The organism is Pseudomonas sp. Soil_N_39, from assembly GCF_057655955.1.
This window is the reverse complement of record NZ_JBDGLI010000016.1, coordinates 1-57,123: the sequence shown is the minus strand read 5'-3', so window position 1 is coordinate 57,123 and position 57,123 is coordinate 1. Positions and strand designations below refer to the sequence as shown.

Here is a 57,123-nt window from a genome sequence, read left to right as displayed (position 1 = left end):
GGCGAAATCTTCGCTCACCGGTCCCGATTCCTCGGTCAACTCACGTTCGCCACCGTCGCCGTACCAGCCCACCGCGGAACCGGAAATCAACACCTGCGGTTTCTGCTCGCAACGCTCCAACCACGCCAGCAAAACTTCCGTCAACGTGATGCGACTGCTCCACAACAACATCTTGCGTTTATGGCTCCAGGGGCGGTCGGCGATGGGCGCGCCGGCGAGGTTGACCACCGCGTCCACCGGCTCGTCAATTTCGTCGAGCCGGGCCACGCCCCGCACCGGTGCCCCGCAGATTTTCGCCACCTCTTCGGGGCGGCGACTCCATACCGTCAGGCGATGTCCCTGCTGCAACCAGAGGCGGCAGAGCTGACGTCCGATCAAACCAGTACCGCCGGTCAGCAATATGTGCATGAGATGTTCCTCGCATCGCGTTTTACCCGGCCCATTAGTCTATTTTTATAAGCAGGGATTTTTCGTATCGGACAGGGTCTGTGTTTAACAATAGGACAACCTGTCCAAACGCGAACGGTAAAACTTATACCAAAAACCCGAATTGTACAGGTTTAAACGACGGCGTAGTCTGTACAGAAAGGTAAACGAGGCCCTCATGACTGTACCTATCGCAATCATCGGCACCGGCATCGCCGGACTTTCAGCCGCTCAGGCCCTGACGGAGGCCGGGCATATCGTTCAACTCTTCGATAAAAGCCATGGCAGTGGCGGACGCATGTCGAGCAAGCGCAGCGACGCCGGCGCGCTGGACATGGGCGCACAGTACTTCACTGCCCGCGATCGCCGCTTTGTCACGGAGGTCCAGCGCTGGCAAGCCAACGGCTGGGCCGCGGAATGGAACCCGCAGCTCTACCATTTCCAGAATGGACAACTGAGCCCATCGCCGGACGAACAGACCCGCTGGGTCGGCACCCCACGCATGAGCGCTATCACCCGCGCCTTGCTCGACAAGCTGCAAGTGCAGTTTTCCTGCCGGATCACCGAGGTGTACCGCGGCCAGGAGCACTGGCATTTGCAGGATGCGGAAGGTTTCACCCACGGCCCCTTCGGCCAAGTGGTGATCGCCACGCCCGCTCCCCAGGCCACCGCATTGCTGGCCGCCGTACCGAAACTGGCCGCCGTGGCCGCCGGCGTGAAAATGGACCCGACCTGGGCCGTGGCCCTGGCCTTCGAAACACCACTGGACACCCCCATGGAAGGCTGCTTCGTACAAGACAGCCCCCTGGACTGGCTGGCGCGCAACCGCAGCAAACCGGGACGCGACAGCAAGCTCGACACCTGGGTACTGCACGCCACCAGCGACTGGAGCCGGCAGCATATCGACCTGTCCAAGGAAGCCGTGATCGAACACCTGCACGGTGCCTTCGCCGAACTGCTGCACAGCGCGATGCCCGCACCGAGCTTCAGCGTGGCCCATCGCTGGCTCTACGCCCGCCCCGCCGGCAGCCACGAATGGGGAGCGCTGGCCGATGCCGACCTCGGCCTGTATGTGTGCGGCGACTGGTGCCTGTCCGGCCGGGTCGAAGGTGCATGGCTCAGCGGCCAGGAAGCTGCACGTCGCCTGCACGCAAGCCTGCAGTAGATCGCGTCCCCCTCGCTCTTCGCTGCTGTCGAAAGAGACAGCAGCCTGCCTGCGACACCCACTGATGTCGCCCAGCCCTCTCTGAATCCGGTTGACTTGCGTACGTTCGAGCCTATGATGAAAATATTGTACAGAAATATAAATATGTACAAGATTAAGCCATCAGAGGTCGCCCATGCACAGTGCCGCCATCGCCAAACCCAAGATCGCCATCAGCGCCTGCCTGATGGGTGCTGAAGTTCGCTTCAACGGCGGGCACAAGCAATCGCCGTTGTGCAGCCGCACCCTCATCGAATATTTCGACTTCGTGCCGGTGTGCCCCGAAGTCGCCATTGGCTTGGGTATTCCCCGGGAACCGATCCGCCTGGTGGGCGACCCCGAACACCCCGAGGCACTCGGCACGGTGAATCGCGACCTCGACGTGACCCGACCGCTGGCCGACTACGGCCGGCAAATGGCTGGTGAACTGGATGACATCTGCGGCTACATCTTTATGCAGAAATCGCCATCCTGCGGACTGGAGCGGGTCAAGGTCTACGACCACAACGGCGTGACCCAGGACGGCGGCGGGCGCGGCATCTATGCCCAGGCCTTTTGTGAACGCCATCCCGATCTGCCGGTGGAGGAAGACGGCCGCCTCAACGACCCGGTGCTGCGGGAGAACTTCCTGACCCGGGTGTTTGCCTATGCCGCCTGGCAACCCTTGCGCCGCCAGGGCCTGACCCGGCGCGACCTGATCGAATTCCACTCGCGCTACAAATACCTGCTGATGGCGCACAACCCGGAGCAGTACAAGGCCCTGGGCAAACTGCTGGGCACCATGGGCAAGGCCGATGCCAATGAGCTGGGCCCACGCTATTTCAGTGCATTGATGGCCGCCTTGAAGAAATGCGCCACCCGCCGTACCCACACCAATGTGCTGCAACACCTGAGCGGGTACCTCAAGCGCGACATCGACGCCGAGGACAAACAGGAGGTGCAGCACCTCATCGGGCAATACCGCCTCGGCATCGTGCCCTTGGTGGTACCGCTGACCTTGCTCAAGCATCACCTGCGCCAGCACCCCGATCCTTACCTGGCGCAGCAGGTCTACCTGCAACCGCACCCGGAAAACCTCAGCTTGCGAAACGCTATTTAATGAACCACGACCCCGATGCCAGCGCCCGCGAAGACCTGGGAGCCGACTTTGCCAAGGCCTTGGCGCAAGGCTGGTTGCCCATCCGCGAAGTCGCTCGGCAGACCGGTGTCAACGCCGTCACGCTGCGGGCCTGGGAGCGCCGGTACGGCCTGATCGTGCCGCACCGCACGCCCAAGGGCCACCGCTTGTTCAACGCCGACCATGTGCAACGGATCCGGAATATCCTCACCTGGATCGATCGTGGCGTTGCGGTGAGCAAGATCAAGCCGTTGCTGGACATACCGCCGCTGCCGATGGAGCCCACACAGCCACCGGAGAACGATTGGCAGCGTCAGCGTCACGCCCTGGCGCTGGCGGTGACGCAACTGGCCGAACGTCAGATCGATGACCTGGTCAACCAGGCGATGGCGCTGTATCCACCCTGGACCGTGTGCGAACAATTGCTCCTGCCGCTGCTGGCCGAACTGCACCTGCGCTGGCAAGGCCAGTTCGGCGCGCAACTGGAACAGGTTTTCCTGTACTCGTGGCTGCGCAGCAAGTTCGGCAGCCGGATCTACCACAACAACCGTCAGGTGCGCGGCGCGCCACTTTTGTTGGTCAATCATTCGGACTTGCCCCAGGAGCCGCATTTGTGGCTCACCGCCTGGCTGGTCAGCAGCGCCGATTGTCCGGTGGAAGTGTTCGACAGCCCGCTACCGGCGGGCGAACTGGCCCTGGCAGTCGAACGCCTCAAGGCCCGTGGCGTCCTGTTGTATTCCAATCACGCCCTCAATCTGTCCCAACTGCCCAGGCTGCTCAGCGGTATCGATTGCCCGATCATCATTGCCGGCCCGGCCGCGTCGATCCACCAGGCCCGGTTATCCACAGGCGTTGCGAAGATTGACCTGTCCTGGGCCGAAGACCCGCTATCGGCTCACCGCGAACTGAGCCGCAGAGAACTCCTTTAAATGAAAAACAGCCTGCAACTGATCTGGTTGCGCAGCGACTTGCGCCTGCACGACAACACCGCCCTGGCGGCTGCCGCAGCCCGAGGGCCATGCGCAGCGGTGTACCTGACCAGCCCCGAGCAGTGGCGCGTCCATGACGACGCACCGTGCAAGATCGATTTCTGGCTGCGCAACCTCGGCGCGTTGAGCGCGGCCCTGGATGAATTGAACATCCCGCTCTTGATCCGCGAGTCAGCGCATTGGCACCAGGCGCCGTCCGTGCTGCTCAAGCTGTGTCGCGAACTGAACATCAGTGCCGTGCATGTCAATGAAGAGTACGGCGTGAATGAAACGCAACGCGACGCCGAGGTCGCCCGCGCGTTGAATGACCAGGGCATTGAGTTTCGCAGTCATCTCGACCAACTGCTGTTCAAGCCTGGCAGCGTGCTGACCAAGACCGGCAACTATTTCCAAGTGTTCAGCCAGTTCCGCAAAGTCTGCTACAACCGTCTGCACTTTTCATTGCCGAGCCTGGTCGCCACGCCGCCCCGGCAGGCTCCCACGGGCATTGCCCGCGATACTGTGCCGACGCAAGTCGATGGATTCGCCCCGCCCCGTGAAGCACTGCGCGCCCTCTGGCCCGCCGGGGAAACCGAAGCCCGACGGCGTCTGGACAGCTTTGTCGACCAACACCTCGACGATTACCAGCACGAACGGGACTTCCCCGCCCGGCCCGGCACCAGCCAGCTCTCGGCCTATCTGGTAGCCGGGGTGGTGTCGCCACGTCAGTGCCTGCATGCCGCACTGCAAGCCAACCGGGGTGAATTCGAGAGTGGAAGTGCCGGCGCTGTGACCTGGATCAATGAATTGCTCTGGCGGGAGTTCTATAAACACATTCTCGTGGGCTATCCACGTGTGTCGCGCCACCGCGCGTTCCGCCCGGAGACCGAGGCGCTGGCGTGGCGCAAAGCCCCCGCAGAACTGGAGGCCTGGAAACAGGCGCGCACTGGCCTGCCGATTATCGATGCGGCCATGCGCCAATTGCTGGAAACCGGCTGGATGCACAACCGTTTGCGGATGGTAGTCGCCATGTTCCTGACCAAGAACCTGCTGATCGATTGGCGTGAAGGCGAGCGTTTTTTCATGCAGCACCTGATCGACGGCGACCTGGCCGCCAATAATGGCGGCTGGCAGTGGAGCGCCTCCACCGGCACCGACTCAGCGCCTTGGTTCCGCATCTTCAACCCGTTGAGCCAGTCGGAAAAATTTGACCGCGAGGGACTATTCATCAAGTACTGGCTACCGGAACTGAACGATCTGACTGGGCAACAGGTCCATAGGCCAAATACCCCAGGCGGCTTGTTTGGCGCCATGGATTATCCGGCACCGATCGTCGACTTGCGCGAGTCCAGGGCGCGGGCGCTGGCAGCGTTCAGAAACCTGCCGGTGCGACAGGACGCCGCGGTTGAAGGGGTGGGCGATCAGCGAACATGAATTTGCCGGGCCGCAGGATGCAATATTTACCCGATAACATATAGTCTTACTAATCGTGCCGCGCCTACTGAAGGCTGTGTCTCAGGGCGCCGCGCAATCGAAAGGAGTATGGAATGGGTCTAAGACTGCCACGGCGCTATTGGCTCACCGGGGCTGGCAATGGAGTCGGCGCTTCGTTGGCTGAAGCGATACTCGAGACAGGTGCCTACCTGGCCGTCAGTTCGCGCTCGGCTCAAGCGTGCGAAACCCTTTCGACACGTTATCCAGGACGAGTGCTGACCGTGCCCGGCAATTTGACCGACAGCCAGGTCGTGCGCGAAATCGGCGAGCAAATCTCTCGACAATGGGGTGCCCTGGATCAGGTGATTCTCAATGCCGGAACGGCTGAGTACGTTGACGGACAACCTACCGACCAGACATTGATCGAGCATATCGTGCGCAGCAACCTGCTGGCCGCCAGCTTCTGCATCGAAGTGGCCATACCCTTGTTGCGCGCCGGGACCCAACCTCATCTGGTGGGTATTGCCAGCCCGGCGACTTTTCTGCCGCCCTCGAAAATCGAAGCGGGTGGAAGCGGGATGCGCCATCTGTTCGAATCGGCTCGGACAGAGCTGACGTCTGCGGGCGTTGATGTGACATTGGTGCACCCTGGCTACGACGACCCATCTCTGGGGCCCGACGATTGTTTCCCATTCCCGGCCCACTGGTCGCCAGAAGAAGCTGCGCGGCATGTGTTGAATCACTTGGTCGAACGCCCCCGAGAAGTCGCACTCCCCATCGCGTTCATGCCCGCCCTGTGGCCCTTGCCTTCATCCGCCGAAGCCCTGCCGGCCGACATCGACTCATGCCAGGCGAAAAACGGCTATCCGATCAAGGGACGCCCCTGAGCCGCCGATTGCCTTACACTGCGCGCCATGAAAACCATCCCCCTCCATGAAATCCCGGCACCGGCCGTCACCTGTTCGACGTGCGCGGCGTGCTGCTGCCAGTTGGAAGTGATGCTGATCACCGACACTGGGGTCCCGGAGCGTTTTATCGACACGGACGATTGGGGTGGGGAAGTGATGCTGCGGCTCGACGACGGTTGGTGCGCGGCCTTGGATCGCGACAGCATGATGTGCACCATCTACGAAAAGCGCCCGCTGATCTGTCGCGAGTTCGAGATGGGCGCGCCGGAATGCCTGGAAGAGCGCCAGGGAATTGCGACGGCGTATCGCTAAAAGAATGATCTGACAGACCTGATTTACTGTGGGAGCGAGCTTGCTCGCGATAGCGGTAGGTCAGACAACTTCAGGGTGGCTGGTCTATCACTATCGCGAGCAAGCTCGCTCCCACAATTGTTGCTCAGATGTTATAGCGGCATCGTGTAGTGCAGCGCGTAGCTTTCCACACCGTCGTTGGTCGACTTGATACCGGCGTTGGAGTAGTGAGTGGCGCGAATGCCCACTTCATGTCCACCATTGAAGCGCAGGCCAAACCCGATGCGATCCTCGAACTGGAAGGCCGTTCCCAACTTGTTGCTTTCCACTTCGGTATTGGCGAACAGTGCTACACCGATACCCGCCTCAATGTAAGGCTTCACGTTCTGCCCGGAAAATTCATACACAAACACAGGCGAGAACGACAGGCTGTGGTTGCTGGATGTCTCGTCCCCGTCCCAATAGGTATAGGCACCGCTCCAGTAGCCGGTCAGGCGACCGACGTCACTTTGCAGCCAGCTCTTGTCCCAGTCGAACTGCATGCCCAGACGATAGGTCATGGTCGAGTCGCTGGTCTGGCCCACCCCAAATTCCACACCCGCTGCTTGCGCAGTGTAAGTGTGCCCCAACAACGCAGCCGCAAACGCGGCAAAGCAGAATAAGCGCTTCATTAGAAACATCCTTTTCCGAACAGACTTAGTTGATTTTGTTACAAACACTCGAAGCTATAGAAATCCGCGCTAAAACAGAAGTTCAGCACGATTTACATAATTTTCACGTTTTTTTTACAGATCGAAGCTTCGCACAACGCCAGACGAATGCCATAGGGTTGGTAGGATTTTTCTTAGATGCATCGGGTCTGCGCTGGTCCAGAAGTGCGTTTCACTGGCCGGTCCTTCAGCCAACAGCCCGCGCTCAATCAACAGGCGTTGAAGTTGCCGGGCCACCGCGGCCCCCGTGTCGATGAGGCTGATGTGTTCAGGAATCATCCTCGCGAGCAATGGCTTGAGGAACGGATAGTGCGTGCAACCCAGGATCAGCGTATCGCAGCCGGCCGCCAGCAAGGGGTCGACGTAATGCTGCAGCAATTGATGCAAGGCCGGGTTGTGCAGATCACCCGCTTCGATCAGCTCCACCAGCCCAGGACACGGTTGCGTGATGACCCGCACATCGGTGGCGAAACGGTCGAGCAACGCGGCGAACTTGGCGCTCTGCAAGGTGCCGGTGGTGGCCAGTACGCCGACGATACCGCTACGGGTCGCGGCGGCTGCGGGCTTGACCGCCGGCTCCATGCCGACGATGGGCCAATGGGGGAAATCACGGCGCAGGTCGGCAACGGCAGCGACCGTTGCGGTGTTACAGGCGACGACCAAGGCCTTGGCGCCTTGGCCCAGGAGAAAGTCGGCAATGATCGCGCAACGTTGTCGGATGTATTCCGGAGTCTTCTCGCCGTAGGGAATATGCCCACAGTCAGCCACGTACAACAGCGATTCATTGGGCAGCAGCCGACGGATCTCCCCCAGCACCGACAGCCCGCCGACCCCCGAGTCGAGCACACCGACCGGCGCTTCACTCATGTTGACCACCACAGACGCTGCAACCTGGATCACGCTTGACCCGCAACTCACGGAATCGCGTGCCCAAGGCATCGATCAACAGCAGACGCCCCACCAGCGGCTCACCGAAACCGACCAGCAACTTCAAGGCTTCAAGAGCTTGCAAGCTGCCCACCAATCCCACCAGCGGCCCGACCACACCGGCTTCGCTGCAGGTCAGTTCGGCTTCGCTGCCGTGGCCGTAGAGGCAGTGGTAGCAAGGGCTTTCAGGACGGCGCGGATCGAACACCGACAACTGCCCTTCCAGGCGAATCGCCGCGCCGCTGACCAACGGCTTACCCGCTGCGACACAGGCCGCGTTCACCGCCTCGCGGGTCGAGAAATTGTCCGAGCAATCGAGCACCACATCCACCACCGCGACCGCAGCGGCCAGGCTGTCTTCGTCCATGGCCACCCGGTGAGGCACCAGCCGAACCTCGGGGTTGATCGCCCCCAGGCGCCGCATCGCCGAATCGACCTTGCTCAGGCCGACGCTGTCGGTGTCGTGAATGACCTGGCGTTGCAGGTTGGTCAAATCGACGCTGTCGAAATCCGCCAGGTGCAGCTCACCCACGCCGGCAGCGGCCAGGTACAACGCCACCGGGGCACCGAGCCCGCCGAGGCCGATGATCAACACGCGGCTTTGCTTGAGGCGCAATTGGCCGTCGATGTCGACATGCTGCAACAGAATCTGCCGACTGTAGCGCAACAGCTCCTGATCGTTCAGCACGGCAGGCACCCCAGGCTGATGCGCTCATGGCCCCCCAGGTCCTTGCGGCTGTGGACTTCAACAAACCCCTGGGCGCTCAGCAAATCGCGCACCGCTTCGGCCTGATCGTAACCGTGCTCGAGCATCAGCCAGCCACCCGGTTCCAGGTGTGCCGGCGCCTGGGCCACGATCTGGCGTAGATCATCGAGCCCATCCGGCCCGGCCACCAAGGCACTGGCCGGCTCGAAACGCACGTCGCCCTCGGCCAGGTGCGGATCGCTGGCGGCGATGTAGGGCGGGTTGCTGATGATCAACTGGAAACGCTCGCCTTCCAAAGCGCTGAACCAGTGGCTGCTCAATACCGTGACGTTGCGCAGGTCCAGGCGCTGGCGATTGCGTTCGGCCAGGGCCACGGCCTCCAGCACCCGGTCGACCGCCGTGACGTTCCAGGCCGGGCGCTCACTGGCCAATGCCAAGGCAATCGCGCCACTGCCGGTGCCCAGATCCAGGACCCGGGCCGGAGTGGCCGGCAGCAAGGCCAGTGCGGTTTCCACCAGCAGCTCGGTGTCGGGACGCGGGATCAGCGTGTGGGGCGCGACCTCCAGGTCGAGCTTCCAGAAACCCTGTTGCCCGAGGATGTAGGCCACCGGCTCGCCGGAGCGACGACGCCGCAGGTATTCGGAGAACAGCAACGCCGCCTCGCTGGGCACGATCCGCTCAGGCCAGGTGTGCAGGAAGCTGCGGGACTTGCCCAGGGCAGCGGCCAGCAACAACTCGACATCCAGCCGTGGCGTGGGCGAATCCGGTAGCTCGGCGGCGCGTAACAGACTGGCGATAATGGTCATTCATTCACCTGTGCTTACTCGCCAATCGCCGCCAACTGGTCGGCCTGGTATTCGGCCAGCAACGGCTCGATCACCGCATCGACACCACCGGCAAGGATCTCATCCAGGGAATACAGGGTCAGGTTGACGCGATGGTCGGTGACCCGGCCCTGGGCGAAGTTGTAGGTACGGATCCGCTCGGAACGATCGCCCGAGCCCACCAGCAATTTGCGTTCGCTGGCGATGGCATTGGCGGCGGCGCTGGTCTGCTGGTCGTTGAGCTTGGCCGACAACCAGGCCATGGCCCGCGCGCGGTTCTTGTGCTGGGAACGCTCTTCCTGGCACTCGACCACGATGCCCGAGGGCAAGTGCGTGATGCGGATCGCCGAGTCAGTCTTATTGACGTGCTGGCCGCCCGCGCCAGAGGAACGGTACGTGTCGACCCGCAGGTCCGCCGGGTTGATCTCGATGGCTTCCTGCTCGTCCGGCTCGGGCAATACCGCCACGGTGCAGGCCGAGGTATGGATACGCCCCTGGGATTCGGTGGCCGGCACGCGTTGCACGCGGTGGGCGCCGGACTCGAACTTCAGCTTGCCGTAGACATTGTCGCCTTCGACCCGGGCGATGACTTCTTTATAACCGCCGTGTTCGCCTTCGTTCTCCGACAGGATCTCCACCCGCCAGCCGCGACGCTCGGCATAACGCGAATACATACGGAACAGGTCGCCGGAAAAAATCGCCGCCTCGTCGCCGCCGGTGCCGGCACGGATCTCAAGGAACACGTTGCGCCCGTCATTCGGATCCTTGGGCAGCAGCATGCGTTGCAGGTTGCTTTCCAGTTCGAGCAACTGTTCCTTGGCTTCGCGCACTTCCTCCACGGCCATTTCGCGCATGTCCGGGTCGCTGTCCTTGAGCAGCGCCTGGGCGCCTTCGAGGTCGCCCTGCACTTTAAGCAGCTGTTTATAGGTGGCGACAATCGGCTCGACTTCCGCGTATTCCTTGGAATAGGTACGGAATTTGTTCTGGTCGGCAATGACCTCGCCATCGCCCAGCAAGGCGGTCAGTTCTTCGAAACGGTCCTGGAGGATGTCCAGTTTGTTGAGCAGTGACGCTTTCATTGCGGTTTTTTATCCGAAAAGCTATCCGGTGAGCCCTCACCGAGGGCAAAGAGTTCCTGGGCCATGGCCAGCGCATCGAGGCGGCCCTCGGCGGTCAGCTTCTTGAGCTGGACACTGGGGGCGTGGAGCAACTTGTTGGTCAGGCCGCGGGCCAGTTGCACCAGCACCTCTTCGGCACTTCCGCCGTTGGCCAACAGGCGCTGGGCCTTTTGCAGCTCCTCGTCCCGCAGACGTTCGCTCTGTTGACGATACGCCTTGAGCACATCCACCGCCGCCAGCTCGCGCAGGCGCACCATGAAGTCCTCGGCGCCGACGCTGATCATCTCTTCCGCCGCCTGGGCCGCGCCCTGCCGGCTCTTGAGGTTCTCGGCCACTACCTCGTGCAGGTCGTCGACGCTATAGAGATAAACGTCGTCCAACTCGCCGACTTCCGGCTCGATGTCGCGGGGGACGGCAATGTCCACCATGAAAATCGGCTTGTGCTTGCGCAGCTTCAGGGCACTTTCCACGGCGCCCTTGCCGAGGATCGGCAACTGGCTGGCGGTGGAACTGATGACGATGTCGCTATGTACCAGCTCGGCGGGGATGTCCGACAGCAGCACCGCATGGGCACCGAACTGTTCGGCCAGGGTGCTGGCCCGCTCCAGGGTCCGGTTGGCGACGACAATGCGTTTCACACCCAGGTCGTGGAGGTGGCGAGCGACCAGGGTGATGGTCTCGCCGGCGCCGATCAACAGCGCCTGGCTGCGTTGCAAATCACTGAAGATCTGTTTCGCCAGGCTGACGGCGGCGAACGCCACGGACACCGGGTTCTCGCCAATGGCGGTGTCGGTGCGCACCTGCTTGGCGGCATTGAATGTGGCCTGGAACAAGCGCCCCAGCAGCGGGCCGACGGTGCCGGCCTCGCGGGCCACGGCGTAGGCCGACTTCATCTGGCCGAGAATCTGCGGCTCGCCCAGCACCAGCGAATCGAGCCCCGAGGCGACGCGCATCATGTGACGAACGGCCGCATCGTCTTCGTGCACATAGGCACTGGCGTGCAGCTCTTCAAGGCTCAAGTTGTGATATTCGGCCAGCCAGCGCAGCACTGAATCGGCCGAAACGTGATCCTGTTCTATATAAAGCTCACTGCGATTGCAGGTGGAGAGGATCGCAGCTTCGCGGCTGTCGGTGAGTCGGCAGAGCTGCTGCAGGGCCTCAACCAGCTGCTCAGGCGTAAAGGCCACGCGCTCGCGGACGTCTACTGAAGCAGTCTTGTGGTTAATACCAAGTGCAAGGAAGGCCATTCAAGGTCGCTGATGGTGACGTGAAGCCGGCAATTGTCCTACTTCGTCAGATTCAGAACAACCACTCGATCTCTATCGCCTCTGCCCGGGTGGTAAATCGACGGGGCGGTTATGTTTGACTCAAGGCTTGTGTCATGATGATCCGACCGCAGGTTAGTCGTCCTCTTCCTATATGAATAGATCTTCCGCGTTGCTCCTCGCCCTTGCCGTGCTCAGCGGCTGCCAGTCCATGGCCCCCGTTTCGACGGACGGTACGCCGCCAGTCGAAGACAGCGTGCAGGCCCCTGAAAAACCCAAGGTCTATGGCTCGTTCAGCGAAGAAACCATCTTCAGCCTGTTGAGCGCCGAACTGGCCGGCCAACGCAATCGCTTCGACATTGCGCTGGACAACTACGTGACCCAGGCCATCAACACCCAGGACCCGGGCATCTCCGAGCGGGCATTTCGCATCGCCGAATACCTGGGCGCCGACCAGCCTGCGCTGGATACCGCGCTGATCTGGGCCAGGAATGCCCCCGATGACCTGGAAGCGCAGCGCGCCGCCGCTGTGCAACTGGCCCGGGCCGGACGCTACGACGACTCCATGGTGTATATGGAGAAAGTCCTGCTGGGCAAGGGCGACACCCATTTCGATTTCCTGGCGCTGTCCGCCGCCGATACCGACCAGGAAACCCGCAACGGCCTGATGAAAAGCTTCGATCGCCTGTTGCAGCGCCACCCGAACAACGGCCAGCTGATTTTCGGCAAGGCCCTGCTGCTGCAACAGGATGGCGACACCCAGGGCGCCCTCACCCTGCTGGAAGACAACCCGCCGGAAGCCGGCGAAGTGGCGCCGATCCTGCTGCGTGCCCGCCTGCTGCAAGGCTTGAACCGTGGCGACGAAGCGCTGCCGCTGCTGGAAAAAAGCATCAAGAAATACCCGGACGACAAACGCCTGCGCCTCACCTACGCCCGCATGCTGGTGGAAAACAACCGCATGGACGATGCCAAGGTGGAGTTCTCCAGCCTGGTCCAGCAATACCCGGAAGACGACGAGTTGCGTTATTCCCTGGCACTGGTCTGCCTGGAAGCCAAGGCCTGGGAAGAGGCCAAGGGTTACCTGGAAGACCTGATCGCCCGGGAAAGCCACGTCGACTCGGCCCACCTGAACCTGGGTCGCATCGCCGAGGAACGCAACGACCCCGAGAGCGCACTGATCGAGTACGCCCAGGTTGGCCCGGGCAACGACTATCTGCCGGCGCAACTGCGCCAGGCCGATATCCTGATCAGCAATGGCAAGACCGCCGATGCCCAGAGCCGCCTCGCCGTACAACGCGACTCCCAGCCGGACTACGGCATCCAGTTGTACCTGATCGAAGCCGAAACCCTGTCGGCCAACAATCAGGGCGACAAGGCCTGGAACGTACTGCAGCAAGCCTTGAAGCAGTACCCGGACGATCTGAACCTGTTGTATACCCGCGCCATGCTGGCGGAAAAACGCAATGACCTGGCCCAGATGGAAAAAGACCTGCGCCTGATCATCCAGCGTGACCCGGACAACGCCATGGCCCTCAATGCCCTGGGTTACACCTTGTCGGATCGCACCACCCGCTACGACGAAGCCAAGCTGCTGATCGAACAGGCCCACCAGATCAATCCGGAAGACCCGGCGGTACTCGACAGCCTTGGCTGGGTGAATTTCCGCCTGGGCAATCTCGACGAAGCCGAACGCCTGTTGCGCCAGGCCTTGGAGCGCTTTCCCGACCAGGAAGTCGCCGCTCACCTGGGCGAGGTCCTGTGGGCCAACGGCAAACAACGCGAAGCGCGGCAAATCTGGAGCCGATTCCTCAAGGAACAGCCTGACAGCGCCATCTTGCGCAGCACCATCAAACGCCTGACCGGATCCGAGACTCTTTAAGATTATGTTTTTGCGCCATCTCATCGTTTTCAGCTTCATTGCCCTGCTCGCCGGTTGCGCGGGCTTCGGCGCCCGTGAATCCGTCCAGGGCCAGGGCAACCAGGCCCAGTGGCGCGAGCACAAGCAACAACTGAGCGGCCTCGATGGCTGGCAGATCGACGGCAAGATCGGCATCCGCGCCCCGAAAGACTCGGGCAGTGGCACGCTGTTCTGGCTGCAACGCCAGGACTACTACGACATTCGCCTGTCCGGCCCACTGGGTCGCGGTGCGGCCCGCCTGACCGGCCGGCCAGGCCAGGTTTCACTGGAAGTCGCCAACCAGGGACGCTACGAGGCCCCGACCCCCGAAGCGCTGCTGGAAGAACAACTGGGCTGGAAACTGCCGGTCTCCCACCTGACCTGGTGGGTTCGCGGGCTGCCGGCGCCGGACAGTAAAAGCCGCCTGACCCTCGATGCCGACAGTCGTTTGTCCAACCTGGAACAGGACGACTGGCAGATCGAATACCTCAGCTATGCCCAGCAGAACGGCTACTGGCTGCCCGAACGCATCAAGTTGCACGGCAGTAACCTCGACGTCACGCTGGTGATCAAGCAATGGCAGCCGCGCAAGCTGGGGCAATGACATGACCGCTGCACGCCTGACCCTGCCCTCCCCGGCCAAGCTCAACCTGATGCTGCACATCCTCGGCCGTCGTCCGGACGGCTATCACGAGTTGCAGACGATTTTTCAGTTCCTGGACTACGGCGACGAAATCACCTTTGCCGTGCGCGACGACGGCGTGATTCGCCTGCACACCGAATTCGAAGGCGTCCCCCACGACAGCAACCTGATCGTCAAGGCCGCGAAACAACTCCAGGCGCAATCCGGTTGTGCCCTGGGCATCGATATCTGGATCGAAAAAATCCTGCCCATGGGCGGCGGCATCGGTGGCGGCAGCTCGAATGCGGCGACGACTTTATTGGGCCTCAATCATTTGTGGCAGCTGGGCTGGGACATCGATCGCCTGGCCGCCCTGGGCCTGACGCTGGGCGCCGACGTGCCGGTTTTCGTGCGTGGCCACGCCGCTTTTGCCGAGGGCGTTGGGGAAAAACTCACCCCGGTGGACCCCGAGGAACCCTGGTACTTGGTGCTGGTGCCGCAAGTATCTGTAAGTACAGCAGAAATTTTTTCAGATCCGCTGTTGACACGTAACTCTCCTCCCATTAAAGTGCGCCCCGTTCCCAAGGGAAACAGTCGAAATGACTGCTTACCGGTGGTAGCAAGGCGTTATCCAGATGTTCGTAACGCTTTGAATTTGTTAGGTAAATTTACCGAAGCAAAACTCACCGGAACTGGAAGTTGTGTGTTTGGGGGCTTCCCAAGCAAAGCTGAAGCTGATAAAGTCTCGGCCCTTCTGACAGAGACCCTTACAGGGTTTGTAGCAAAAGGAAGCAACGTTTCGATGTTGCATCGCAAGCTGCAAGACCTGCTCTAAAAGGAATCGAGTGCTGGGCACTCGCAGCAACAGATACAGGGGCGTCGCCAAGCGGTAAGGCAGCAGGTTTTGATCCTGCCATGCGTTGGTTCGAATCCAGCCGCCCCTGCCATTTTCCTATACTCATCCAGGTATACCCTCAGCCTTCAGGTACTGCGCGTGTCCAAGATGATGGTCTTTACGGGGAACGCCAACCCCGATCTGGCTCGGCGTGTCGTACGTCAGCTGCATATCCCTCTCGGTGACATTTCTGTCGGTAAGTTCTCCGACGGCGAAATCACTGCCGAGATCAATGAAAACGTTCGCGGTAAAGACGTCTTCATTATTCAGCCGACTTGCGCTCCGACCAACGATAACCTGATGGAACTCGTCGTGATGGCTGATGCCTTCCGCCGTTCCTCGGCTACTCGTATCACTGCTGTTATTCCTTACTTTGGTTATGCCCGTCAGGATCGCCGTCCGCGTTCCGCACGTGTGGCGATCAGCGCGAAAGTCGTGGCTGATATGCTCACCGTAGTCGGCATCGACCGTGTCCTCACGGTTGATCTGCATGCTGACCAGATTCAGGGTTTCTTCGATATTCCCGTAGATAACATCTACGGCTCCCCGGTCCTGGTGGATGATATTGAAGATCAGCGCTTCGAAAACCTGATGATCGTGTCCCCGGACATTGGCGGCGTCGTGCGTGCACGGGCTGTTGCCAAATCCCTGGGCGTGGATCTGGGTATCATCGACAAACGCCGTGAGAAAGCCAATCACTCCGAAGTGATGCATATCATCGGCGACGTCGAAGGGCGCACCTGTATCCTGGTCGATGACATGGTCGATACCGCCGGCACCTTGTGCCACGCGGCCAAGGCCCTGAAAGAGCATGGCGCTGCCAAGGTCTTTGCCTACTGCACACACCCTGTGCTGTCGGGTCGGGCGATCGAGAACATTGAAAATTCCGTGCTGGACGAGCTGGTGGTGACCAATACCATCCCGCTGTCCGCTGCAGCACAAGCCTGTGCGCGTATCCGTCAACTGGATATCGCACCGGTGGTTGCCGAAGCGGTTCGCCGCATCAGCAATGAAGAATCGATCAGCGCGATGTTCCGTTAAGGGCCCTACCCTTTCCAGGACATCTCGTTGACGAAAAGCGCCCCGCCCCAACACTCATGTTGGGGCGGGGCTTTTTTGCCCATACCGCTTTGGCGTCGGTCGCAGACGTCATGCGGAAATGGCTATTTTGGAGATACAACATGAACGATTTTACTCTGAATGCTGAAGTGCGTTCCGACCTGGGGAAAGGTGCGAGCCGCCGCCTGCGTCGTCTCGCAAGCCTGGTTCCAGCTGTAGTCTACGGTGGCGACAAAGCCCCTGAGTCCATCAGCATGCTGGCCAAAGAAGTTGCCAAACTGCTCGAAAACGAAGCGGCCTACAGCCACATCATCGAGCTGAACGTTGGCGGCACCAAGCAAAACGTCGTGATCAAAGCCCTGCAGCGTCACCCGGCCAAAGGCCACGTGATGCACGCTGACTTCGTCCGCGTTGTTGCCGGCCAGAAGCTGACTGCTGTTGTTCCAGTGCACTTCATCAATGAAGCTGCTCCGGTCAAGAAAGGCGGCGAAATCTCGCACGTGACTTCCGAGCTGGAAGTGTCCTGCCTGCCGAAAGACCTGCCTGAATTCATCGAAGTCGACCTGGCTGACGCCGAAGTCGGCACGATCATTCACCTGTCCGACCTCAAGGCTCCTAAAGGCGTTGAGTTTGTTGCTCTGGCACACGGCGATGACAAGGCTGTTGCCAACGTCCACGCTCCACGTGTTGCTCCAGAAGCCACTGAAGAAGGCGCTGCAGAGTAATTTCACTCTGTCGCCGGAGTGACCGGAAACATCGCGGACTGGAACGTAGCGAGACAGCGGGCGAGAACGCGAAGTTTACTTAACGGTGAATCCGCCATTATCGTCCACTGTCGCAACACCGCCTGATTGCGACATCGTTATCCACACTCCAGGAAGGGCCCCTATCGTGACTGCCATTAAACTGATCGTTGGCCTGGGAAATCCAGGCGCTGAATACGAACAGACCCGGCATAACGCAGGGGCCCTTTTTGTTGAGCGCATCGCGCACGCACAAGGCGTCAGCCTGGCAGCCGATCGCAAGTATTTCGGCCTGACCGGGCGCTTCTCGCACCAAGGTCAGGATGTTCGCCTGTTGATTCCCACCACCTACATGAACCGCAGCGGCCAGGCCGTGGCGGCATTGGCCGGTTTCTTCCGCATCAAGCCTGAAGAAATCCTGGTGGCCCACGACGAACTCGACCTGCCTCCGGGCGTTGCCAAGCTCAAGCAGGGCGGCGGCCATGGCGGTCACAACGGGTTACGCGACATCATCGCGCAACTGGGTAATCAGAATACCTTTCACCGCCTGCGGCTCGGCATCGGCCACCCAGGCGTTGCCAGTATGGTTTCAAACTTTGTCCTGGGTCGTGCGCCTCGCGCCGAACAGGAAAAACTCGATGCCAGCATCGACTTTGCCCTCGGCGTGCTGCCGGATATCCTCGCCGGTGAATGGAACCGCGCGATGAAAAACCTGCACAGCCAGAAGGCCTGACACTTATCCGAGGGGAAACACCATGGGATTCAATTGCGGCATCGTCGGCCTGCCTAACGTCGGCAAGTCCACCCTGTTCAACGCCCTGACCAAATCCGGTATCGCGGCCGAGAACTTCCCCTTCTGCACCATCGAGCCGAACAGCGGCATCGTGCCGATGCCCGATCCGCGCCTGGAAGCCTTGGCCGCTATCGTCAACCCCAAGCGCATCCTGCCGACCACCATGGAATTCGTCGACATCGCAGGCCTGGTGGCTGGCGCGTCGAAAGGCGAAGGCCTGGGTAACAAGTTTTTGGCCAACATCCGTGAGACCGATGCCATCGCCCACGTGGTGCGCTGCTTCGAAGACGAGAACGTGATTCACGTTTCCAACAGCGTCGACCCGAAACGCGACATCGAGATCATCGACCTGGAACTGATTTTCGCCGACCTCGACAGCTGCGAAAAACAACTGCAGAAAGTTGCCCGCAACGCCAAGGGTGGCGACAAGGACGCGGTCGTCCAGAAGGGCCTGCTGGAGCAGTTGATCGCCCACTTTACCGAAGGCAAGCCTGCGCGCAGCCTGATGAAAAACATGAGCACCGACGAGAAGCTGGTGATCAAGGGCTTCCACCTGCTGACCACCAAGCCGGTCATGTACATCGCCAACGTCGCTGAAGACGGTTTCGAGAACAACCCGCACCTGGACGTGGTCAAGGCCATCGCCGAAGAAGAAGGCGCCATGGTCGTTCCGGTCTGCAACAAGATCGAAGCGGAAATCGCCGAACTGGACGACGGTGAAGAGAAAGACATGTTCCTCGAGGCCCTGGGCCTGGAAGAACCTGGCCTGAACCGCGTGATCCGCGCCGGCTACGAGATGCTCCACCTGCAGACCTACTTCACCGCCGGTGTCGAAGAAGTCCGCGCCTGGACCGTCCGCGTGGGTGCCACCGCACCGCAAGCCGCCGGTGTGATCCACACTGACTTCGAAAAAGGCTTTATTCGTGCCGAAGTCATCGCCTATTCGGATTTCATTCAGTACAAGGGCGAAGCGGGCGCCAAGGAAGCGGGTAAATGGCGTCTGGAAGGCAAGGAATACATCGTCAAGGATGGTGATGTGATGCACTTCCGCTTCAACGTCTAACGTTTTTTCGCATCCGGTCATTGGAGGCGATCAAAGTCTTCATGAGCCCATCGCGTGGCAGCGACTCGCTGCCACGCGACCTTCTGGAGCCGATGTCAGGTCAATAGATGCCCTGGATCAGCCTCGGGCGCTACCCCGACCAGCCCTATCTCGGCGTCGGGAGCAAAGATCATGTCATCTTCATCAAGGCTTTCTCGCCAGTCCCCGGCAAGCGCGACCTGGAACCAATGGCCTTGTGCGTCCGCTTCCACATCCCTCAGGTAAGTGCGGTCCAGTTCGTTGTTGTAAACCATCTCCAGCGTAGTGTCCGTGCCATCTCCGAAGCCGGTATAGCCCAGGGCCGATACATCGATCTTGTCGTCAACGGTGAAGCCTTCGATAAGATCGGCAAAGCTTTGGCTGTCCGTACGATAGCTGTCCTCGGTAGACAGATAGCGGAACACGTCGTCATTTTGGTGGTTATCCGTCCACAACGAGATGTCGGCTCTATCTCCACCGTTGAGACGGTCTGCGCCCGCGCCACCGATGATGACATCGGCTCCAGCACCACCGTTGATACGGTCATTGCCGTCCAGGCCATAGATGATTTCCGCCAAGGCAGAACCGGTAATCGTATCCTTGGCAGACGTACCTTCAACAGTGGGCGCGGTGAACACCAGGTTGGTGCTGTCCAACTGCCCCACCAGGTTGCCATCCAAGGCCAGTTCAAACCGTTGCCCGGAGGCATCCGCATCGTAGTTCTTGAGGTAGGTGCGAGTGCCGTCTGCGCTCGCCATGACAGCCAAGGTGCCGTCATGGCCGTCGCCAATGCCGGTGAAGCCCAAGGCAATCAGGTCGATGCGGTCCTGAGAAGCATCGAAGTCCTGGACCCGGTCGCTGTTGTTTTGCGTGGCAGTGCGGAAACTGTCGCTCAGTTCGGTGAAGCGGAAAATGTCAGCGCCAGCGCCGCCCTGCAGAAAGTCGCGTCCGCCGTTGCCTTGGAGCACATCATCACCCGCCAAGCCGTGGATGATTTCAGCGGCATCGGTCCCCTGCAGGATTTCTTCCCCGGCGTATCCGCTCACATGAAGCTTGCCGTCCTGGCTGCCGAAGTGAGTATCCACACTGCCATCGGCGTTCAAACGGATGACGCTGAAGTCCCCGTTGCTCGTGCCGGCGGCCAGAATCTTGCCATCGCCTTGTACCGTCAAAGCCACAGGCGTGTCGGCTTCGAAGGTCACCCTGCCATTGGAGCCAAAGCTGGTATCGAAGGAGCCGTCAGCGTTAAGCCGCGCGACAGTAGCCAAAGTATCGCCTTCGCCATGGCCCATCACGATGATCTTGCCGTCAGCCTGCACGGTGACCACTGAGTCTTCGCCAAAACCCGTGGCAGCGCTCAAGGAGAGTACACCGTCATCACCGAAACGGGTATCCAGCTGACCGTCGGGATTGAAGCGCTGCAGGGTGTACGTCGGATCACCTACGCCGGCGATATTGTAGGCAGCCCCGACCACAACACTTCCATCCGCCTGCACCGCAGTAGAAATCCCTCCGTTGTAGTAGGCGTCTTCGGGAATATTGACAGTCAGCGCGCCATTGTCGCCAAAGCCATCGACGAAAGTGCCGTCATTGCCGATCCTGGTCACTGTGGCCTGGTCAAACCCACGAGCGCTGATCTGGAATGTGCCATCCGTACTCGCCGTCAGGTCGATGTCCTTGAAGTCGTGGTTGATGTCGACCGTCATAGCGCCATTTTGGCCAAAGCTGGCATCGCGTGTCCCGTCGCTGTTGAAGCGCTCCACCTGTACGCCGGTGTTCAGCACGACGGCGACAAGCACCTTGCCATCGGACTGCACCGCCGTCAGCTCGTAGCGCGACGCCGGGGCTATCGCAGCAGGTACGATGTCGATGCCACCTTCATGGAAGCTGGTGTCCAGGCTACCATCGGCGTTCAGCCGGACAACGGAGTGGTTCTGTTCGTAACCGTAGCTTTCCTCGCCTGGCGCGCCGGGGTATCCCCATGCCAGGTACTCGGTATAGCCTCCAACCAATATCTTGCCGTCTGGTTGGATAATGATGCTCTGGTTATCGTCGAACTGACCGGTGAGGTCGACTTGGACAGTGCCCGGGCCAGTTCTCACGGTATGGGTACTTGCCATCGTGCTATCGCTGGTTGCCATGGGTTAATCCTTTAACGGGGGCTGGATCCGTCACTCTAGTAGAGCAGTAAGGATTTGCACGCTGCCCCAGCGTTGGCACGAGCAGAGTTCGACCGGTGGTTTGTTGAAGCCTAAGAAAAGGGGCTGTCCCCAATTCTCTAGCGTCTAAGTTGCAGGTGGTGTTGTGGGTGATGGGGTGTATATCCGTTATTTAGGTAACGGCTACTTAGGGTTTCGCCCTTACGGCGAGTCACTTTTGAAAAGCGCAAAAGTAACCAAAACGCTCTTGCCCCACCACTCGGCACCTCGCCTAGGCTCGGTGTGCCCTCACTCCGGCATTGCTCCGTGGGCCCGCCGCGAAGGGCCATCCATGGCCCAGCGCGGCTAACCCGGCATCCATGCCGGGTTGCCCACTCCACAATGCCTGCGTTCGGCCAGCGTGGTTAACGGGGCGCCCGAGATCAACGTCCACCGCGAGGCGGCCTGAGAGCCGACCTGGTTCTTGATGAGACCGCGTTTCTCCTGTGGGAGCGAGCCTGCTCGCGAAGGCGGTGGGTCAGTTTGCGGTGATGTTGGATGTGCCGGCCTCTTCGCGAGCAAGCTCGCTCCCACAGGGGATCTTGGTGCTCATCAGTCTTGTGTTCACCGCAGGCCCATTGTGGGAGCGAGCTTGCTCGCGATAGCGGTGGCTCAGCCACATAGATGCTGACATGTGCCCCGCTCCTGCTCTTGCTTTGGATCTTGATCTTGATCTGGGCGCCCTGTTAAACCACGCTGGCCGAACGCAGGCATTGCGCAGTGGGCATGCCGGGATAGCCGCGCTGGGCCATGGATGGCCCTTCGCGGCGGCCCACGGAGCAATGCCGGAGTGAGGGCATGCCGAGCCTAAGCGAGGCACCAAGTGGTGGGGCAAAGCGTTTTTGGTTACTTTTGGCGCTCTTCCAAAAGTGACCCGCTGTAAGAGCGGAACCATAAGCAGCCGTTACCTAAATAACGGATATACACACAAACCAAAAAACGTATCTAAGGCCTTCAAATAAGGCACTCACACGATCAACCACACGCAGAAAAAACCCATAAAAAATCATCGACTTCTTGAAATCACACCACTCATATACTGATTCAAATCGCGAAAGTCCTTAACCCCCCAAGAAAACGGCGCTAACTTCACCCCATTCTCTTTCAAAGTCCTGGGAATCAAGTCCCCATTGGGACGAAGTATTACCGACGACACAATAACCCCCGGATAAACCCTCAAACGCTCCTTGAAAGCCGCAATCGTAAGATCAGGCGTAGGAGGATTGCTTTTATGAGCCAATGGCCCCGTTCCCTTGAGGTCCACCCCATGGCACATGACACATCGCTGCAAATAAATACCTTTCCCATTAGCATTTTCCGCGAAGGACAGTGATGTTTGAATGAGCGACAAAATTCCTAGCGAAGCAATGACCAACATTCTCACTATTCATGCAGCCTTGTTGTATAGATCAGATCGGCGCTATTGATGCGGGAGCAAGCTCGCTCCCACACCTCACTAGAACAGATAACCCATGTAGATCGCCGCACCACCACCGGCCTGCAAACCAGCATTCACACCCGCCATGACCACCGCCCCCTTGGCCGAGCGCGCCAGTTGCCGGTTGACCGTGGTCGAAGCGATGAGCGAAGTTGCCGGGTTAGAGCTCAAGGCCACCGACAACGCCAGCAACTTGGGATCGAGCCCGAATAGCAGGGCCGTGGCCGACCCGCCGACCACCAGGCCCACGCCCACTTCGGTATACATGCATGGGCCGGTGATGTCGTCGCTGGTCAGGTCGCGATTGACCAAGGCATCGCTGACAAACACCTTGCCGGTGCTGGGAAACGCCTCTGCGGCACCGGCGCCAGCCACGCTCTTGCCCTTGATCTGGATATTGATCTTGCCGAAGCGCGGCAGCCGTGCGCCAAAGCCGACACCCACGCCAACACCGCCATAGCGGTAGCTGACGTCCTCGCCTTGGGGCGAACGCAGGATAATCGAGCCGCCGCTGCCCGCCACCATGACCACGGTCAGACCGCCGCCGCTGGCGGTCTGGTACTGCCAGCGACTTTCATTGACCGGGAGTGGGATGTTGTAGCTCATACGTTCAAAGTCCTTTATATGAATGAACCGCACCGCGGCCGCGTTGACGGAAAGCTTTTAGCAGGCCGACAAGGGTGAACACCAGGCCGATAAACCCCAACACCCCGGAGGTGCCCCATAGTGCGGCCGGGGCATCGACGATGGCGCTGCCAGCCGGCTGCTCAGGCAGGTAATGCACCCGCACCGGTTGGTCTTTCTGATAGCCGAAGATAAAACCGCCCTGGGGGTAGGAAATTTTTTCACCGCTGGCGGTGGTGAAGGCGATTTCAGGATGGGAACCGCCGGCATTCAAGTGGCTGACGATGCCATCGGCGGTCTGTGCCCGAGCGAGGAAGTCGCGTCGGTCGAGAGAGAGATTGACGGCAATGCCCAACAAGCCAATGCCAATCAGGGCAAACAGCAGGCCCAGCAGAATCGTCCCGATGCGTGACGGGGTGTCGTTAGCCATGGCGGGTCTCAGTATTCATCCATGAAAGAAGAAGATCAGAGTATCAAGAAACCCTGGGGATATCCTATCCCCCTTACGTGGCTTGACTCACCAACGGCAACCTCACCACGAACTCGCTACCCTGCCCATCCCCTGCACTCTTGCCGATTACCGTGCCGCCGTGGCTTTCGACCAACTCGCGCACCACCGTCAAGCCAATGCCCAGGCCAACGCCGTTGAAACCGACGGCGTGAACGTCCTGCACGAACGGCTCGAAGATGAACGGCAGCGCCTTGGGCGAGATCCCTATGCCGCTATCGCGGATGCCGATTTCCACCCTATCGACCTCGACGGTGGCCCAAAGCCTGATCGTACCGCTGGCAGGTGTGTACTTGGCGGCATTGCCCAGCAAGTTGCCGAAAATCTGAGCCAGCCGCACCGGATCGCCGTTCACCCATAATGCACACCCGGGTAATTGGGCACTAAAGTGCAAGTCGCCAGAGAGCATGATCGGCCGACAGTTGTCGATGGATTCATGAATGATCTGAACGATATCGACAATCTCGCAATCGAGGCGAAACTTACCGGTCTTGACCCGAGAGACGTCGAGCAAGTCTTCAACCAACCGAGACATGTGCCGCACCTGGCCTTCGATCAACTTCTGCATGCGCGGCAGTTCCTCACTGGGCGCCCGCGCCAGTCGGCCGGCAATCATACTGATGGGGTTCAGTGGATTGCGCAGTTCATGGGCCACCAGGGCGAGGACGCTACGCTGGCGCTCCAGTGCGCGTTCGGCCGAGGCCTTCAGGTGTTGCGCGCTGAGGGCGGCGATGACCAATAGCTCATTGGCTTCGCGCATATCCTGATACAACTGTTGTTGTTCTAGTGCCTGCGTGCTTTTTGGCTTTTCAGCCTCGGACTGGGCCGACAGGATCGCCAGGACCAATTGCTGGTTGGCCTCGATCAACTGCTCGATATGTTGCTTATCGGCGAGTTGGGTGTTGGCCTCGCGCAGCTCCTTATGCAACGCCGCCAACACCGCCCGCGCCTCGACGGTTTTCTGGCCAAGCAGGAACAGCTCGCGAGCGGCCGAGGCCTTCGCTTGCTCATTCTTGCCATTGGTCTCATTCATGATCGCGACTCATCCGGCGCCGTTGCCGGAAAGCTGCAGGGTCGGCCGACCGCCGAGCAACCCCTCCCGATCCGGCAACATTTCGCCGATCTGCAAGCCGTTGTCGTCGATGCGATAAAGGCGTAGCTCGTCGGAGTGAGCACTGGCCCGCACCTTGACCACCGCCATGATGCGCAATAAACGGCTCTGCACTTCAATGTAGCGCTGAACGATAATGGCGTCGGTGAGAAAAGCCGTGCCATAAGGGCTGAAGCGCAGGTCGGTGTAGCGGTCTTCCAGCTCCGAGGTCAGCAACACACTGACACCGGCGCTGGTCAACGCTGTGACCATGCGTGACAGCGACTCGCGAAAGTCCTCGCGAAAGGTCGGCGCCAGCGCCAGTTCGAAGCCCGACAGCGAATCAATGACCACCCGGGTCGCTTTCAAGCGGGCGATCTCGCCCAGCAGCAGGTGCACGATTTCGTCGATGGACAAGTCCGGCGCGCGGCTATCCACCAGTCCGACTTTTCCACATTGAATCAAGTGGGCGAGCGTGGCGTTCTGGGAATGATTGGGACGTTGTTCAAACACCGCGATCACGCCGGTCTCACCGTTGCGCGCGCCTTCGGCGAGAAAGGACGCCGCCAGTATGCTCTTGCCTGAACCGGACGGCCCCGCCACTAGCAAGGAATACCCGCGCGGCAGGCCACCGCCGAGCATTTCATCGAGCTGCGGTACGCCCATGGCCAGGCGCTTGATCGGAAACTCCAGCGGCGCTTCGCCCGGATTGAAGGGAGCGGGGGCAAATACCTTGATTCCCGACGAAGCGATACGGAAGGTGTGCAGGCCCGGCAGCGTCGGCTGGCCGCGCATCTTCATGATTTCCATCTTGCGCACCATGGAATTGCGCTGAACGCTCTGGCGCAGCCAGATCAATCCATCGGCCACGGTGAAAATCGGGTTGGTATCGGTTTCGTTGAAATACTCGCCGATCAGGAAAGTCGTGGCCTGCCAGGTGGTCATCAACATGCCCAACTGCTGGACGAACTGCGGCAGGTTGTTATTGGGGTTGTCCTGGGTCTGGCTGGCCAGCACCACCGAACGGAACGAGTCAACGAATACCAGCGCCGGGGAGTGAGCCTCCACCTCGCTGACAATGCGCCGCAGCACTTCGTCCAGATCCCCGGCCAGGGTATCGTCAGCCAGATTGACGTAGCGGATCGATTGATTGACCGCTTCGCTGTCGAAGAAGTCGAACTGCTGCTGATAACGCAGCATCTTCAGCGGCGGCTCGCCCAGCACGGTAAAAAACAGCGCGGGACGCTCCGGAGTCGCCAGGGCAAACATCATCTGGTGCGCGAGGGTAGTTTTGCCGCAACCGGGGGGACCGGCGATCAGGTTGAACGAAAACTCCGGCAATCCTCCGCCCAAGACCTCGTCCAGCCCTGGCACGCCGGTAGCCAAGCGGTTGATAGTCACTTTGGTGTTCATGGCGAATTTTCCTGCGAAGGGGTGTCGCTCAAGGAAGGCTCCCACACGTCACGAAGCAACCGTGCGGTGAGCGAGGGCCCGATCAGCGTGGTCAGCAACTCATAAAAGACTGTCAGCATCGCTTCACCGAAAAACAGCGCATCGGCTTCGCTTTGCTCAACAAGTACCGATTTAAGAGCAGTCAGAACCAGGCCTGGCTGCACCCTGTCGCAGGTGCGGGTCAGGCGCGGATGAGTAGACCCACACAAGTGCAGGCTGCGGCGATACAGCGCGGCGACCCCTTGTTGACCAATGACGGGCGTAAGGGTCGCCTCTATATCCTGCAAAATTGAAATGATCGCGTGAGCGATCCTTGCAGTGTCAGCGTTGGGGCCAACGCGGTGCGTCAGAGAAGCTACGATCTGACGGCTCTCTTCGCTTAGCGTGGACATAGCTAACTGATATCCGATGGGCAAGTATCGATAGTACACCCTCAAGGACGTTATCGAGCCCCCATTGGACAAAGCAATGCAATTGCGCCCCTCTACAGCCAGCGAACAAACCTGGCTTGAACGATCCCCCAAACTGAAAAATCCCCGGCATCACTCGCTGATACGGGGATTTTGCTTCATCACGCGCCAGGCGGGCGCCTGGAGCGGGCTGGAAAAAACTAACCTCTTTTGACTTTGAAACGTCCCAACACACGCTGCATCAGTGAGGCTCGCTCCGAAAGGTCCTTGGCCGCCACCGCACACTCTTGTGAGTTGGACTGGTTTTTCTGCGTCACTTCATCGATCTGCTCCAAACCGATGCTGGCCTGCTGCAAGCCCGAAGCCTGCTCGCTGGAGGCCTGGTAGATCAACGAAACCAGGTTGGAAACCGCGCTGGTTCCCGTGACGATGTTTTTCAGCGATTCGGCGGTCCGGCCGGCGATGATCATGCCGCGCTGCGTCTTGCTCGATGAGTCGGCGATCAATGCCGCCGTCTGCTGGGCGGCCTCGGCGCTGCGGGCGGCCAGGCTGCGTACTTCGTCGGCAACGACGGCAAAACCGCGCCCAAGCTCACCTGCCCGGGCGGCTTCGATGGCCGCGTTCAGCGCCAACAGATTGGTTTGTGCGGCAATATTGTCGATGGTGGTGATGATCGCGGTGATGTCCTTGCCCGAGTTGTCGATTTCGGCCATGGCGGCAATCAGCTCGCTCATCAATTTATCGCTCTCCCCCGCATCAGCCCGCGATGCCTGGGATTGCTCATCGGCTTTCTTGGCGTTGGCGGCGTTGTCCCGGGTCTGCGCAGCCATTTGCGTCATCACCGCGCTGATTTCGGTAATGGACGACGCGGAATTCGACGCGCCATCGGACAATGACTGGCTCAGATCAGTGACCTGCGCCGAGCTGCCGGTAATCTGCGTAGCGCTGGTCTGCACCTCGGAAATCAGCTGGTTCAGGTTGCTGACCATCTTCTCCAGCGACTTGCCCAGGGTATCGTGGGGCGAAGACAAGCGGACCTCCAGGTCCAGATCACCTTCGGAAATACGCTCGGCCACACGAACCTGGCGTTGCAGGCTTTCGGACATGTCGTTAAGCGCCACAGACAATTGCCCGACTTCATCCTCGGATTTCTGCACCAGGCGACGAGAAAAATCCCCCAGGCTGATGTTGGCGGCCAAGGCCGCGGCCTCGCGGATCGGCCCGACGATTTTCGCGGCGGCAAACCACAGGGCGGCCAGGGCCAACAGGGAAATGACCATCCCCACCGACACTTGCCAGATGCTGTTGCTGATACTGCGCGCCTGCAGCTCTTGCTCCAGGGCTATCGCCTGGCTCATGACCACGGCCTTGGGCAGACGAATCAGCACCGCCCAGGGCTTGCCTGTGCGACCCAGCGTAATGGGCATCAGCACTTCGATATGCTGGGTTTGTGGATTGAGCAGGCCATTGCCACGACCGCTCTGGATGTCGCGCAGCACGCTTTCCCAGGACTCAGGTAACAACGCCTTGATGGGCTGGCCAATCAAGTCAGTACGCTGGCTGTCCGCAACCACCAGGCCCTGGTTACTCAGGATCGTCACCGTGCCTTTGCCGCCGTAGAGCTCGGCAGACATCTGCTCGCTGAGCTTCTGGATAAAAGCGATGTCGAAGTCAGCACCGACCACACCGTAGAACTTGCCATTGGCGACGATCGGAACCGACAAAGTGGTCAGCCAAACGTTTTTACCCTGGACCACATAAGGAATGGGGTCCAGCACGCTTTCCTTCAGGGTGTCGCGCGGGCCGCTGTACCAGCCGCCTTTGGGCACACCGTTAGGGTGACGGTCCGGGGAGTCATACTCGACCAACGGCTGCACCGCGACATGGCCACCGGCGCTACGTGTCCAGTAAGGCGTGAAGCGCCCTGTCTGTGGATTGTTACCGTCCTGGGCATTGCGCAACGCCAGATCCTGTCCATCCAGCGCATCCGGTTCCCAACAGGAATAGGTGCCATTGAAATCAGGGTTGTCCTTGAGGACGCTGAGCAACACCGTATTGATCTGCTCCCTGCCCAATGCCAGGGGGCTTTGCGTGCTCTTGCTGGCGGCAAAGGTATTGGCCATGGTGCGGGCTGCATCCAGGGCATTCTGCAACTTGGCCTGGATGGCATTGGCCCGGGACTCGGCCAGGTTCTGAATTTCCCGGATCGTTGATTTTTCAACCAGCGCCGAGACTTCGGTGGCCACGTATTGCTCATTGGCCCGAGCGGTAAAGAGCCCGTAGATAATCAGGCTGACCGATGAAACAAACAGACAAACGCCTGCCGTGACACAAATGCGTGCCTGCAATGACTTGAACTTCATATCATCCCCTGCCTGATTCTATTTATTGCCAACGTTAAAGACGAAGGCCTCTAACTTGTGCGCGACGCGGCGAATAACAATCAATCACGGCTGTTTACGCGGCCCACGAGGCAATCGCCTTGAAAGGGCACGGCGATACAGCTGCTTTATAAGTATTTGAAACGTGGCAGGTGGGGCACAAAAAGCAGTAGAGGTATTCAAGTCAGGAACCGAAGGCCTTATGTCCAGGACAGTAAGGGCGATAGCTGGAAAGAATGCGAAGCCTGCTTGTCCAGTCACCACAAGGTCACCCTTGAATAATGCCGCAGAATCCATTCAGACCAATAACCACGACAGCAAATTAACACGACCGGGTTTTATACAAAATCAAACTTAGGCGTTATACAAAACAGTACTTTAGTCTTAATTCACCAAAGGCCCGACATCCAGGGTGAAAGTGCCCGCGCGCGAGGTGTCACGCCGGGCTATTCGATCCTGAAAGAGGCTGGGCACGCCGTCGCGTTATCGGCTATAGGAGGGCATCGCCAATGGCACCGGCTGCGGGTTGGCGATGACCCAACGCACAGCCAATTCACAGAGACGCTCGGTCTGCTCGGCGTTATCGTTGCCATTGCGCAGAACGGCAGCCAGCGCCCGTGCTTCAGCGAGCTCGGCCGCAGGCAAGGGCACGGCGCTGCCCACATGGTCAACCAGAGCCGCCAACATCGCTTTGAAATCCGCGTCCCAGTTGGCCGAGCCGTTGTGGTGAATCTCTCGGGAGATACGGCCACTGATGCGGATCACCTCACCCTGCGCCGTCGCTGCGGCGCCAGAGGATGGCACCAGCAGCTCCCACAGTTGCTGATGCTGGTCACGCCAGTCACTGGCCGCTACGACAATAGCGGCCTGACCGTCGTGAACCTTGCGAGGGGCAACGGGAGTGACGTTGAAAAGACGATAAAGACTGGCCAGGGCAGCGTCCGTTGTCTCGAGGTAGTCCGGGTTGAAGGAGGCCCGGTGAAACTCGAACTCACGACCGATGCGCTGCACTTCAGCGAGCATGCGGTCATCGGCTTGCAGCCCTGCCGCCAGCAGCGTCTGGGCGATTTTCGCGGTGGCCTCGATATCGGCATTGCGGGTAGTCGCCAGGGCAATATGCAACACACCCTGTCCCTGCCGACTCTTGGCATCGACATTGGCGCCACGGCGGATCAGGGCAGCAATGGCCTCGGCCTTGTGACTGTTGGCCGCGGCATGCAATGGCGTGTAGCCCTGGTAATCCTGCGCCTCGATATCGGCGCCCAAATCCAGCAGCAGATCGACACCACCGATCCAACTCGAACTGCGATGGTGCAGGGGCGTTCGTTGGTAAGTGTCACGGGCATTAATGTCGGCGCCCTGCTCCACCAGCCAACGGACCAGTTCGTCGGGGCAGTTGTAGAAGCCCAGCGCGGTGCTCTTGCTGTAACCCCCGGTGGCTTCAAGCTCGCACGCATCGAAGACGGCGACCAGTTCGGCAAACGAGGCCTGCTCCAGCCGCTGACCAAAATCCTTCGGCAGAGTCTTGCGTTTACGCTTACCCATGGCGGCGGCCACCGTTCTGATCCAAAGATTTTTCAGCATAAAAACAAATACTCATCGGTCACGGCCATCTGAATGTAGATCAGACTTTTTTAGTTCTCGGCAGGAATATCGCCAACACCCCGAACAACGGCAGGAACGAACACAGCCAGTACACGTACTCGATACCCCGGATGTCCGCCAGGTGCCCCAGCAGCGCAGCGCCAATCCCGCCGAAACCGAACATCAGCCCGAAGAACACACCGGCGATCATCCCGACATTGCCCGGCACCAGTTCCTGGGCGTACACGACGATGGCCGAGAACGCCGAGGCGAGGATGAAGCCGATGACCACGCTGAGGATGCTGGTCCACAGCAGGTCGACGTGAGGCAGGATCAGGGTGAAGGGTGCCACGCCGAGGATCGAGAACCAGATCACCGCCTTGCGCCCGATCCGGTCGCCAATCGGGCCGCCAAAAAAGGTCCCCGCCGCCACCGCGCCGAGGAACAGGAACAGGTGCAACTGCGAAGAAGCCACCGACAGGTCGAACTTCTCGATCAGATAGAACGTGAAGTAACTGGTAAAACTGGCCATGTAGAAGTACTTGGAAAACACCAGCAGCCCCAGCACCACCAGCGCACTCAAGACCCGGCCCTTGGACAGACCATGGGTGGCCGCCTGGCCTTGCTTGAGCTTGAACAGGTTCAAGTGGTTGGCGTACCAGCGGCTGATGCGGTACAGCACGAACAGCGCAAACAGGGCGAACAGCCCGAACCAGGCCACATTGCCTTGCCCGTAGGGAATGATGATCGCCGCCGCCAGCAGCGGGCCGAAGGCAGAGCCGGCGTTACCGCCCACCTGGAACGTCGACTGAGCCAGCCCGTAGCGGCCACCCGAGGCCAGTCGCGCCACCCGCGATGCTTCCGGGTGGAAGGTCGACGAGCCGATGCCGATCAACGCCGCCGCCAACAGGATCAGGGCAAAACTACCGACCATGGACATCATCACAATGCCGATCAGCGTGCACACCGTCCCGGCCGGCAGCAGCCAGGGCTTGGGGTGTCGATCTGTGTGATAACCAACCCAGGGCTGCAACAAAGAGGCGGTCAACTGGAACGTCAGGGTGATCAGGCCAACCTGGGTGAAGGTCAGGCCGTAGCTGTCCTTGAGCATCGGGTAGATCGAGGGCAGCACCGCCTGGATCAAGTCGTTGATCAAGTGCGCCAGCGCCACGGCGCCGATGATGCGCATGACCAACGGGCTGCTTTGCGCTGTGCCGGCAACGGATGGGGCGGCGGCCTGGGTATTGCTGATAGCCATGGGAGTTTCCATACGACAGAGGGTGCACACGGGCAGGTGCGTCAATGTGCCATTTTTCGGTGCGACAAGGCTATCCCCTTAGCTTGCTATCGACCTTGAAAAATTGTCGAATTCCAAGGTGATAGCCCAACGCCATGGTCTGAATCTTGCCTTGTTAATGCCCTACAACGCGGCTCCTTACAAAGGAGACCGAGAATGGGAAGTTTCGCTACAGAGCTGGCCTACCGAGCCGATTTGGACAAACTTTCGAAGCCTTTTAAAAGGGCACCCGTTTTGGCACTTGTGTAGAAACGCACAAAAACAGTGCAAGGGTGTTCAGGGGAGTATGGGCATGCAGGCTTTTTTATCACCGGGAATCAGGTTGTTGGGGCATTTCGGCTTCGCCCGTAAATTCCAATTGCTGTTCCTGCTTTTTATCCTGCCGCTCATGGGCAGCCTGTGGCTCATCGGCCAGGACTATCGCGACAAACTCAGCCTGATTTCCGGGGAACGCGCCGGGGTTCGTCAATTGCTGGCACTGGATAACCTCGACAACCTGCTCACCGCCCAGCGCAACCGCGCCGCCCGCTGGCGTGCCACCGAAACCAATCGGCAGCCGACACCCGCGACGCTGGCCGCCATGGCGGCGTACGATGCCGTGCAACCGGCCCTCAACCAGGCCGCCAGTGACCTGGCCAATACGCTGCAAACCGAAGGGGCCGAAGCCGATACCCTCGCCCGCTATCAAACCCTGCAAACCAGCCTCAACGGCCTGGATTCGAAAAGCCTGGGCAGCGTGGGTTGGTGGCCGGATGGCTATGACCGCTTCACCGCGGCCCTCAGCGCCCTGCAAGCGTTGCGCGAGCAGATGGTCATGGACAACCGCCTGACCCTCGCCTCCTGGTTGGAGACTTATCTGCTGACCCAGATCTCCACCCAACAGACGCCGGACCTGATCGAACGGGTCGGCCGCCTGGCCAGCGTCGGCCAGTCCTCCGTAGTATCAGGCCAGTTCACGCTGCAGAGTCGCCTGCAACTGCGGGACCTGCGCAGCCGTATCGGCGATGCCCGGGATCAACTGGTCAAGACCGGAGCACTGCTGGAAACCCGCCTGCCCAGCAACCTGCAGACCTGGGCCGGACAATTCCAAGGTAGCCTCAAGCACTTGGACGCCGGCCTGAAAGTGCTGGATGACGGCGTGTTCGGCGGCTCCATCAACCTGAAGCCGGAAGACTTCGAAAAACACATGGACGCCCTCCTCGCCGACCTGGCGACCCTGCGGCAACAATCACTGGTGGCATTGGATACGCGACTGGACCACTACCACGGTTCGGCGATTCGCCAGTTCACCCTGGTAGCGACGGTGCTGGGTTGCCTGCTGCTGGCGGCGCTGTATCTTTTTGTGTGCCTGCAAGCGTCGATCCGGCGCAGCGCCAGCGGCATCACCCTGCTGGCCGAGGCCCTGCGCGATGGCAATCTCAGCCTGCAAGTGCCGGTGCAAGGACGTGATGAACTGGCGGCCATCAGCACCGCCCTCAACGTCGCCGTGGTGCAGTTGCGCAACAGCCTGCTGGGGGTGGATCACGAGACCTTGCAGTTGAGCAATGCCGTGCGCACCCTCAATACGCACTCCAGCGGCGCCTTGGGAGAAGTCGAGGCCCAGCAGATGCAGATCAGCCAGATCGCCGCCGCCGCGACGCAACTGGCCGCCACCTCCCAGGGCGTGGCGAAGAGTTGTGAACAGGCATCTGACAGCGCCCAGCAAACCCGCCGCATCGCCGCCGACAGCAGCCGCGACAGCCAGCGCACCACGGCGAGCATCCAGCAGCTCAACCAGCGGCTCAACGAAACCGCCGCCGCACTGGGGCGGGTCAGCGAACAGGGGCAACAGATCCAACTGGTGGTCGATACCATTCGCGGCGTGGCCGAGCAGACCAATCTCCTGGCCCTCAATGCCGCCATCGAAGCGGCTCGCGCCGGGGAACAAGGGCGTGGTTTCGCGGTGGTGGCCGATGAAGTGCGCAGCCTGTCACAACGCACCCAGTCCTCCACGCAACAGATTGCCAGCACCGTCGACAGCCTGCGCGCCACGGTCAACGAGGCCGTCAGCCTGATGGAAGCCGCTTGTGGCCAGGCCCAGACCGACGCCGAAGCCGTCACCGGTCTGGGCGAACGGCTGGGAGAAATTGCCAGCGCCGTGCAAAGCGTCACCGACACCCTGGCGCAAATCGCCACCGCCGTGGATGAACAGGCCAGCACCGCCGACGAGGTCAGCGGCAATATCCAGCAGGTCGACCAGGCGGCCATGCGCTTGCTCGAAGGCGCACGGGCCGTGAACGTGGCGGCCGATACCCTGAGCCAGGGAAGCAAGGCCTTGAGTGCCAACACAGGGAGATTTCAGCTCGGCTGACAGGGATTTGCAGCGAGGATTGTTAAGCGGTTGAAAGCGCAGAGAAATATTTCAGATTTACGCTTGACACATCTTCGTTACCGGCGAATAATGCGCGCCACTTGGCTACATAGCTCAGTTGGTTAGAGCATAGCATTCATAATGCTGGGGTCCGGGGTTCAAGTCCCTGTGTAGCCACCAAGTACCGATCCATAGATGTCTACAGCAGTCTATGAATCACCTCAAGAAGCCCGCCTCGTGCGGGCTTTCTTGTTTCTGGCAGTTTCTTTCTGTCTCTCTTCATACCCCACGGCATATCCCCTCCAGATACAGAGGGGATACAGGCCAATGGGTTTATGTGGTTTCCTGGAAATCCATCTCCGGTGGCTGGCGCTGAAAGCCGCCTGTCAGCACCGCCAGATACACCACGCCAATCGCCAGCCAACTCAGGCCCAGATAGATCGCCAGGTGATCAAGGCTGACCATCAACCACACATCCGCCGCCAGACCGATAAACGGGAACAGCAGGAACAGCACCCATTCACGCAGCCCCTTCTTCTCAGCGCCGATCCAGTAGTGAAAGATCACTGACAGGTTCACCAGGCTGAACGCCAGGAATGCGCCGAAGTTGATGAACGAGGTTGAGGTGGTGACGTCCAGCTTCAGCGCCAGCAAAGCGACCACGGCACACAACAGAATGCTATTGACCGGCGTACCAAAGCGTTCATGCAGCGTGCCGAAGAACGATTTTGGCAGCACACCATCCCGGCCCATGGCGAACAACAGGCGTGAGCCACTCGCCTGGGCCGACAGCCCCGACGCGAACTGGCCGACGATCAGGCCGATCAGGAAGATCGACACGAACAGGTCACCACCAATGTTGCGGGCGATTTCATAGGCGGCCGAGTCCACGCTGTCGAACTGTAACGATGGGTGCGCGATTTGCACGAAGTACGACACACTGACAAAGATCAATCCGCCAATCAGGGTAATCAACATGATCGCTCGCGGAATGGTACGGCGTGGGTCGCGGGTTTCTTCGGTCAAGGTGCTCACCGCGTCGAACCCGAGGAATGAATAACAGGCAATGGCCGCACCGCTCATGATCAACGGCATCTGCATGTCACCGTTGAAGAATGGCTTGACCGACCACAACGGCGTGCTCGCATCACCACCGACGTAATGAATGCACAGCGCAACGAAGGCGATCAGCACCAGGAATTGCACCAGCATCAATAATGCGTTGACGCCGTTGGCCAATTTCAGGCCGACGATGTTGATCGCACTCGTGATGCCGATGAACACCAGCACCCAGAGCCACTGCGGCACGCTCGGGAATGCGGAATGGAGGTAGGCGGCGCCGATCAGCCAGATCGCCATGGGCAAGAACAGATAATCGAGCAACACCGCCCAGCCGGCGATGAAACCGAGTTTCGGGCTGATCGCCTTGCGCACGTAGCTGTAGGCCGAACCCGCGACGGGAAATGCAGTGGCCATTCGGCCGTAGCTCATGGCGGTAAAAAACATCGCCACCAGTGCCGCCAGGTAAGCGGCGGGGACCATACCGGTGGTGGATTGCGCGAGGATGCCGAAAGTGCCGAGGACAATGATGGGTGTCATATAGGCGATGCCAAACAGCACCACCGCCCCCAGTGAAAGGGTGCGTTGCAAACGAGCCATGAGCGACTACTCCGAATTTATTAGATTTATGGCAGAGCCGAGTTCGGCGCAAATTTCGGGTGCTACGTTGTTGTTCTGGTTTTTGGCCAACAGAAATGAAGGTGTTGTCGGGGTCAACGTGCGGGAATCAGCAGCTCCCGCAATCCGCAGGGGTACTCAACGATCTCTCCCGCTATTTTCAGCCGCTGATCGTCCAGATACCGATAATCACGTCGCGCCGCCTTCAGCTGATTCAGGTCCAGTTCCACGGCAAACTGCCCCTCCTCACGGCCGGCCTCGAACAGCAACTTGCCCAGCGGGTCTACCAAGGCGCTGCCACCGGCAAAGACCAACCCGCCATCACCTTCTTTTACCCGGTTGACCATCAGCGCAAACGCTTGGTTTTCCTGGGCACGCGCCATGACCGCGGTGCGGTGAGTCGGACCATAGGGGTCCATGTTGCCATTGGTGACGATCAGCAACTCGGCGCCCAATTGCGCCAAGGCTCGGGCGGTTTCCGGGAATTCGATGTCGTAACAGATCAGCAGGCCGACCCGCACGCCATTCCACTCACACGTGGCGTAGCGATCACCGGCCTCGAACACACCGCGATCCGACGCCCAGAGGTGCGTCTTGCGGTATTTCAGCGCGATGCCTTGCGGAGTGATCAGCAGGGTGGTGTTGTAGAAGCGGCCGTGGTCGTTCTCGGCGACGCCGATCACCATGGCGACGTCATGTTCGCGGGCCGCAGCAATCACCGCACTGACGGTCGGACCGTCCAGCGGTTCGGCGCTCTGGGCCACTGTCTCAAACGATGGAAATCCCATCAGGTGAGTTTCGGGAAACACGATCAATTGCGTATCGGCCGCACAGGCGGCAATCGCCTCGAGAGCGCGTTTGAGGTTGTAAGCCGTATTGTTATCACGGCCCGCAAACTGGGCGAGTTCGACTTTCATGTGTATTCCTTGTTCTTGACCAGACGGAAAGATTGCCCGGTCGTTGTCTGTGCGCCAGTATGCGCAGCAAGCCAACGGCCGGAAAATCACGCCGCTGGGGTAACCCGATAGGGGTAGGCATGACACTTTCGTTAGACGATATCGCGTGGCACCGCTCGATCGGGCAATTGATCGAGGCCTTGGACAAGCCCAATTTCTGGACGCAGCTAGTACGTTTGCTGGACCAGTACGTCCCTTTCGACAGCTGGGTCGCGCTGCTTTTCAGTGCTGATCAGCACCCGCAAGTGTTTGCCGAATGCCCGGGCGCGCACGGCAGCCCCGATCAATTGTTCCAGGATTATCTGCGAGGGTTGTATCTGCTCGATCCGTTCTACATCGCCTGTCGGGAGCAGTCGCGTAGCGGCCTGTATCGCCTGTCGGAAGTGGCACCGGAACATTTCGAGTTGACCGAATATTACCAGCGGTACTTCCGGCTGAATGTGGTGTCCGATGAAATCCAGTTCAATTGCCAGCTCGAAGACGATCGCACGCTGTGCCTGTCGTTAGGCAGCAAGCAGCGGTTCAGTGGCCAACAGATTGCCCTGCTGTCGCTGATCCAGCCCTGGGTACTCGGCCTGTTGCGCCAGCGCCTGCCGTACGAAATCAACGAAGTGGTGGCCCTCACGCCAGTATCGCCGCAAGTCGATTGGCGAGTGCAACTGGAAGCGTCCGTTCAGCAACTCAAAGGCGCACAACTGACGGCGCGGGAGTTGGATGTAGGCCGCTTGATGCTCAGTGGTTGCTCCAGCAAGGAAATTGCCCGCAAGCTGGAAATTTCTGTCGAAACAGTGAAAGTTCATAAAAAACATATGTATAGCAAACTGGGAATCAAGTCCCAGTCCGAGCTGTTTTCGATTTTTCTCCAGGCGCAGAACGCCTGACTTCTCCAAATCCCCCCGCTGATTTGCACCCCACGTCCCGCGTCGCTACAGTCGGTCTCAATATTCTTGGCCCACGGATGGAGCGACACATGCTTACAGATCTGAAACCGAACCTTCATCGCCTGTCAGCCGTTTCGTTGCTGGCTGTCGCCCTGACACTCGTCGCCTGTAAGGCCCCACCCTCCTCCACCACCACGCCTGCATTGCCTGCCCCACCGGAGATCGTCTCCGGCTACCGCACCGATCTACAGACCCGCTACGCCGACAAGCACATGGCGGCCGCAGCCAATCCGTTGGCGGCCGAGGCCGGGCGAGAGATGTTGCGACGCGGAGGCTCGGCCATCGACGCAGCCATTGCGATGCAAGCGGTGCTGACCCTGGTGGAGCCGCAATCTTCAGGCATCGGCGGCGGTGCGTTCATTGTGCTGTGGGATGGCAAGGCCGTGCGCACCTACGACGGTCGCGAAACGGCACCGGCCGGCGCCACTGAAAGACTTTTCCTGCAACCCGACGGCAAACCCATGCCGTTTACCGCCGCGCAGATCGGCGGTCGCTCGGTGGGTACACCGGGGGTATTGCGCGGACTGGAACTGGCCCACCGCAAACACGGGCGCCTGGAATGGGCGACGCTGTTCGAGCCGGCCATCGCGCTGGCGGAACAGGGCTTCGCGATCTCTCCAAGGCTGCACGCCTTGATCGCGTCCGACCCGTCGTTGCCGGGCTCACCAGACATGGCGGCGTACTTTCTCAATGCCGATGGCAGCCCGAAATCAGTCGGCACCGTGCTGAAAAACCCGGCATTGGCAGCCGTACTCAAACGCATCGCCAACGAAGGTCCCGATGCTTTGTACAACGGCCCGATTGCCGAGGAAATCGTCGCCAAGGTGCAGGGCCACGCCAACCCCGGCAGTCTTTCGCTGGACGACCTTAAGGGCTATACCGCACGGGAGCGGCCCGCGTTGTGCACTGACTACAAGCGCTGGCAAATCTGCGGCATGCCACCACCGTCTTCGGGCGGGGTTGCCGTGGCGCAGATCCTCGGGACATTGCAGGCCCTGGAACAGCGAGACAGCAACGCCGCCCTCGCCCCCTTGAAACCTCTCAAGACCGATAAACCCGCCGGCATTGAACCCACCCCCGAAGCCGTGCACCTGATCGCCGAGGCCGAGCGCCTGGCCTACGCCGACCGCGCCCAATACATCGCCGATCCGAATTTTGTAGCCGTGCCGCTCAAAGGCCTGGTCGATCAAGGTTACCTTGCCAGCCGCGCCAGCCTGATCGGCCCGCGTAGCATGGGTGTCGCCAAGCCCGGCACGCCACCGGGCATCCAGGTGGCCTACGCCCCGGACCGCTCCCCCCTGCGTATTTCCACCTCGCAAGTGGTGGCCGTGGATGACCAGGGTGGCGCGGTGTCCATGACCACCACGGTGGAGTCGGCGTTCGGCTCACATTTGATGGTCCAGGGCTTCATGCTCAATAATCAGATGACCGACTTTTCGTTCATCCCCGAAGAGAATGGGCAAAAAGTCGCCAACCGTGTCGAACCGGGCAAACGCCCTCGCTCGTCCATGGCACCGACGCTGATCTTCGATCATCAGGGTAGACTGCTGGCCACTGTCGGCTCTCCCGGCGGCTCGCAAATCATCGAATACGTCGCCAAGTCAGTGATCGGCCTGCTGGACTGGAACCTGGATCCGCAAACCGCCATCAATCTCCCCAACTTCGGCAGCCGCAATGGCCCCACCGAACTGGAGAAAGGACAGTTCAGCCCGACGCTGATCCAAGCGCTGAAAGACAAAGGCCACACTGTGAGCGAGATCGACATGAACAGCGGCACCCAGGCCATTGTCCGGATGCGTGATGCACAAGGGAAAACCTCACTGGCCGGCGGTGCGGATCCACGGCGCGAGGGTCAAGCACTGGGCGACTGATCGAACTCATCCTGCGGTTGATAGACCAGCAAGTCCGCGGGCTGACATTGCAGATAACTGCAAATGGCCTCGAGGGTCGCCAAGCGTATGCCCTTGACCTTTCCTTGTTTCAACAAGGAAAGGTTGGCTTCAGTAATGCCGATTGCAGCGGCAAGGTCCTTGGATTTGACCTTGCGCATGGCCAGCATCACATCGAGTTGAATAACGATGGGCATAAGAATCTCAAACGAATGTTCTGTTTTCTGAATCGACTTCACTGGCCTGGGACAGTATCCGGGCAATGATCGCAATACAGGCGGCAAGAAATAAAGCGACGAAAGACGGCGCAGTAATACTGAAGGTCAGCAATCGCTGGCCAACCGGCGCATTGATCGTTACCAGCAGGCTGAGAAACGGTTCGCAGATGAAGTCCAACAGCACCCACAACGCCACCGCACGACCCGCATTTCCCAGGTAGACCGCCGCTGCGGTGGAAAAGTATTGGCCTTGGGCGTAGTGCTTGAAGAGCCTGCGCAAGTTGGTGAGCCCGACCGCCAGGGCCAGCAAGGGAATGCTGGTCAGCAGTATCCCACCCAGGCATTGCCATCCCGTCAATCCCATCGCCTCTTCAGGCAGACTCGACAATTGCCGCTCGGTGAGGGCGAATCCCAGGCCGTATCGCGAGGCCGCTTCAGGATACAGCCAGGCCACAGCGTTGACGACCATCATCGCGACCATGAAAACCAGGGTGATGGCTGCCATCCGTTGGCTGTACAAGGCAAGACGATTCGAGTGCATGTGAGGCTCCAATAGAGTAAGGGAGCCCAGAACATAGCCACTAAATTATCGTAAAACAACAATTAATATGTAAAAAACAATAATAACATTCTAAGTGGAGAGCTGATTGGCAAACTGGCTCACAGCATCGACCACCTTCTTCGCTCCGTCCTGGATCTCGACGATCACCGTCCCCGCCTCGGCGGCCAGGGCCAGGCCGTGCTCGGCTTGGTGCTGGCCGTCGGTCATCAGCGCCACGGCGTTGCGCGCCATGTCCTGGTTCTGGCGGACCACGCCGACGATTTCATCGGTCGCCTGGCTGGTACGCGATGCCAGTTGACGCACCTCGTCGGCCACCACCGCAAAGCCCCGGCCCTGCTCACCGGCCCGGGCTGCCTCGATCGCGGCGTTGAGCGCCAGCAGGTTGGTCTGTTCGGCGATGCCGCTGATGGTCTTGACGATGGTACCGATCACCAGGGATTGCTCGTTCAACGCCTCGATGCCTTCGCCGGCGGTTTGCATGTGCCGGGCCAGGTCGCGCATCACGTCCACGGCCTGGGTCACCACAGTCGTGCCGCGCTGGGCGCTGTTGTCGGTTTGCAACGAAGTGCTGTAGGCAATGTTGGCTGCCTCGGCGACGGCTTTTTCCTGGTTGACCTGATCCGTGATATTGGTGGCGAACTTGACCACTTTATACAACCGCTCGTTGGCATCGAGCACGGGGTTGTAGGAGGCTTCCAGCCAGACCTCACGACCACTGCTGTCCAGGCGCTTGAAGCGGCCAGCCACGAACTCACCGCTGGTCAGCCGCTTCCAGAACTGCTGGTAGGCCGCGCTGTTGTATTCCTCAGGCTCACAAAACGTGCGGTGGTGCTTGCCCTTGATCTGCGCAAGGCTGTAACCCATGGCGTTGAGGAAGCGATCGTTGGCCGTCAGGACATGACCGCCCAGATCGAACTCGATCACCGCCGTTGAGCGCACCAGCGCGCCGATGAGGTTTTCATGTTCCCGGGAGGCCTCGATGGTGCGGGTCAGGTCATTGGCATACATCGAAAAAAAGCGGATCCGCCCGTCAGCATTTCGTACGGGCTGGAGGATCGAACGCAGCCAGGCCTCCTGGCCATTGCCCCGCAGCAGGCGCACGGCACCGGAGAAGTGCTCGCCACGGGTCAGCGCCGCCTTGAAGCGCATCTGGAATTCATTGGATTTCAGATACGCGGGAACCAGCTCATCCACAGGCCGGCCGATCAGGTCCTGGCTCTTGTAGTGCATCTCGTCGAGGAAATTCTGATTGACCGATTGAATCCGTCCATCGGCATCCAGAGTGAGGCCAAGCATTTCACGGTCCAGACTTTCCTTGACTTGCACAAGACTGGACAGTTCTTGGCGAAGAGCCAGTAGCTCCTGCTTCAGGCGGTTGTTGAACATGGGCAGCTCCGGACAGCGGAAGAATTAAATGGCTGTTCCCTTTGCCATCGGCCCGGCGTTTTTTTTCTAAAGAGCGCTGAGAGCCCCTATTGAAAATAATCCAGAGCGTCTCTCGAACCCGACAAGCCTCCCATGGTCACTGGATTGTTCTACTGTTGCGCCTGACCTTTGAAGCCCTGCCGCCATGAATACCCATAACCATAAAAACGAGGTAATTGCCGTGACCACTGACATCGAAGACAGCCGTTCCGCCCGCTTCGCCTTGCGCTGTTCCAGTTTCGCCGAGCGCTGGTTCCCCGACTCCTGGGTCTTCGCCGCGCTGGCGGTGCTGGTGGTCGCCGTGGCGACGCAATTCATCGGTGCCACGCCCACGGCAGCGGCCATGGCGTTCGGCGACGGCTTCTGGAGCCTGATCCCGTTCACCATGCAAATGGCCTTCGTGGTGATTGGCGGTTACGTGGTTGCCAGCTCGCCACCGGCCGTCAAGTTGATCGATCGCCTGGCGCGTATTCCGACCAACGGCCGCTCTGCCGTGGCGTGGGTGGCACTGATATCCATGGTCGCATCGCTGCTTAACTGGGGCCTGTCGTTGGTATTTGGCGGTTTGCTGGTGCGCGCCCTCGCCCGCCGCACCGACCTGAAGATGGATTACCGCGCCGCCGGTGCCGCCGCGTACCTGGGCCTGGGCGCGGTGTGGGCGCTGGGGTTATCTTCGTCGGCGGCGCAATTGCAGGCCAACCCGGCCAGCCTGCCGCCTTCGATCCTGTCGATTACCGGCGTCATTCCGTTCACCCAGACGATATTCCTCTGGCAGTCTGGCGTAATGCTGCTGGCGCTGATCGTGATCTCGTTGATCGTCGCCTACGCCACCGCTCCCGGCCCCAACAGCGCCCGTGACGCCGCCGCTTGCGGTATCGACCCGAGTTTCAGCATGCCGGCGTTGCAGCCCCGCACCCGCCCAGGGGAATGGCTGGAGCACAGTCCGCTGCTGACCATCGCCCTTGTGCTACTGGCCGCCGGCTGGCTATTCCATGAGTTTTCGACCAAGCCTGCGATCAGTGCCATTTCCGGGCTCAACACCTATAACTTCCTGTTCATCATGCTCGGCGCCTTGCTGCACTGGCGGCCACGCAGCTTTCTCGACGCCGTGGCCCGCGCGGTGCCGACCACCACGGGCGTGTTGATCCAGTTTCCGTTGTACGGCTCGATCGCCGCGCTGCTGACTACGGTCAAAGGCAGCGATGCCCAGACCCTGGCCCACCATATCTCGACCTTTTTCGTCCAGATCGCCTCCCATGACACCTACGCCTTGCTGATGGGCGTCTATTCGGCGGTGCTGGGCTTTTTCATTCCTTCCGGCGGCGGCAAGTGGATCATCGAAGCGCCTTACGTCATGCAGGTGGCCAACGACCTGAACTATCACCTGGGCTGGGCCGTGCAGATCTACAACGCCGCCGAAGCGCTGCCGAACCTCATCAATCCCTTCTACATGCTGCCGTTGCTGGGGGTGCTGGGACTGAAGGCCAGGGACTTGATCGGCTTTTCCTTCGTGCAGTTGCTGGTACACACGCCACTGGTGCTGGCGCTGTTGTGGGCGCTGGGGACGACATTGAGTTATCTACCGCCAGTGATGCCATAAAGCCATAAAAAAGGGCCGATATTTCCATCGGCCCACTTTTTCTTCGGCTCGGTCTGTTTCAGTATGGATACGCCCTGCTTTTGAGGGTCCCTCACGCTGAAAAGGATCTGAGCATGTTCAAACTCGCCGTACTTCCTCTTGCCGCCCTTACCCTGAGCGCCACCGTCCACGCCGCCGACGTGACCAAGATCGATGTGCAGCTGGGCAGCACCGAGCGCGTCACGCGCCTCTTCGCCTACCCCAACAACTGCAACGTCATCTGTTTTCGCGACTGGACTCTGGAGCAGACCGTCGAGCATTACCTGACCCAAAGTGTGCAGCGCGACGGCTACGCCAAGGCCAAGGTCCAGGTCACAATCGACAACGATAAGGTCTATGCCAACATCGATGGGGTGCCGAAGAGCTACGGCCAACCGCTGAAAGCGCTGCTCGACGCAGGGGACCTTGCGTACAACGGTGCCTCGAAACTCAACAGCGACAAGAAATGGTCCTACAACTGGTACCTGTTCCTGCCGCTGGGCATGGCCCTGGAAAACCGCAAGAGTGTCGAGTTGCTGCACTTCCCGCCAGATTATTCCCTGACCCAGGCCCAGGATTACCTGGAGTCGGCGACCACCGACCGTTGGGCCACGCTGCTGACCGCCAACGGCATTGCCGCTGAACAAACCCCGGCCTACCAGACCATCATCGACATCGCGCCCATCGCGGCACCGTCCAATGCTGGCAGCACGTTAGAGGGGCTCTACAGCTACTTCAACGATTACCAGACCACGATGGTCACAGAGGTCACCCAAACCGCCAGCGGCGCCGCACTACCGATGGTGGCCTTCGGAGCACCCGTTCGGAACTGGATCAAGACCCAGTACGGCCCGACCGTGAACGTGCTCGGCCTGGCAACCATCACAACTGGTAGCGGGGCCAAGGTCCCGGTCCTGGGCTCCAACCATCCAAGCTACATCTGGTACGCCGCCGACAAGGACAGCTACGACGGTGACGAAGCCAAGGCTGATGCCGCCGGCTTGAAAGTCATGGGCCAGGACCTGAGTGCTTCATGCTGGCAGGCCGGCATGGGCAGCAAGCCGGGCACCGACCCGAGCGCCCTGCTGAACCAGTGCACGCAAACCTGGCAGGTCACGCAAAAGGAAAAGACCTGCGAGCTGTTCTACACGTCCATTCGCAACCTGACGCCGGCTGATGCAGCGAAAAAATGCGAAACGCCGGCGATCAAGTCGCAACTTCCGCAGTTGAAGGTGCCTATGCCGCTGCCTGCCGAGGCGGTGTAAACCTTGAGGCGCTTCCCGCGTAAGCTTGCGCTGACACGGGAAAGCGCCTTTGGCTCCTGTCAGACTCGACAGTAGATGCGCCCTCCGACTTGGGCGAAGCTATCAAAGCTTTTTCAACGACCGCCGGCAGGATCGCCAGCGCCAGCCAGTCGAGTGTCCATCACCGACAAGGATCGTCATGAGCCTGTTCATCCGCGACAACACCTGTTCACAGCGCCGGGATTGCATCTACCCGGAAAAACAACTCAGCACCCGCCTGGGCTACCCTTCTGTGCGCGATTTTGAAGTGCACCAGACGACCGACGGGCGCGGCAACGGCATCATCATCGCCCGCAAGTCGTTCGCGCCCATGACGCGGATGTGCAGGGTGTCAGGGCTGCTGGTAAGCCGGCGACGCCTGCACACGCTGCAGATCCTGCCGGACGTGCACATGTATGACCCACGCTTCGCCGGATTGCTGCTGCACTCCTGCAACCCGAATGTATTCCTCGACATGAGCGAACTGTGGCTGTGGTCACTGGCCCGTATCGATGAAGGCGACAGCTTGACAATGGACTACGCCAGTACCGAACAGAAACTCTACCGACAGTTCGCCTGCCGGTGCGGTTCGTACAACTGTCATGGCTGGATTACCGGCTATGACGAACCGCCCAATGAGCAGGGAATGACATTTCTTCGGCACTGGCGTCGTCAGTGTCACCGCGACTGACGAGCCGGGGTCAGGGCGCGCCGACCGGACGCAGCCGATACTGCGGCGGCAATTGCTCGAAACCGCTGATCGTGGTGTCCAGGCTCTTCCAGCGTCCATCCTTGATGCCGTAGATGCAGCCATGGATCGACAGTTTCTGCCCACGGTGCCAGGCGTTCTGCACGATGCTGGTATGGCCGACGTTGGCCACCTGCTGGATCACGTTCAGCTCGCACAGGCGATCGACACGTTCCTCTTCCGTCGGCAACTGGCCCAACGCCTCGCGATGCTCGTAGTACAGGTCGCGAATCGAGCGCAGCCAGCCGTCGATCAAGCCCAGTTGGCGGTCCTGCATCGAGGCCCGCACGCCGCCACAGCCGTAATGGCCGGTGACCAGGATGTGTTTGACCTTGAGCACGTCCACCGCGTACTGGATCACCGACAGGCAGTTGAGGTCGGTGTGCAACACCACGTTGGCCACGTTGCGGTGCACGAACAGATCGCCCGGCAGCATGCCGACGATCTCGTTGGCCGGCACCCGCGCATCGGAACAACCGATCCACAGATACTCCGGGGTTTGCTGACGAGCCAGCTTGGCGAAAAAGTCAGGATCCTCCTGCTTGATCGCATCGGCCCAGCGCGCGTTGTTATCAATCAGATCTTGTAATTCGTTCATGCTGTCTAGCCTCGATAGAGAGTGCGCAACTGTGACAGACGACCGCCGGTCGAGGTCACGTCGGCGATGCATTGGAATTCCTGGCTGCGCTTCCGGTCGACACCAGTAAGGCCCACAGTACGAGGAATTGCCATGAATGATTCACGACGCCCCTTCGATGCGACGCAACCGGAACCCATCGACGACAATGAAGACCGCATGGGCTCGATGCATGAGTTGGAGTTCGACGACGAGCAGCCCAGTGCGAGAATCGGCGACGAATTGCCGGAAAACGAACGCGAACAGCTGATGCCGCGTGAACGCGTCCGTGAAGCGGGCATGACCGGCGCCTCAACGGAGGATCACGAACCGACCGACGACGACATGAGCCCGGAAACCCTCATCCGAGAAGACGGCGCCCGGGACGCCTCTGAGGCCGGCGACGACGAACGGGCCGATTGGGACCTGAGCGTAGTGGATGAAAATGACATTGGCGGGGGTGACGGGCTCGACGAAGCGGAAATGGCCGATATCGATCCGTTGGATGGCAAGCGGTAAGTGTCGATAGAGCTGCTCGCGATAGCGGTGGATCAATTTGCACTGGGGTTGAATGTGCCGCCGTCATCGCGAGCAAGCTCGCTCCCACAGGGTTTTGTGTTCGAGCGCAAATTTGATGCACACCGCCAAGCTCCCTGTGGGAGCGAGCTTGCTCGCGATGGCGGCGTTGCGGTTAACCTCGATGTGGCAAGTTCAGTCCACCAAGGTACACGCCATGACCACCGCATCTTCGCGCCCACCCACCGCCGGGTAGTAATCCCGGCGTCGGCCAATCTCGTTGAAGCCATAGCGCTCATACAGCCGGAACGCCGTGCGGTTGCTGTCGCGCACTTCCAGGAAACACTCCCGGGCCTCGGCCTTGTAGGCAATCGACATCAAGTGTTCCAGCAGGCGCAAGCCCAGGCCACGGCCCTGGTTTTCCGGTTTGACGGTAATGTTGAGCAGGTGCGCCTCATCCAGGATGATCTGCACCACGCCATGGCCCACTTGCTGCTGGCCTTCGAACATCAGCCAGATCTGGTATTTGCCCAGCCCATCGAGAAATATCCCCCGGGTCCAGGGGTGGCTGTAGGCCGCGTATTCGATCTTCAGTACAGCGTCGAGGTCCGCCTCGGTCATCGGGCGGAACGATACAGCGTCACTCATTCGATTCTTTCCAGCGCGCCATCAGCCGGCGCATGGCTTGCCAGACATCAGCCTTGCGCTGTGGCGTGTCCATTAACAGTTCCAGCCCGGGCAGTGCCCAGGCCGAGCCCAGGCCTTCGACCTGCAGTTCGCGATTGAACGCTTCGGCATCCGCCTCGCCGGCAAACTTCACCGCCGGCAGGCCGATCAGCCACAGGCACACACAGGGCTCATCTTCGAGACGCGCCGAAACAAACCCCTGGACGAAATCTCGCGCCGCTTCCGGCCCCTGGTCCATGGTGCCGCGAGACAGCAGCGGCCAACGCACCGGTTCGCCGATGATTTGCGGGCTGTCCGGCAGACCGGCGGCGCGCAGCATGTCCTTGAGCAGCAAGTAGGCCGGATCGCGGCTTTGGAACGGCTCGCCCGTGGGCAACTCCACCAGCAGCAGGCAACGTCCGGCTCGCAGCAATTGCAGGGCGAAACGCGGCGGGGCGACGTAGGGGGCCTTGGGCGGCGCCTCGACCACCTCTTCCACCGGCTTGGCATTGGTGCGGGTCGAGGCCAGGCTCGGGCGCGGCACTTCGATTTTTGGCCGCTCGGCGGCTGGCGCTGGCGGCTCGACGACCGTCTTGGCCACGGGTGCCGTCACGACCGGCGCGATGGACTCGGGCTCGGGCGCTTCCAGCAGCTCGGGCCGCGACGGGGCGGCGAACGGCAATTCGGTGCGCGGCAGCCAGTTGACCACCTGCATGGCGGTCAGATAGGCGCGGCGACGGGACTCGATAAGCAAGGGTCGGCCACTTGTGGATAACTGAAAGTGGAAGCGATTCTACCGCCCTTCGAGGCGGATCGCTTCCCTGTTGAGCCAATAGTTGATCGATTGAGCACGACAGTCCGTCCAAGGGGTGAATCGCAACCGGCTCGATGCAGTACAATCGCCGCTTTTAATTGCCAACCCGACGGCCATTGCGATGATCGAACCCAAGCGCGTCTTGCGCGCCCTCGCTGAACACTGGGCATTGCTGGAACCTTTGTGCGAGCACTTCGACCAGGGCACCCTGAGCCTCAACGAATTGCGTTCACAGCTGGCCGCCCAACAACTGGACAGCACGCCTCAGGACATCACCAGCCTGCTGGACGTGTGGATCCGCCTGGACATCCTCGTGCCGGTGGCGAAAAGCCCGAACCGTTTCGAGCTCAACGCCCAGATCCATGATTTCCTCGCCTACCTGCGCCGCGAGCACCGCCTGGGCCTGTGCCTGGAAATCGAAGCCTACCTGCGCCACCTGGAGCGCCTGGCCGGCTACATCCAGGACGCCTTCGACATTCGCGACGGCAACGACCTGGCCCGCCAGCTGCGCCTGCTGGACATGCGCGTGCGCGACGTGCTCAAGAAACTCGCCAACGATGAACAGGCCCTGGTGGCCGTGGCCGAACGGGCCAAGACCAGCGACCGGCAGATCCCGTTGCGTCAACGCTACGCCGAAGTGCTGGCGACCTGGGACGAATACGTCGAGCCGATGATCCAACTGGTGAACGCCGACGGCGCCTTCGAGCAAGGCGTGCGCAAGGTCGAGAACGTGCTGTTGCGCATGCTCACCGAACAGCAGCGCCTCGGGCACCTGGTGGACGACGACATGCTGCTGCGCACCCACGCGCGCATCCTCGAGATGCAGACCAGCGCCCAGCTGACCTTGCGCCATGCCCGCGAACTGCTGCTGCCATTGCGCGAAGAAGCCCGTCGCCACAACGCCGTGACCCGTGGCGCGGCGTTGGCCCTGGCCGCCATTCGCCGCAAGGGCATCGATGCCGTACCGCAAGCCGCCATGCCGCTGTTCACCCGGCCGCAGAGCACCTTCCTGGGCAGCGCCAGTCAGGTCGAAGCCTATGTCTACGCCCTGGCCCGTTTCGAACCCAAACCGGCGCGCTTCCCCAAGTCTCACAAGACCCACAAGGGTGGCGAAGCGCCGCGTGCGCCACGCACCGTGCGCGAGATGGTTGAGCGTTGCGAAGACGCCTTGCCGATGCCGGACCTGATGACCTGGCTGCTGGAGCAGGAACCGGACGGCGCCACCGACGAATTGCTGTACTGGTTCTCGCGCCTGTCGCGGGAAAAACGCTTCAAGCGCGAGCGTCTGGAGCGCCGCGATTATCACACTCACGAGCATCAGGTCAGCCTGCGCTCCTTCGCCCTGCTCTCGGCCGGCGACACCGCCGCCGAGGATTCTGCGAGCATCCCCCATGCATCTTGATCTATCCGAACTGTCCCAGCTGGCGCCGATCTTCCGCGAGCTGTTCAAGGGCTATCACGTCAGCCGCCGCGACCCGGAGCTGTACGCCCAACTGTCGAACTTCCAGGACCAGTACCGTACGCTGTTCAAGGCCCTGGGCTTCGAACTGGTGTGCGACACCCGTGGCTTCTACTACTTCGTGCCGGACCTGGCCGCCGCGGCGGTGAACAAGACCGCCCAGCGCCTGGCCCTGTTCACCTTCATCCTGGTGGAGCACCTGGCCGACCAGGGCCGCGACCCGATCGCCGTGCTCGACGGCGGCAGTCTGGGCCGCGATGAGCTGCCTTCGTTGCTGGAGAAATACCGCGACCTCTTCATCCAGGCCGAAGTACAGACCCAGGAAGAACTGGAAGAAAAAATCATGCGCCGCATGACCCAACTGGGTTTTGCCAGCGAAGAAAACGGCGTGTACCGCTTCCTGCCGCCGATGCACCGCTTCCTCGACGTCTGCCTGTCGGTCCAGCAGGACCGCGACCTGGCCGCCAGCCTGCACAGCGTGCTGCCGTTGCCGGCACCGGTATTGATCGACGAAGACAGCGACGAGAAGCTGCTGCAGACCGACGATCCGCTGGACCTCAGCGAATTCGAAGGTGAAAGCGAAGAAGACGCACTGGCCCGCGCCATTGCCGAAGAACAGGAGACCGACGCATGAGCAAGGAACGCTACGGCATCCGCCGCTTTGCCCTTTTGAACACCGCCGGCTACAGCCTCGGTTTGTTCCCGCTGGAAGAACCACTGTCGGTGTATGGCGCGAACAACCTGGGTAAATCCGCCTCGATCAACGCCTTGCAGTTCCCGATCCTGGCACGCATGTCGGACATGAGCTTCGGCAAGTACAGCCTGGAGCAATCCCGCCGTTTCTACTTTGCTTCGGACACCAGCTACATCCTGGTGGAAGTCGCCCTGCCCCACGGCCCGCACGTGATTGGCGTGGTCGGTCGCGGCCCCGGCGGCGGTTTCGGTCACCAGTTCTTTGCCTACGCCGGCAAACTGGACCTGGCCCACTATCAGAAAAATGACACCTGCCTGCGGCAGAAAGAGCTGTTCACCAACCTGGAACGCGAAGGCCTGAAAGCCTACGAACTCAAGCCGGATGAACTGCGCCGGCTGTTGGTGGGTGGTCATACGTCCATTCCGCTGGACCTGACGCTGATCCCGCTGCGCTCCACCAGCGAGCAAAGCCTCAAGACCTTCCGCGCGCTGTTTATCAACCTGCTGCACATGCGCGAAATCACCGCGGCCAAGCTCAAGCAGCTGTTCCTCGATGCGTTCGAGCACAGCCTGCGCTCCGGCAGCGTGGACTACATCGCCGCGTGCGAAGAAGCCTTCCGCGATGTGCGTCGCATGGAGCAGGACTACAACTCCCTGGTGGCGGCCGGGCCGCTGGTGGAAGCCCTGGCCAATGGCGTGAAGCAGCGCGATATCCTGCGCGGCAAATTGCATCGTCTCTCGCCGTTGCTCGATTCGTTGCTGGGCACCTGGTCGGACTACGCCAGTGCGCGTAAGGAAGAGCTGACCATTCAGGCCGAACACTACCGCAACGAACAGGATTCGCTGCAGAACGACCAGCGCGGCGGCACTCAGGAGCTGATGCGTCTGGAGCGGGAAATCAGCGGCATCCAGCGCTGGCTCGGCGAGCTGTCGGTGCTCAAGCACCGGTTTGCCCTGGTAGATGACGTCAAGGTCCTGGAGCAGCAACTGCTCGCCGCCAAGGACGCCCACGACGAACTGGCCGGCGCCCTGGCCCAGTCCCGGCAGTTCAGCGCCGAAGACCTGGAAGAGCGCCTGCGGGACCTGGAAAAACGCCTGAAGTCGGTCAAGCAGCAACTCGATCACGCCGACAACAACAGCTACGCCCGCCTGCGCGAAGAGTTCTCGCAGCAGGACGTCGAACGCCTGATGCGCCTGTTCAACAGCGCCCTGTTCAGCCTGCCATTGGGTGAGCACGGCATTGCGCTGGACGAGAACGGCGAGTGGGTCAAATCCATGGAGCTGATTCTCGACGGCTTCAAGGGTGAACGTTTCGAAGTGCCGGGTCTGTCCATCGACCTGTCCCACATCGAGCCGCCCGCCCTGCAAGCCCTGGCTGACCGGGCCGCGCTGCGGGACCAGAAAGAGCGCCTGGAAAAAGAACTCAAGCAGCTCAAGACCCAACAAGCCGTGGCCGCCGACCGCGCCGCGAGCAAGACCCAGACCGAGGCGCTGTACCAGCAGGTGCTGGACGCACAGAAAGCCCTGGAAGACTTCCGCCGCAGCCAGACCCTGAGCGCCGAAGAAGGCGAAAAGCTCGAGCAATTGGCGCAGATGGAAGCCGCCCAGGACGAACTCAAGCGCTCCAGCGATGCCTTCACCGAACGCGTCCAGCAGTTGTCCGCCAAGTTGCAACTGGTGGGCCGGCAGATCGCCGACATGGAAGCCAAGCAACGCACCCTCGACGACGCCCTGCGCCGTCGTCAATTGCTGCCGGCGGACCTGCCCTTCGGCACGCCGTTCATGGACCCGGTCGACGATTCCATGGACAACCTGCTGCCGCTGCTCAATGACTATCAGGACAGCTGGCAAGGGCTGCTGCGGGTCGACGGCCAGATTGAAGCGCTGTATGCCCAGGTGCGCCTCAAGGGCGTGGCCAAGTTCGACAGCGAAGACGACATGGAGCGACGTCTGCAGTTGCTGATCAACGCCTATGCCCACCGCACCGACGAGGCCCTGACCCTGGGCAAGGCGCGCCGTGCGGCCGTGACCGACATCGCCCGGACCCTGCGCAACATCCGCAGCGACTACGACAGCCTCGAGCACCAACTGGCGCTGTTCAACCGCGAGATCAACAAGCGTCAGGTGTCCAACCTGCAGAGCTTCCGGATCGTCCTGGCGCCGAACAAGGAAGCGCTCAAGCACATCGACCAGATCATCCACAGTGCCGGCCAGTACGAGGAAGGCGAGACGCTGTCGGTGTTCGACCTCAGCCAGAGCGCCGAGCAGGACAACAAGAACGAAGAGGCCAAGGAATACCTGGCGCGGTTGGTGGCGGCGAACCACAACCAGCTCGGCCTCAAGGACCTGTTCGAACTGGCGTTCGAGATCACTAAGGTCAACGGCCAGCCCGTGATCCACACCGACATCGACGGCGCGGCGTCCAACGGCACCACCATGACCATCAAGGCGCTGACCAACATGTACTTGTTGCTGCACCTGATGGACCGCGAACAGGCCGGCCGCGTGCGCCTGCCGTACTACCTGGACGAAGCGGCAGACATCGACGAGAAAAACCAGGCCGCCCTGCTGGAAACCAGCCTGCAACTGGGCTTCGTGCCGATCCTCGCCAGTGTGAAGCCGCAAGTCTGCGCCAGTGTTGCCATCGACCTGGAAGGCGGCAGCGGCCCGAACGGCATCTACATCGACGAAGCGGACTGGAAATACATCCGTCGTCACGATGCGGTGAAGGCCACGGTGAATGTCCAGGCCGATGAGCCGGAGCTGGATCCGGTGTGAGGTGAATAGCCGGACATGAAAAAGGCCGCGATCCAAATGGACCGCGGCCTTTTTTTATTGCGCTAGTTTTGAGTCTTCAGTGCGAGGGATGGCCTCATCGCGAGCAAGCTTGCTCCCACATTGGAATGCTTTGGATGGACGATCCTGCATTCCTGTGGGAGCGAGCTTGCTCGCGATGGCGCCAGAACAGACTAGCGCCATCCCATTTACTTACCGAGACTGATCTTCGGCGCCCAGGTCAGCCATTCATCTTCGAATTTATCGAACAACGGGAACGTCTGCTCCGGCCGGGCCGGATTGCCCATGCGTTCACCGTCCGGCGTTGCGAACGCAATGCCACCCTGGATCAGCGTTTCAAGCGACTCGGTTCGCACCGTCGCGCCCTTGAACAGACCGAAGTCCAAACCGAAGCCACTGCTATTCCAGAAACGTGTGCCGCTGCGCACCAGTGGTGCATATTTGGGTTCGATCAGGATATGGATCAGTACCCGGTCCGCCGTCTGGCCCAGTTCATAACCGGTGACCTTGCCCACCGTGATCTCGCGATAAGTGACCGGCACGCCGATCTTCAACGAACCACGGCGTGCCGCGCTCAGCACCAGGCTCAGACCCGCTTCGGGTACAGCGCTTTCCGGTGGGTTGGCCAGGGCGACGAAGCTTTTCTGTGGCCCGAGGTTTTTCGCCGAAGGCTGCACTTCAATGTATTGGCCGGTGACCAGCGTCTCCAGGTTGGAGGTCTTCATCAACCCCAGCTCAGGCTTGACCACCCAGAACAGGGACCCGACCCGGGCGATACGCTCCGGCACTTCGGTGATACGCGCCGTGAGCAGCACCGATTGCATGTCGGCGCTGAGATCGACATCTTCGATCTTGCCCACATCCAGGCCTTTGAAACGGATCGGCGTACCGCTGCGCAAGCCATCGGCGCGGTCGACCTTGATCGTCACGACCGTGCCCTTCTGTTGTGCGGCTTCGCGATCTGCATGCAAACGAAAGCGTGGGATGCGCCTTTTCAACGGCACGTTCGGCTCCGGCGTTTCGAAGGCGATCCCGCCGGCCATCAGGCTTTGCAGGGACTCGCTCTTGACCTGTATCCCGCCGGTCAAGCCGCCCGTGAGGGTAACGCCGCTGGCGTTCCAGAATCGCGTCGAGCCGTTGACCAGTCCTTCGTATTCCTTCTCGATATGCACGCCGATGATCAGTTGCTTTTTCTTGCGAGAAAACTGGTAGCTCTGCACCGATCCGACCTTGACCTGCTTGTAGAGAATCGGGCTACCGACCTCGAGCGATCCGAGGTTCTCCGTCAACAGGACCAGATGCAGTCCCGGTGAACGCAGGTCCAACGGTGGTGCCTTCGCCCTGGCTTCAAACTCGCGTTGCGGCGCTCCACCCTTGTCGCCGGGACGCACGGCAATGTAGTTGCCCTTGACCAGCGCCTCCAGGCCAGTGATGCCCGCCAGGGAAATCGACGGCTTGACGACCCAAAACTGAGCGCCGGCCACCAGATAATCTTCAGCCAACGGATCGAGGGTCAACTCCGCGCTGGCGCTGGACAGGTCCGGGTCGACTTTCAAAGTCTTCAGGCTGCCGACCTGGATGCCCTTGTACATCACCGGCGTACGGCCAGCCTGCAACCCTTCGAAGTCGCTGAGCTTGACCTTGACGCGAATCCCCGCGGCGGCGGCATCGAAATCTTCGTACAGACGAAACGGCAGGCTTGGGTCCGTAGGTGGACTGTCTTTACGGTTTTCCGGCGTAGCAAACGCGATACCTCCCGCCACGATGCTGGCCAAGGACTCGCTGCGCACTTTGACGCCCGAGAGGTTGGCATCGATGCTGATGCCACTGGCGTTCCAGAAACGCGTGTGTTTACGCACCAGGCTGGCGTAGGTCGGCTCGATGAAGACTTTGATTTCGACAGTGCGCTGATCTTCGGACAGCAGGTAGCTTTTCACCTGACCGACCTGGATCTGCTTGTAGAACACCGGACTGCCACGGTCGAGCGAGCCCAGGCGGTCAGCCTTGAGGGTCAGGTGCAAACCCGGCTTGGCGTCCGACAGCGGCGGCTCTTCGGCCAAGGCCTTGAACTTGCGCGTCGACTCGCCTTCACCCGGACTGATCGCCACGTAGTTACCCGACACCAGGGTTTCCAGGCCTGTGATCCCGGCCAGGCTCACGCTCGGCTTGACCAGCCAGAAACGTGTGCCGGTCTTGAGATACTGCTCGACGTCCTTGTTCATCTCGACCGTCGCGACCACGCCCTTGGAACTGCCTTCGTCATCGAGCGTGAGCGCCTTCACTTTACCGACCGTCATCCCTTTGTAGACGACTTCGGTTTTGTTGACCTGGATGCCCTCGCCACTCTCAAAGCGCACAGTGATCTCGATTCCGGTCTCGTTATATGCCCGCCAGCCGAGCCAGCCGCCGATGATCAATGCAATCAGCGGCAAGACCCAGATAGCAGACCAGTTCGAAGCCGGTCGGGTTTTAGCGGTAGGCAAATCAGTCATGGTCGTTATCCGACTCCGTGTTATCCCAAATCAGTCGGGGATCGAAGGTTACTGCGGCAATCATTGTCAAAATCACTACGCTGGCGAAAGCAATCGCGCCGAGACCGGCTTCGACACTGGCCAGTCGCCCAAAATTCACCACCGCGACCAGAATGGCGATCACGAAAATATCCAACATCGACCAACGCCCGATGAACTCGATAAAACGGTACATAAGGATGCGTTGCCGCGCCGACATGGGCTGGTGCCGCTGTACGGAAAACAATAACAAAGCGATGCCCACCAGCTTGAAGGTGGGTACAAGGATACTGGCGATGAACACCACCGCGGCGATAGGAATCATGCCGTGGTGAACCAACTCGATGACGCCGGCCATGATGGTGCTCGGGGCGCCCTGGCCCAGCGAGTTGATGGTCATGATCGGCAGCATATTGGCCGGGATATAAAGAATCGCGGCCGTGATCAGCAATGCCCAGGTTCGCATCAAGCTGTTCGGCCGACGGGGGTGAACCAGTGCGCCACAGCGAGTACAGGTTTGGTTGTCGGTTTCGACGTCTTGCCGATTCAACTCATGGCATTCCGTACAAACCAGAATGCCGGCATCAATCGCCCTCATGGGCATCTTCTCCTGATAACGCCTGCCAGATCTGATGCGGTGACATCACCACCTCCAGCCAGACCTGGACCAGCAACAAACTGATGAAGCACACCAAGCCAAGGCCTACGGTGATGGCCGCCATGTCTGCCAATTTGACGATGGCCACCAGCACGCCCATGAGGTAAACCTCGAGCATCCCCCAATCGCGTAGATGGTGATAAATGCGGTACAGCAACAAACCGTAGCTACGGCCAAGGTCCAAGCGAATGGTCAGCAGCACAGCCAACTGACAAAGCAACTTGAGCAACGGAATACCCATGCTGCACAGGAACACAACTACCGAGACGCCTTGCATGCCGGTATCGAACAGACCCACTACCCCACTCCAAACGGTGTCCTGGGAGGTCTGTCCAAGCAGATTGAGTTGCATGATGGGTAAGAAGTTGGCCGGCACGTATAACAGCAGGGCGGCGATCACCAACGCAAGACTGCGTTCGACTACATTGTGCCGGTGAGCATAAAGTTCATAACCGCAGCGGGGGCACTCGGCTTTCTCGCCATGGGACAGTTGGGGCTTGCGCATCAACAAGTCGCACTCATGACACGCCACCAGTTCGCCCAGGGGTAGATCTGGCAACCTATCAGTGTCTGACGGATCGGGCATAAACAGCTCTGGCTCAGCTAAGGTGGGGCTATTCTAGTGCTCCAGCTCGAAAATAACTGTGCAAATTTATCACGAGCTTTCGCAGACTTTTATGACGGGCAAAACAAAACCCCTACCTGCATCAGCAGATAGGGGTTTCGGAATTTAATCTTGACGATGACCTACTCTCACA

At 60.3% G+C, this 57,123-nt stretch carries 50 protein-coding genes, 2 tRNA genes and 3 pseudogenes (1 of these 55 only partly in view); 25 read left to right on the top strand and 30 right to left on the bottom strand.

Features of this window, described 5'->3' with window-relative positions:
* Positions 1-408, bottom strand: the start of a protein-coding gene (locus AC3A5O_RS21620) for a TIGR01777 family oxidoreductase (RefSeq protein ID WP_122564696.1). 492 nt of this gene lie to the left of the window's left edge; only the first 408 of its 900 coding nucleotides appear in the window; its start codon is at positions 406-408; its stop codon lies off the left edge, out of view.
* A 196-nt stretch (positions 409-604) separates the two neighbouring features.
* Here AC3A5O_RS21620 and AC3A5O_RS21615 point away from each other — a divergent pair, with 196 nt between their 5' ends.
* The 6 genes from AC3A5O_RS21615 to AC3A5O_RS21590 all read left to right on the top strand — a co-directional run bounded on the left by AC3A5O_RS21615 (position 605) and on the right by AC3A5O_RS21590 (position 6,369).
* On the top strand, positions 605-1,591 hold the full coding sequence (locus AC3A5O_RS21615; protein WP_122564697.1) for an NAD(P)/FAD-dependent oxidoreductase: 987 nt from the start codon (positions 605-607) through the stop codon (positions 1,589-1,591).
* A gap of 175 nt (positions 1,592-1,766) precedes the next feature.
* Positions 1,767-2,729: a YbgA family protein gene (locus AC3A5O_RS21610; RefSeq protein WP_487753703.1), complete on the top strand. Its 963-nt coding sequence runs from the start codon at positions 1,767-1,769 to the stop codon at positions 2,727-2,729.
* Entirely contained in the window at positions 2,729-3,676 is a 948-nt protein-coding gene (locus AC3A5O_RS21605) for a MerR family transcriptional regulator (protein WP_122564699.1), read from the top strand. Before AC3A5O_RS21610 ends, AC3A5O_RS21605 begins: the two co-directional genes overlap by 1 nt.
* Positions 3,677-3,688: 12 nt before the next feature.
* Positions 3,689-5,149, top strand: a complete 1,461-nt coding sequence (gene phrB, locus AC3A5O_RS21600; RefSeq protein WP_487753718.1) for a deoxyribodipyrimidine photo-lyase — start codon at positions 3,689-3,691, stop codon at positions 5,147-5,149.
* A 113-nt stretch (positions 5,150-5,262) separates the two neighbouring features.
* Entirely contained in the window at positions 5,263-6,036 is a 774-nt protein-coding gene (locus tag AC3A5O_RS21595; RefSeq protein WP_487753702.1) for an SDR family NAD(P)-dependent oxidoreductase, read from the top strand.
* Between the two features lie 27 nt (positions 6,037-6,063).
* On the top strand, positions 6,064-6,369 hold the full coding sequence (locus AC3A5O_RS21590) for a YkgJ family cysteine cluster protein (protein ID WP_060740657.1): 306 nt from the start codon (positions 6,064-6,066) through the stop codon (positions 6,367-6,369).
* A gap of 131 nt (positions 6,370-6,500) precedes the next feature.
* On the opposite strand, the gene AC3A5O_RS21585 is transcribed toward AC3A5O_RS21590, so the two are convergent.
* From AC3A5O_RS21585 to hemA, 6 genes are all read right to left on the bottom strand, one after another.
* Positions 6,501-7,019 (bottom strand): acyloxyacyl hydrolase, encoded by a 519-nt coding sequence (locus tag AC3A5O_RS21585; protein ID WP_122564702.1) that lies wholly within the window; start codon positions 7,017-7,019, stop codon positions 6,501-6,503.
* Between the two features lie 114 nt (positions 7,020-7,133).
* Positions 7,134-7,925, bottom strand: coding sequence for a glutamate racemase (gene murI, locus AC3A5O_RS21580; RefSeq protein WP_305482152.1), 792 nt, complete (start codon positions 7,923-7,925; stop codon positions 7,134-7,136).
* On the bottom strand, positions 7,918-8,673 hold the full coding sequence (locus tag AC3A5O_RS21575; RefSeq protein ID WP_487753701.1) for a molybdopterin-synthase adenylyltransferase MoeB: 756 nt from the start codon (positions 8,671-8,673) through the stop codon (positions 7,918-7,920). Before AC3A5O_RS21575 ends, murI begins: the two co-directional genes overlap by 8 nt.
* Positions 8,667-9,497, bottom strand: a complete 831-nt coding sequence (gene prmC, locus AC3A5O_RS21570) for a peptide chain release factor N(5)-glutamine methyltransferase (protein WP_122564704.1) — start codon at positions 9,495-9,497, stop codon at positions 8,667-8,669. Before prmC ends, AC3A5O_RS21575 begins: the two co-directional genes overlap by 7 nt.
* Positions 9,498-9,511: 14 nt before the next feature.
* Positions 9,512-10,594 carry a peptide chain release factor 1 gene (gene prfA, locus AC3A5O_RS21565; RefSeq protein WP_060740653.1) on the bottom strand — a complete coding sequence of 361 codons (1,083 nt, stop codon included), beginning with the start codon at positions 10,592-10,594 and terminating at the stop codon, positions 9,512-9,514.
* Positions 10,591-11,880 carry a glutamyl-tRNA reductase gene (gene hemA / locus AC3A5O_RS21560; RefSeq protein WP_122564705.1) on the bottom strand — a complete coding sequence of 430 codons (1,290 nt, stop codon included), beginning with the start codon at positions 11,878-11,880 and terminating at the stop codon, positions 10,591-10,593. The genes prfA and hemA overlap by 4 nt, the downstream gene beginning before the upstream one ends.
* 172 nt (positions 11,881-12,052) lie before the next feature.
* On the opposite strand from hemA, the gene AC3A5O_RS21555 reads away from it, so the two are divergent.
* The 8 genes from AC3A5O_RS21555 (at position 12,053) to ychF (ending at position 18,970) form a co-directional block, all read left to right on the top strand.
* Entirely contained in the window at positions 12,053-13,777 is a 1,725-nt protein-coding gene (locus AC3A5O_RS21555; protein WP_122564706.1) for a tetratricopeptide repeat protein, read from the top strand.
* Positions 13,778-13,781: 4 nt separating this feature from the next.
* Complete coding sequence (gene lolB / locus AC3A5O_RS21550; protein ID WP_003205525.1) at positions 13,782-14,399, top strand: lipoprotein insertase outer membrane protein LolB; 618 nt, start codon at positions 13,782-13,784, stop codon at positions 14,397-14,399.
* A 1-nt stretch (position 14,400) separates the two neighbouring features.
* Positions 14,401-15,252 carry a 4-(cytidine 5'-diphospho)-2-C-methyl-D-erythritol kinase gene (gene ispE / locus AC3A5O_RS21545; RefSeq protein WP_487753700.1) on the top strand — a complete coding sequence of 284 codons (852 nt, stop codon included), beginning with the start codon at positions 14,401-14,403 and terminating at the stop codon, positions 15,250-15,252.
* 37 nt (positions 15,253-15,289) lie between these two features.
* Positions 15,290-15,364, top strand: a tRNA-Gln gene (locus AC3A5O_RS21540).
* 47 nt (positions 15,365-15,411) lie between these two features.
* Complete coding sequence (locus AC3A5O_RS21535; RefSeq protein WP_003171603.1) at positions 15,412-16,353, top strand: ribose-phosphate pyrophosphokinase; 942 nt, start codon at positions 15,412-15,414, stop codon at positions 16,351-16,353.
* 140 nt (positions 16,354-16,493) lie between these two features.
* Entirely contained in the window at positions 16,494-17,096 is a 603-nt protein-coding gene (locus tag AC3A5O_RS21530; RefSeq protein ID WP_060740648.1) for a 50S ribosomal protein L25/general stress protein Ctc, read from the top strand.
* A gap of 166 nt (positions 17,097-17,262) precedes the next feature.
* Positions 17,263-17,847, top strand: a complete 585-nt coding sequence (gene pth / locus AC3A5O_RS21525) for an aminoacyl-tRNA hydrolase (RefSeq protein WP_003185374.1) — start codon at positions 17,263-17,265, stop codon at positions 17,845-17,847.
* 22 nt (positions 17,848-17,869) lie between these two features.
* Positions 17,870-18,970, top strand: coding sequence for a redox-regulated ATPase YchF (gene ychF, locus AC3A5O_RS21520; protein ID WP_060740647.1), 1,101 nt, complete (start codon positions 17,870-17,872; stop codon positions 18,968-18,970).
* Between the two features lie 95 nt (positions 18,971-19,065).
* Here the strand turns inward: ychF and AC3A5O_RS21515 are convergent, their stop codons facing one another.
* The 11 genes and pseudogenes from AC3A5O_RS21515 to AC3A5O_RS21465 all read right to left on the bottom strand — a co-directional run bounded on the left by AC3A5O_RS21515 (position 19,066) and on the right by AC3A5O_RS21465 (position 31,931).
* Positions 19,066-21,129 carry a calcium-binding protein gene (locus AC3A5O_RS21515; RefSeq protein WP_487753699.1) on the bottom strand — a complete coding sequence of 688 codons (2,064 nt, stop codon included), beginning with the start codon at positions 21,127-21,129 and terminating at the stop codon, positions 19,066-19,068.
* Positions 21,130-22,192: 1,063 nt separating this feature from the next.
* Entirely contained in the window at positions 22,193-22,564 is a 372-nt protein-coding gene (locus AC3A5O_RS21510; protein WP_487753698.1) for a c-type cytochrome, read from the bottom strand.
* A gap of 78 nt (positions 22,565-22,642) precedes the next feature.
* Positions 22,643-23,230, bottom strand: coding sequence for a hypothetical protein (locus AC3A5O_RS21505; RefSeq protein ID WP_305468470.1), 588 nt, complete (start codon positions 23,228-23,230; stop codon positions 22,643-22,645).
* A gap of 4 nt (positions 23,231-23,234) precedes the next feature.
* Complete coding sequence (locus tag AC3A5O_RS21500) at positions 23,235-23,678, bottom strand: DUF3592 domain-containing protein (protein ID WP_305468471.1); 444 nt, start codon at positions 23,676-23,678, stop codon at positions 23,235-23,237.
* A gap of 73 nt (positions 23,679-23,751) precedes the next feature.
* Positions 23,752-24,789: a sensor histidine kinase gene (locus AC3A5O_RS21495; RefSeq protein ID WP_305468472.1), complete on the bottom strand. Its 1,038-nt coding sequence runs from the start codon at positions 24,787-24,789 to the stop codon at positions 23,752-23,754.
* A gap of 9 nt (positions 24,790-24,798) precedes the next feature.
* Positions 24,799-26,259, bottom strand: a complete 1,461-nt coding sequence (locus AC3A5O_RS21490) for an ATPase domain-containing protein (protein ID WP_305468473.1) — start codon at positions 26,257-26,259, stop codon at positions 24,799-24,801.
* Complete coding sequence (locus AC3A5O_RS21485; RefSeq protein WP_487753697.1) at positions 26,256-26,690, bottom strand: hypothetical protein; 435 nt, start codon at positions 26,688-26,690, stop codon at positions 26,256-26,258. Before AC3A5O_RS21485 ends, AC3A5O_RS21490 begins: the two co-directional genes overlap by 4 nt.
* A gap of 218 nt (positions 26,691-26,908) precedes the next feature.
* Complete coding sequence (locus AC3A5O_RS21480; protein ID WP_436278775.1) at positions 26,909-27,697, bottom strand: methyl-accepting chemotaxis protein; 789 nt, start codon at positions 27,695-27,697, stop codon at positions 26,909-26,911.
* Between the two features lie 111 nt (positions 27,698-27,808).
* Positions 27,809-29,071, bottom strand: a pseudogene (locus tag AC3A5O_RS21475) (cache domain-containing protein); the annotation flags it as partial.
* Between the two features lie 501 nt (positions 29,072-29,572).
* Positions 29,573-30,634, bottom strand: a complete 1,062-nt coding sequence (locus tag AC3A5O_RS21470; protein WP_487753696.1) for an ankyrin repeat domain-containing protein — start codon at positions 30,632-30,634, stop codon at positions 29,573-29,575.
* Positions 30,635-30,713: 79 nt separating this feature from the next.
* The gene (locus tag AC3A5O_RS21465; RefSeq protein WP_122564715.1) at positions 30,714-31,931 is read right to left on the bottom strand and encodes an MFS transporter; all 1,218 of its coding nucleotides are present in this window, start codon (positions 31,929-31,931) and stop codon (positions 30,714-30,716) included.
* 331 nt (positions 31,932-32,262) lie between these two features.
* Between AC3A5O_RS21465 and AC3A5O_RS21460 the strand changes: the two genes are divergently transcribed.
* Positions 32,263-34,320, top strand: a complete 2,058-nt coding sequence (locus tag AC3A5O_RS21460) for a methyl-accepting chemotaxis protein (RefSeq protein ID WP_487753695.1) — start codon at positions 32,263-32,265, stop codon at positions 34,318-34,320.
* A gap of 103 nt (positions 34,321-34,423) precedes the next feature.
* Positions 34,424-34,500 (top strand) — tRNA-Met (locus AC3A5O_RS21455).
* A 153-nt stretch (positions 34,501-34,653) separates the two neighbouring features.
* On the opposite strand, the gene AC3A5O_RS21450 is transcribed toward AC3A5O_RS21455, so the two are convergent.
* Both AC3A5O_RS21450 and AC3A5O_RS21445 read right to left on the bottom strand, forming a co-directional pair.
* Entirely contained in the window at positions 34,654-35,979 is a 1,326-nt protein-coding gene (locus tag AC3A5O_RS21450; protein ID WP_305468497.1) for an APC family permease, read from the bottom strand.
* A gap of 113 nt (positions 35,980-36,092) precedes the next feature.
* Complete coding sequence (locus AC3A5O_RS21445; protein WP_487753694.1) at positions 36,093-36,914, bottom strand: carbon-nitrogen hydrolase family protein; 822 nt, start codon at positions 36,912-36,914, stop codon at positions 36,093-36,095.
* A gap of 119 nt (positions 36,915-37,033) precedes the next feature.
* On the opposite strand from AC3A5O_RS21445, the gene AC3A5O_RS21440 reads away from it, so the two are divergent.
* A complete protein-coding gene (locus AC3A5O_RS21440) occupies positions 37,034-37,834 on the top strand; it encodes a helix-turn-helix transcriptional regulator (protein ID WP_305468499.1) in 801 nt (266 codons plus the stop codon).
* An 89-nt stretch (positions 37,835-37,923) separates the two neighbouring features.
* Positions 37,924-39,765 carry a gamma-glutamyltransferase gene (gene ggt, locus AC3A5O_RS21435; RefSeq protein ID WP_487753693.1) on the top strand — a complete coding sequence of 614 codons (1,842 nt, stop codon included), beginning with the start codon at positions 37,924-37,926 and terminating at the stop codon, positions 39,763-39,765.
* Here the strand turns inward: ggt and AC3A5O_RS21430 are convergent.
* The 4 genes and pseudogenes from AC3A5O_RS21430 to AC3A5O_RS21415 all read right to left on the bottom strand — a co-directional run.
* On the bottom strand, positions 39,747-39,980 hold the full coding sequence (locus AC3A5O_RS21430) for a helix-turn-helix domain-containing protein (protein ID WP_122564726.1): 234 nt from the start codon (positions 39,978-39,980) through the stop codon (positions 39,747-39,749). The genes ggt and AC3A5O_RS21430 overlap by 19 nt on opposite strands.
* Positions 39,981-39,987: 7 nt before the next feature.
* Entirely contained in the window at positions 39,988-40,542 is a 555-nt protein-coding gene (locus AC3A5O_RS21425) for a DUF2975 domain-containing protein (RefSeq protein WP_305468503.1), read from the bottom strand.
* A gap of 90 nt (positions 40,543-40,632) precedes the next feature.
* Positions 40,633-41,064: pseudogene (locus tag AC3A5O_RS21420) on the bottom strand (methyl-accepting chemotaxis protein); the annotation flags it as partial.
* Between the two features lie 108 nt (positions 41,065-41,172).
* A pseudogene (locus AC3A5O_RS21415) lies at positions 41,173-41,859 on the bottom strand (PAS domain-containing protein); the annotation flags it as partial.
* Between the two features lie 274 nt (positions 41,860-42,133).
* Between AC3A5O_RS21415 and AC3A5O_RS21410 the strand changes: the two are divergent.
* The 3 genes from AC3A5O_RS21410 to AC3A5O_RS21400 all read left to right on the top strand — a co-directional run bounded on the left by AC3A5O_RS21410 (position 42,134) and on the right by AC3A5O_RS21400 (position 45,580).
* Positions 42,134-43,588, top strand: coding sequence for a short-chain fatty acid transporter (locus tag AC3A5O_RS21410; protein WP_205929564.1), 1,455 nt, complete (start codon positions 42,134-42,136; stop codon positions 43,586-43,588).
* 113 nt (positions 43,589-43,701) lie between these two features.
* A complete protein-coding gene (locus tag AC3A5O_RS21405; RefSeq protein WP_305468506.1) occupies positions 43,702-44,871 on the top strand; it encodes a hypothetical protein in 1,170 nt (389 codons plus the stop codon).
* Between the two features lie 178 nt (positions 44,872-45,049).
* Complete coding sequence (locus AC3A5O_RS21400) at positions 45,050-45,580, top strand: SET domain-containing protein (protein WP_122564730.1); 531 nt, start codon at positions 45,050-45,052, stop codon at positions 45,578-45,580.
* A gap of 10 nt (positions 45,581-45,590) precedes the next feature.
* Here AC3A5O_RS21400 and can read toward each other — a convergent pair whose 3' ends face one another.
* Complete coding sequence (gene can, locus AC3A5O_RS21395; protein ID WP_003185433.1) at positions 45,591-46,235, bottom strand: carbonate dehydratase; 645 nt, start codon at positions 46,233-46,235, stop codon at positions 45,591-45,593.
* A gap of 132 nt (positions 46,236-46,367) precedes the next feature.
* Here can and AC3A5O_RS21390 point away from each other — a divergent pair, with 132 nt between their 5' ends.
* Positions 46,368-46,772, top strand: a complete 405-nt coding sequence (locus AC3A5O_RS21390) for a serine kinase/phosphatase (RefSeq protein WP_305468507.1) — start codon at positions 46,368-46,370, stop codon at positions 46,770-46,772.
* Between the two features lie 192 nt (positions 46,773-46,964).
* Here AC3A5O_RS21390 and rimI read toward each other — a convergent pair whose 3' ends face one another.
* Positions 46,965-47,417 (bottom strand): ribosomal protein S18-alanine N-acetyltransferase, encoded by a 453-nt coding sequence (rimI, locus tag AC3A5O_RS21385; RefSeq protein WP_003205585.1) that lies wholly within the window; start codon positions 47,415-47,417, stop codon positions 46,965-46,967.
* Positions 47,410-48,189 (bottom strand): energy transducer TonB, encoded by a 780-nt coding sequence (locus AC3A5O_RS21380; protein WP_122564732.1) that lies wholly within the window; start codon positions 48,187-48,189, stop codon positions 47,410-47,412. Before AC3A5O_RS21380 ends, rimI begins: the two co-directional genes overlap by 8 nt.
* A 181-nt stretch (positions 48,190-48,370) precedes the next feature.
* Between AC3A5O_RS21380 and mksB the strand changes: the two genes are divergently transcribed.
* Genes mksB through mksF form a run of 3 tightly spaced genes read left to right on the top strand, consistent with a single transcriptional unit; the run spans position 48,371 to position 53,179 of the window.
* Positions 48,371-49,651 carry an Mks condensin complex protein MksB gene (mksB, locus tag AC3A5O_RS21375; protein WP_063325220.1) on the top strand — a complete coding sequence of 427 codons (1,281 nt, stop codon included), beginning with the start codon at positions 48,371-48,373 and terminating at the stop codon, positions 49,649-49,651.
* Complete coding sequence (mksE, locus tag AC3A5O_RS21370; RefSeq protein WP_014340217.1) at positions 49,641-50,342, top strand: Mks condensin complex protein MksE; 702 nt, start codon at positions 49,641-49,643, stop codon at positions 50,340-50,342. Before mksB ends, mksE begins: the two co-directional genes overlap by 11 nt.
* Positions 50,339-53,179 carry an Mks condensin complex protein MksF gene (gene mksF / locus AC3A5O_RS21365; protein ID WP_003205592.1) on the top strand — a complete coding sequence of 947 codons (2,841 nt, stop codon included), beginning with the start codon at positions 50,339-50,341 and terminating at the stop codon, positions 53,177-53,179. The genes mksE and mksF overlap by 4 nt, the downstream gene beginning before the upstream one ends.
* A 206-nt stretch (positions 53,180-53,385) precedes the next feature.
* Here the strand turns inward: mksF and AC3A5O_RS21360 are convergent, their stop codons facing one another.
* From AC3A5O_RS21360 to AC3A5O_RS21350, 3 genes are read right to left on the bottom strand one after another with little or no spacing between them, the layout of a single operon-like run.
* Positions 53,386-55,689 carry a PqiB family protein gene (locus AC3A5O_RS21360; RefSeq protein WP_305468508.1) on the bottom strand — a complete coding sequence of 768 codons (2,304 nt, stop codon included), beginning with the start codon at positions 55,687-55,689 and terminating at the stop codon, positions 53,386-53,388.
* The gene (locus AC3A5O_RS21355; protein ID WP_305468510.1) at positions 55,682-56,305 is read right to left on the bottom strand and encodes a paraquat-inducible protein A; all 624 of its coding nucleotides are present in this window, start codon (positions 56,303-56,305) and stop codon (positions 55,682-55,684) included. The genes AC3A5O_RS21360 and AC3A5O_RS21355 overlap by 8 nt, the downstream gene beginning before the upstream one ends.
* The gene (locus tag AC3A5O_RS21350) at positions 56,292-56,951 is read right to left on the bottom strand and encodes a paraquat-inducible protein A (RefSeq protein WP_305468511.1); all 660 of its coding nucleotides are present in this window, start codon (positions 56,949-56,951) and stop codon (positions 56,292-56,294) included. Before AC3A5O_RS21350 ends, AC3A5O_RS21355 begins: the two co-directional genes overlap by 14 nt.
* Positions 56,952-57,123: the final 172 nt, after the last annotated feature.

Bases quoted from the DNA above. Each gene is read 5' to 3' on its own strand.
- AC3A5O_RS21615 (WP_122564697.1), top strand. From the start codon at position 605: ATGACTGTACCTATCGCAATCATCGGCACCGGCATCGCCGGACTTTCA.
- AC3A5O_RS21610 (WP_487753703.1), top strand. From the start codon at position 1,767: ATGCACAGTGCCGCCATCGCCAAACCCAAGATCGCCATCAGCGCCTGC.
- AC3A5O_RS21605 (WP_122564699.1), top strand. From the start codon at position 2,729: ATGAACCACGACCCCGATGCCAGCGCCCGCGAAGACCTGGGAGCCGAC.
- AC3A5O_RS21595 (WP_487753702.1), top strand. From the start codon at position 5,263: ATGGGTCTAAGACTGCCACGGCGCTATTGGCTCACCGGGGCTGGCAAT.
- AC3A5O_RS21590 (WP_060740657.1), top strand. From the start codon at position 6,064: ATGAAAACCATCCCCCTCCATGAAATCCCGGCACCGGCCGTCACCTGT.
- AC3A5O_RS21585 (WP_122564702.1), bottom strand. From the start codon at position 7,019: ATGAAGCGCTTATTCTGCTTTGCCGCGTTTGCGGCTGCGTTGTTGGGG.
- murI (WP_305482152.1), bottom strand. From the start codon at position 7,925: ATGAGTGAAGCGCCGGTCGGTGTGCTCGACTCGGGGGTCGGCGGGCTG.
- prmC (WP_122564704.1), bottom strand. From the start codon at position 9,497: ATGACCATTATCGCCAGTCTGTTACGCGCCGCCGAGCTACCGGATTCG.
- prfA (WP_060740653.1), bottom strand. From the start codon at position 10,594: ATGAAAGCGTCACTGCTCAACAAACTGGACATCCTCCAGGACCGTTTC.
- hemA (WP_122564705.1), bottom strand. From the start codon at position 11,880: ATGGCCTTCCTTGCACTTGGTATTAACCACAAGACTGCTTCAGTAGAC.
- AC3A5O_RS21555 (WP_122564706.1), top strand. From the start codon at position 12,053: ATGAATAGATCTTCCGCGTTGCTCCTCGCCCTTGCCGTGCTCAGCGGC.
- lolB (WP_003205525.1), top strand. From the start codon at position 13,782: ATGTTTTTGCGCCATCTCATCGTTTTCAGCTTCATTGCCCTGCTCGCC.
- ispE (WP_487753700.1), top strand. From the start codon at position 14,401: ATGACCGCTGCACGCCTGACCCTGCCCTCCCCGGCCAAGCTCAACCTG.
- AC3A5O_RS21530 (WP_060740648.1), top strand. From the start codon at position 16,494: ATGAACGATTTTACTCTGAATGCTGAAGTGCGTTCCGACCTGGGGAAA.
- ychF (WP_060740647.1), top strand. From the start codon at position 17,870: ATGGGATTCAATTGCGGCATCGTCGGCCTGCCTAACGTCGGCAAGTCC.
- AC3A5O_RS21515 (WP_487753699.1), bottom strand. From the start codon at position 21,129: ATGGCAACCAGCGATAGCACGATGGCAAGTACCCATACCGTGAGAACT.
- AC3A5O_RS21510 (WP_487753698.1), bottom strand. From the start codon at position 22,564: ATGTTGGTCATTGCTTCGCTAGGAATTTTGTCGCTCATTCAAACATCA.
- AC3A5O_RS21505 (WP_305468470.1), bottom strand. From the start codon at position 23,230: ATGAGCTACAACATCCCACTCCCGGTCAATGAAAGTCGCTGGCAGTAC.
- AC3A5O_RS21500 (WP_305468471.1), bottom strand. From the start codon at position 23,678: ATGGCTAACGACACCCCGTCACGCATCGGGACGATTCTGCTGGGCCTG.
- AC3A5O_RS21495 (WP_305468472.1), bottom strand. From the start codon at position 24,789: ATGAATGAGACCAATGGCAAGAATGAGCAAGCGAAGGCCTCGGCCGCT.
- AC3A5O_RS21490 (WP_305468473.1), bottom strand. From the start codon at position 26,259: ATGAACACCAAAGTGACTATCAACCGCTTGGCTACCGGCGTGCCAGGG.
- AC3A5O_RS21485 (WP_487753697.1), bottom strand. From the start codon at position 26,690: ATGTCCACGCTAAGCGAAGAGAGCCGTCAGATCGTAGCTTCTCTGACG.
- AC3A5O_RS21480 (WP_436278775.1), bottom strand. From the start codon at position 27,697: ATGGTCAGCAACCTGAACCAGCTGATTTCCGAGGTGCAGACCAGCGCT.
- AC3A5O_RS21470 (WP_487753696.1), bottom strand. From the start codon at position 30,634: ATGGGTAAGCGTAAACGCAAGACTCTGCCGAAGGATTTTGGTCAGCGG.
- AC3A5O_RS21465 (WP_122564715.1), bottom strand. From the start codon at position 31,931: ATGGCTATCAGCAATACCCAGGCCGCCGCCCCATCCGTTGCCGGCACA.
- AC3A5O_RS21460 (WP_487753695.1), top strand. From the start codon at position 32,263: ATGCAGGCTTTTTTATCACCGGGAATCAGGTTGTTGGGGCATTTCGGC.
- AC3A5O_RS21450 (WP_305468497.1), bottom strand. From the start codon at position 35,979: ATGGCTCGTTTGCAACGCACCCTTTCACTGGGGGCGGTGGTGCTGTTT.
- AC3A5O_RS21445 (WP_487753694.1), bottom strand. From the start codon at position 36,914: ATGAAAGTCGAACTCGCCCAGTTTGCGGGCCGTGATAACAATACGGCT.
- AC3A5O_RS21440 (WP_305468499.1), top strand. From the start codon at position 37,034: ATGACACTTTCGTTAGACGATATCGCGTGGCACCGCTCGATCGGGCAA.
- ggt (WP_487753693.1), top strand. From the start codon at position 37,924: ATGCTTACAGATCTGAAACCGAACCTTCATCGCCTGTCAGCCGTTTCG.
- AC3A5O_RS21430 (WP_122564726.1), bottom strand. From the start codon at position 39,980: ATGCCCATCGTTATTCAACTCGATGTGATGCTGGCCATGCGCAAGGTC.
- AC3A5O_RS21425 (WP_305468503.1), bottom strand. From the start codon at position 40,542: ATGCACTCGAATCGTCTTGCCTTGTACAGCCAACGGATGGCAGCCATC.
- AC3A5O_RS21410 (WP_205929564.1), top strand. From the start codon at position 42,134: ATGAATACCCATAACCATAAAAACGAGGTAATTGCCGTGACCACTGAC.
- AC3A5O_RS21405 (WP_305468506.1), top strand. From the start codon at position 43,702: ATGTTCAAACTCGCCGTACTTCCTCTTGCCGCCCTTACCCTGAGCGCC.
- AC3A5O_RS21400 (WP_122564730.1), top strand. From the start codon at position 45,050: ATGAGCCTGTTCATCCGCGACAACACCTGTTCACAGCGCCGGGATTGC.
- can (WP_003185433.1), bottom strand. From the start codon at position 46,235: ATGAACGAATTACAAGATCTGATTGATAACAACGCGCGCTGGGCCGAT.
- AC3A5O_RS21390 (WP_305468507.1), top strand. From the start codon at position 46,368: ATGAATGATTCACGACGCCCCTTCGATGCGACGCAACCGGAACCCATC.
- rimI (WP_003205585.1), bottom strand. From the start codon at position 47,417: ATGAGTGACGCTGTATCGTTCCGCCCGATGACCGAGGCGGACCTCGAC.
- mksB (WP_063325220.1), top strand. From the start codon at position 48,371: ATGATCGAACCCAAGCGCGTCTTGCGCGCCCTCGCTGAACACTGGGCA.
- mksE (WP_014340217.1), top strand. From the start codon at position 49,641: ATGCATCTTGATCTATCCGAACTGTCCCAGCTGGCGCCGATCTTCCGC.
- mksF (WP_003205592.1), top strand. From the start codon at position 50,339: ATGAGCAAGGAACGCTACGGCATCCGCCGCTTTGCCCTTTTGAACACC.
- AC3A5O_RS21360 (WP_305468508.1), bottom strand. From the start codon at position 55,689: ATGACTGATTTGCCTACCGCTAAAACCCGACCGGCTTCGAACTGGTCT.
- AC3A5O_RS21355 (WP_305468510.1), bottom strand. From the start codon at position 56,305: ATGAGGGCGATTGATGCCGGCATTCTGGTTTGTACGGAATGCCATGAG.
- AC3A5O_RS21350 (WP_305468511.1), bottom strand. From the start codon at position 56,951: ATGCCCGATCCGTCAGACACTGATAGGTTGCCAGATCTACCCCTGGGC.